49 protein-coding genes and 1 pseudogene (2 of these 50 cut by a window edge) are annotated in these 57,104 nt (G+C 63.6%); 20 read left to right on the top strand and 30 right to left on the bottom strand.

Going from position 1 to position 57,104, the window contains the following annotated elements; all coding sequences use genetic code 11:
* From ABMA59_RS21250 to ABMA59_RS21235, 4 genes are all read right to left on the bottom strand, one after another.
* A protein-coding gene (locus ABMA59_RS21250) for a GNAT family N-acetyltransferase (protein ID WP_425475959.1) crosses the window boundary here: on the bottom strand, positions 1–93 show its 5' end (the start). Its footprint begins 405 nt before the window's first position; the window shows 93 of its 498 coding nt (coding positions 1–93); the start codon lies at positions 91–93; its stop codon lies beyond the left edge, outside the window.
* A 10-nt stretch (positions 94–103) separates the two neighbouring features.
* Positions 104–1,066: a GlxA family transcriptional regulator gene (locus tag ABMA59_RS21245; protein ID WP_349007392.1), complete on the bottom strand. Its 963-nt coding sequence runs from the start codon at positions 1,064–1,066 to the stop codon at positions 104–106.
* 118 nt (positions 1,067–1,184) lie between these two features.
* Entirely contained in the window at positions 1,185–2,084 is a 900-nt protein-coding gene (locus ABMA59_RS21240; protein WP_349007391.1) for a bifunctional methylenetetrahydrofolate dehydrogenase/methenyltetrahydrofolate cyclohydrolase, read from the bottom strand.
* 115 nt (positions 2,085–2,199) lie between these two features.
* Complete coding sequence (locus tag ABMA59_RS21235) at positions 2,200–5,109, bottom strand: GNVR domain-containing protein (protein ID WP_349007390.1); 2,910 nt, start codon at positions 5,107–5,109, stop codon at positions 2,200–2,202.
* A gap of 195 nt (positions 5,110–5,304) precedes the next feature.
* Here ABMA59_RS21235 and ABMA59_RS21230 point away from each other — a divergent pair, with 195 nt between their 5' ends.
* A complete protein-coding gene (locus ABMA59_RS21230) occupies positions 5,305–6,600 on the top strand; it encodes a lipopolysaccharide biosynthesis protein (protein ID WP_349007389.1) in 1,296 nt (431 codons plus the stop codon).
* 228 nt (positions 6,601–6,828) lie between these two features.
* Here the strand turns inward: ABMA59_RS21230 and ABMA59_RS21225 are convergent, their stop codons facing one another.
* Genes ABMA59_RS21225 through ABMA59_RS21215 form a run of 3 tightly spaced genes read right to left on the bottom strand, consistent with a single transcriptional unit; the run spans position 6,829 to position 9,718 of the window.
* The gene (locus ABMA59_RS21225; protein WP_349007388.1) at positions 6,829–7,767 is read right to left on the bottom strand and encodes a DUF6492 family protein; all 939 of its coding nucleotides are present in this window, start codon (positions 7,765–7,767) and stop codon (positions 6,829–6,831) included.
* Positions 7,764–8,546 (bottom strand): WecB/TagA/CpsF family glycosyltransferase, encoded by a 783-nt coding sequence (locus ABMA59_RS21220; protein ID WP_349007387.1) that lies wholly within the window; start codon positions 8,544–8,546, stop codon positions 7,764–7,766. The genes ABMA59_RS21225 and ABMA59_RS21220 overlap by 4 nt, the downstream gene beginning before the upstream one ends.
* On the bottom strand, positions 8,543–9,718 hold the full coding sequence (locus ABMA59_RS21215; RefSeq protein ID WP_349007386.1) for a glycosyltransferase family 4 protein: 1,176 nt from the start codon (positions 9,716–9,718) through the stop codon (positions 8,543–8,545). The genes ABMA59_RS21220 and ABMA59_RS21215 overlap by 4 nt, the downstream gene beginning before the upstream one ends.
* A 173-nt stretch (positions 9,719–9,891) precedes the next feature.
* On the opposite strand from ABMA59_RS21215, the gene ABMA59_RS21210 reads away from it, so the two are divergent.
* Genes ABMA59_RS21210 through proC form a run of 3 tightly spaced genes read left to right on the top strand, consistent with a single transcriptional unit; the run spans position 9,892 to position 13,102 of the window.
* Positions 9,892–10,878, top strand: a complete 987-nt coding sequence (locus ABMA59_RS21210) for a glycosyltransferase family 2 protein (protein WP_349007385.1) — start codon at positions 9,892–9,894, stop codon at positions 10,876–10,878.
* Positions 10,847–12,235 (top strand): O-antigen ligase family protein, encoded by a 1,389-nt coding sequence (locus tag ABMA59_RS21205; RefSeq protein WP_349007384.1) that lies wholly within the window; start codon positions 10,847–10,849, stop codon positions 12,233–12,235. Before ABMA59_RS21210 ends, ABMA59_RS21205 begins: the two co-directional genes overlap by 32 nt.
* 54 nt (positions 12,236–12,289) lie before the next feature.
* The gene (gene proC, locus ABMA59_RS21200; RefSeq protein ID WP_349007383.1) at positions 12,290–13,102 is read left to right on the top strand and encodes a pyrroline-5-carboxylate reductase; all 813 of its coding nucleotides are present in this window, start codon (positions 12,290–12,292) and stop codon (positions 13,100–13,102) included.
* Between the two features lie 13 nt (positions 13,103–13,115).
* Here proC and ABMA59_RS21195 read toward each other — a convergent pair whose 3' ends face one another.
* The 4 genes from ABMA59_RS21195 to ABMA59_RS21180 all read right to left on the bottom strand — a co-directional run bounded on the left by ABMA59_RS21195 (position 13,116) and on the right by ABMA59_RS21180 (position 15,819).
* Positions 13,116–13,418 (bottom strand): type II toxin-antitoxin system RelE/ParE family toxin, encoded by a 303-nt coding sequence (locus ABMA59_RS21195; RefSeq protein WP_349007382.1) that lies wholly within the window; start codon positions 13,416–13,418, stop codon positions 13,116–13,118.
* Positions 13,415–13,684 (bottom strand): type II toxin-antitoxin system ParD family antitoxin, encoded by a 270-nt coding sequence (locus tag ABMA59_RS21190; RefSeq protein ID WP_349007381.1) that lies wholly within the window; start codon positions 13,682–13,684, stop codon positions 13,415–13,417. Before ABMA59_RS21190 ends, ABMA59_RS21195 begins: the two co-directional genes overlap by 4 nt.
* 216 nt (positions 13,685–13,900) lie before the next feature.
* Positions 13,901–14,482: a histidine phosphatase family protein gene (locus ABMA59_RS21185; RefSeq protein ID WP_349007380.1), complete on the bottom strand. Its 582-nt coding sequence runs from the start codon at positions 14,480–14,482 to the stop codon at positions 13,901–13,903.
* 14 nt (positions 14,483–14,496) lie between these two features.
* Positions 14,497–15,819: an NAD(P)H-dependent oxidoreductase gene (locus tag ABMA59_RS21180; protein WP_349007379.1), complete on the bottom strand. Its 1,323-nt coding sequence runs from the start codon at positions 15,817–15,819 to the stop codon at positions 14,497–14,499.
* Between the two features lie 237 nt (positions 15,820–16,056).
* On the opposite strand from ABMA59_RS21180, the gene ABMA59_RS21175 reads away from it, so the two are divergent.
* Positions 16,057–17,214, top strand: a complete 1,158-nt coding sequence (locus ABMA59_RS21175) for a phytanoyl-CoA dioxygenase family protein (RefSeq protein ID WP_349007378.1) — start codon at positions 16,057–16,059, stop codon at positions 17,212–17,214.
* A gap of 149 nt (positions 17,215–17,363) precedes the next feature.
* Here ABMA59_RS21175 and ABMA59_RS21170 read toward each other — a convergent pair whose 3' ends face one another.
* Positions 17,364–17,816: a hypothetical protein gene (locus ABMA59_RS21170; protein ID WP_349007377.1), complete on the bottom strand. Its 453-nt coding sequence runs from the start codon at positions 17,814–17,816 to the stop codon at positions 17,364–17,366.
* A gap of 428 nt (positions 17,817–18,244) precedes the next feature.
* Here ABMA59_RS21170 and ABMA59_RS21165 point away from each other — a divergent pair, with 428 nt between their 5' ends.
* Positions 18,245–19,774, top strand: coding sequence for an ABC-F family ATP-binding cassette domain-containing protein (locus ABMA59_RS21165; protein WP_349007376.1), 1,530 nt, complete (start codon positions 18,245–18,247; stop codon positions 19,772–19,774).
* Between the two features lie 69 nt (positions 19,775–19,843).
* Here the strand turns inward: ABMA59_RS21165 and edd are convergent, their stop codons facing one another.
* From edd to zwf, 3 genes are all read right to left on the bottom strand, one after another.
* Complete coding sequence (edd, locus tag ABMA59_RS21160; RefSeq protein WP_349007375.1) at positions 19,844–21,664, bottom strand: phosphogluconate dehydratase; 1,821 nt, start codon at positions 21,662–21,664, stop codon at positions 19,844–19,846.
* Positions 21,665–21,730: 66 nt separating this feature from the next.
* Positions 21,731–22,423 carry a 6-phosphogluconolactonase gene (gene pgl / locus ABMA59_RS21155; RefSeq protein ID WP_349007374.1) on the bottom strand — a complete coding sequence of 231 codons (693 nt, stop codon included), beginning with the start codon at positions 22,421–22,423 and terminating at the stop codon, positions 21,731–21,733.
* Between the two features lie 4 nt (positions 22,424–22,427).
* Positions 22,428–23,891 carry a glucose-6-phosphate dehydrogenase gene (gene zwf, locus ABMA59_RS21150; RefSeq protein WP_349007373.1) on the bottom strand — a complete coding sequence of 488 codons (1,464 nt, stop codon included), beginning with the start codon at positions 23,889–23,891 and terminating at the stop codon, positions 22,428–22,430.
* 190 nt (positions 23,892–24,081) lie between these two features.
* On the opposite strand from zwf, the gene ABMA59_RS21145 reads away from it, so the two are divergent.
* The 4 genes from ABMA59_RS21145 to ABMA59_RS21130 are packed head-to-tail and all read left to right on the top strand — an operon-like array spanning position 24,082 to position 26,758.
* Entirely contained in the window at positions 24,082–25,557 is a 1,476-nt protein-coding gene (locus ABMA59_RS21145) for an aldehyde dehydrogenase family protein (protein ID WP_349007372.1), read from the top strand.
* Between the two features lie 22 nt (positions 25,558–25,579).
* A complete protein-coding gene (locus tag ABMA59_RS21140) occupies positions 25,580–25,786 on the top strand; it encodes a type II toxin-antitoxin system HicB family antitoxin (protein ID WP_349007371.1) in 207 nt (68 codons plus the stop codon).
* The gene (locus ABMA59_RS21135) at positions 25,783–25,995 is read left to right on the top strand and encodes a type II toxin-antitoxin system HicA family toxin (RefSeq protein WP_349007370.1); all 213 of its coding nucleotides are present in this window, start codon (positions 25,783–25,785) and stop codon (positions 25,993–25,995) included. The genes ABMA59_RS21140 and ABMA59_RS21135 overlap by 4 nt, the downstream gene beginning before the upstream one ends.
* 16 nt (positions 25,996–26,011) lie before the next feature.
* A complete protein-coding gene (locus ABMA59_RS21130; RefSeq protein WP_349007369.1) occupies positions 26,012–26,758 on the top strand; it encodes an SDR family oxidoreductase in 747 nt (248 codons plus the stop codon).
* Positions 26,759–26,761: 3 nt separating this feature from the next.
* On the opposite strand, the gene ABMA59_RS21125 is transcribed toward ABMA59_RS21130, so the two are convergent.
* From ABMA59_RS21125 to ABMA59_RS21095, 7 genes and pseudogenes are all read right to left on the bottom strand, one after another.
* On the bottom strand, positions 26,762–27,307 hold the full coding sequence (locus ABMA59_RS21125; protein ID WP_349007368.1) for a DUF3291 domain-containing protein: 546 nt from the start codon (positions 27,305–27,307) through the stop codon (positions 26,762–26,764).
* A 65-nt stretch (positions 27,308–27,372) separates the two neighbouring features.
* On the bottom strand, positions 27,373–28,029 hold the full coding sequence (locus ABMA59_RS21120) for an SH3 domain-containing protein (protein WP_349007367.1): 657 nt from the start codon (positions 28,027–28,029) through the stop codon (positions 27,373–27,375).
* Positions 28,030–28,556: 527 nt separating this feature from the next.
* The gene (locus ABMA59_RS21115; RefSeq protein ID WP_349007366.1) at positions 28,557–29,843 is read right to left on the bottom strand and encodes an NAD(P)/FAD-dependent oxidoreductase; all 1,287 of its coding nucleotides are present in this window, start codon (positions 29,841–29,843) and stop codon (positions 28,557–28,559) included.
* Between the two features lie 46 nt (positions 29,844–29,889).
* A pseudogene (locus ABMA59_RS21110) lies at positions 29,890–30,180 on the bottom strand (four helix bundle protein); the annotation flags it as partial.
* A 19-nt stretch (positions 30,181–30,199) separates the two neighbouring features.
* Positions 30,200–31,633, bottom strand: coding sequence for a glutamine synthetase family protein (locus ABMA59_RS21105; protein ID WP_349007364.1), 1,434 nt, complete (start codon positions 31,631–31,633; stop codon positions 30,200–30,202).
* 63 nt (positions 31,634–31,696) lie between these two features.
* On the bottom strand, positions 31,697–32,026 hold the full coding sequence (locus ABMA59_RS21100) for a DMT family transporter (RefSeq protein WP_349007363.1): 330 nt from the start codon (positions 32,024–32,026) through the stop codon (positions 31,697–31,699).
* 7 nt (positions 32,027–32,033) lie between these two features.
* A complete protein-coding gene (locus ABMA59_RS21095) occupies positions 32,034–32,759 on the bottom strand; it encodes a glutathione S-transferase family protein (protein WP_349007362.1) in 726 nt (241 codons plus the stop codon).
* An 84-nt stretch (positions 32,760–32,843) separates the two neighbouring features.
* Between ABMA59_RS21095 and ABMA59_RS21090 the strand changes: the two genes are divergently transcribed.
* Positions 32,844–33,305: a MarR family winged helix-turn-helix transcriptional regulator gene (locus ABMA59_RS21090; RefSeq protein ID WP_349007361.1), complete on the top strand. Its 462-nt coding sequence runs from the start codon at positions 32,844–32,846 to the stop codon at positions 33,303–33,305.
* Between the two features lie 114 nt (positions 33,306–33,419).
* On the opposite strand, the gene ABMA59_RS21085 is transcribed toward ABMA59_RS21090, so the two are convergent.
* The 3 genes from ABMA59_RS21085 to aceA form a co-directional block, all read right to left on the bottom strand.
* Complete coding sequence (locus ABMA59_RS21085; protein ID WP_349007360.1) at positions 33,420–33,875, bottom strand: response regulator; 456 nt, start codon at positions 33,873–33,875, stop codon at positions 33,420–33,422.
* 199 nt (positions 33,876–34,074) lie between these two features.
* The gene (locus ABMA59_RS21080; RefSeq protein WP_349007359.1) at positions 34,075–34,341 is read right to left on the bottom strand and encodes an SMc00767 family acetate metabolism repressor; all 267 of its coding nucleotides are present in this window, start codon (positions 34,339–34,341) and stop codon (positions 34,075–34,077) included.
* A 28-nt stretch (positions 34,342–34,369) separates the two neighbouring features.
* Positions 34,370–35,674 carry an isocitrate lyase gene (gene aceA, locus ABMA59_RS21075; protein ID WP_349007358.1) on the bottom strand — a complete coding sequence of 435 codons (1,305 nt, stop codon included), beginning with the start codon at positions 35,672–35,674 and terminating at the stop codon, positions 34,370–34,372.
* 286 nt (positions 35,675–35,960) lie between these two features.
* On the opposite strand from aceA, the gene ABMA59_RS21070 reads away from it, so the two are divergent.
* The 8 genes from ABMA59_RS21070 to ABMA59_RS21035 all read left to right on the top strand — a co-directional run bounded on the left by ABMA59_RS21070 (position 35,961) and on the right by ABMA59_RS21035 (position 45,824).
* The gene (locus ABMA59_RS21070) at positions 35,961–37,418 is read left to right on the top strand and encodes a helix-turn-helix domain-containing protein (protein ID WP_349007357.1); all 1,458 of its coding nucleotides are present in this window, start codon (positions 35,961–35,963) and stop codon (positions 37,416–37,418) included.
* Between the two features lie 192 nt (positions 37,419–37,610).
* On the top strand, positions 37,611–39,740 hold the full coding sequence (locus tag ABMA59_RS21065) for an adenylate/guanylate cyclase domain-containing protein (protein ID WP_349007356.1): 2,130 nt from the start codon (positions 37,611–37,613) through the stop codon (positions 39,738–39,740).
* A 328-nt stretch (positions 39,741–40,068) separates the two neighbouring features.
* Positions 40,069–40,248: a hypothetical protein gene (locus ABMA59_RS21060; RefSeq protein WP_349007355.1), complete on the top strand. Its 180-nt coding sequence runs from the start codon at positions 40,069–40,071 to the stop codon at positions 40,246–40,248.
* 167 nt (positions 40,249–40,415) lie between these two features.
* Entirely contained in the window at positions 40,416–41,369 is a 954-nt protein-coding gene (locus tag ABMA59_RS21055) for a DMT family transporter (RefSeq protein ID WP_349007354.1), read from the top strand.
* A 355-nt stretch (positions 41,370–41,724) separates the two neighbouring features.
* Entirely contained in the window at positions 41,725–42,822 is a 1,098-nt protein-coding gene (locus ABMA59_RS21050) for a polyamine ABC transporter substrate-binding protein (protein WP_349007353.1), read from the top strand.
* A 72-nt stretch (positions 42,823–42,894) separates the two neighbouring features.
* Positions 42,895–44,037, top strand: a complete 1,143-nt coding sequence (locus tag ABMA59_RS21045) for an ABC transporter ATP-binding protein (protein ID WP_349007352.1) — start codon at positions 42,895–42,897, stop codon at positions 44,035–44,037.
* Positions 44,038–44,046: 9 nt separating this feature from the next.
* Positions 44,047–45,009, top strand: a complete 963-nt coding sequence (locus ABMA59_RS21040; RefSeq protein WP_349007351.1) for an ABC transporter permease subunit — start codon at positions 44,047–44,049, stop codon at positions 45,007–45,009.
* Entirely contained in the window at positions 45,006–45,824 is an 819-nt protein-coding gene (locus ABMA59_RS21035; RefSeq protein ID WP_349007350.1) for an ABC transporter permease subunit, read from the top strand. Before ABMA59_RS21040 ends, ABMA59_RS21035 begins: the two co-directional genes overlap by 4 nt.
* A gap of 9 nt (positions 45,825–45,833) precedes the next feature.
* Here the strand turns inward: ABMA59_RS21035 and ABMA59_RS21030 are convergent, their stop codons facing one another.
* Together ABMA59_RS21030 and ABMA59_RS21025 are read right to left on the bottom strand one after the other, a co-directional pair.
* Complete coding sequence (locus ABMA59_RS21030; protein ID WP_349007349.1) at positions 45,834–47,678, bottom strand: AsmA family protein; 1,845 nt, start codon at positions 47,676–47,678, stop codon at positions 45,834–45,836.
* A gap of 164 nt (positions 47,679–47,842) precedes the next feature.
* Positions 47,843–48,823 carry a pyrroline-5-carboxylate reductase gene (locus ABMA59_RS21025; protein WP_349007348.1) on the bottom strand — a complete coding sequence of 327 codons (981 nt, stop codon included), beginning with the start codon at positions 48,821–48,823 and terminating at the stop codon, positions 47,843–47,845.
* Positions 48,824–48,986: 163 nt separating this feature from the next.
* Here ABMA59_RS21025 and ABMA59_RS21020 point away from each other — a divergent pair, with 163 nt between their 5' ends.
* Complete coding sequence (locus ABMA59_RS21020) at positions 48,987–50,945, top strand: acetoacetate--CoA ligase (RefSeq protein WP_349007347.1); 1,959 nt, start codon at positions 48,987–48,989, stop codon at positions 50,943–50,945.
* A 608-nt stretch (positions 50,946–51,553) separates the two neighbouring features.
* On the opposite strand, the gene ABMA59_RS21015 is transcribed toward ABMA59_RS21020, so the two are convergent.
* From ABMA59_RS21015 to ABMA59_RS21005, 3 genes are all read right to left on the bottom strand, one after another.
* Positions 51,554–53,179 carry an ABC transporter permease gene (locus tag ABMA59_RS21015; protein ID WP_425475958.1) on the bottom strand — a complete coding sequence of 542 codons (1,626 nt, stop codon included), beginning with the start codon at positions 53,177–53,179 and terminating at the stop codon, positions 51,554–51,556.
* A gap of 153 nt (positions 53,180–53,332) precedes the next feature.
* Positions 53,333–54,382: a Fe(3+) ABC transporter substrate-binding protein gene (locus ABMA59_RS21010; protein WP_349007345.1), complete on the bottom strand. Its 1,050-nt coding sequence runs from the start codon at positions 54,380–54,382 to the stop codon at positions 53,333–53,335.
* A gap of 260 nt (positions 54,383–54,642) precedes the next feature.
* Positions 54,643–57,104, bottom strand: partial view of an ATP-binding protein gene (locus ABMA59_RS21005; RefSeq protein ID WP_349007344.1) — the 3' portion only. It continues 1,984 nt past the right edge of the window; the window shows 2,462 of its 4,446 coding nt (coding positions 1,985–4,446); the start codon falls outside the window, past its right edge — the gene reads right to left on this strand; its stop codon occupies positions 54,643–54,645.

Genomic DNA, 57,104 nt, shown 5'->3' with positions numbered 1-57,104 from the left:
CGGCAGGGCATAGGTCTCGCCGGCCCGCAGCACCGGCTCCAGCATGTCCCAGATCGCACCGGCGTCCGCATCCCCGGCAGATCGAACCGTCAGCATATCCGCCTCAATACGTCGTCCGCCGTTCCTCGCTGGGCGGCCGGCCGAACTGCAGCCGATAGCTTTGCGCGAAATATGAATGCGAGGTGAAACCGGTGGCGATCGCCACGTCGAGGATCGGCATGTTGGTCTGGCGCAGCAATTCGCGCGCGCGCTCGAGCCTGAGGCGCATGTAATAGCGCCCCGGCGTCACCGTGAGATGCCGCAAAAACAGCCGCTCGACCTGCCGTACCGACAGGCCCGCCGACTTGGCGAGCTCCACGGCCGAAAACGGCTCGTCGAGATTGTCGGCCATCAGCTCGACGATCTTCTTGAGCTTCTCCGACTTGCCGGTGAGGTCCCGCTCCGGCCCGACGCGCTGGCGGTCGCCGGCCGAGCGGATGCGCTCGTGCTGGAACTGGTTGGCTACGCCGTTGGCGATGTTGACGCCATGGTCGCGGCGTACGATTTCCAGCATCAGGTCGATGGAGGTCGTCCCGCCGGCGCAGGTGTAGCGCTTGCGGTCGATCTCGTAAACGTTGCCGGTGCAGTCGATCTCCGGGAATTTTTCCATGAAGCCGGCGCGGTTTTCCCAGTGGATGGTGCAGCGGTGGCCTTCCAACTGCCCCGCCTCGGCAAGGATGTGGGAGCCGACCGACAGCGCGCCCAGCGCGGCGCCCCGCCGCCCGAGGCTGCGCAGCGCGCCCAGCACCTTGCTCTTGCCCGGAAATTCGGTGGTCAGCCCGACGCAGATGAACAGGATGTCGACCGGCGGCAGGTCGGCGACACTGTAGTCGATCTTCAGCGGCAGGCCGTTCGACGCCATGACGGCGTCGCCGTCGGCCGAGACCGTCGTCCAGCCGTAGAAATCGCGGCCGAGCAGGCGGTTGGCCGAGCGAAAGGCGTCGATGGCCGCGGCGAGCGAAAACATCGAGAACTTGTCGACCAGCAGGAAGCCGAACTGCCTGCCGGTTTGCGCTTCTTCGATCATGGCCGGTTTTTCTATCGGAACGCCGTTGCGGCGCAAGGGAGCGAGTAGGGAATAGCGAATAGCGAATAGGGCAGGAACCGAAAAACCCTATTCGCTACTCCCTACTCGCTATTCGCTTCTAGAATGACGGCCTCGCAAGCCCCTCGCGCAGATACGCCGACACCAGCGTGTTGGCCATCAGCAGCGCAATCGTCATCGGGCCGACGCCGCCGGGCACCGGCGTGATCGCCCCGGCATTCTTCGACGCCTCGGCATAAGCGACGTCGCCGACGAGGCGGCTCTTGCCTTCGCCTTTGTCGGGCGCAGGCACACGGTTGATGCCGACATCTATGACCGTCGCGCCGGGCTTCACCCAGTCGCCCTTGATCATCTCCGGCCGGCCGACGGCTGCGACTAATATGTCGGCGGTGCGCGCCAGCGCCGGCAGGTCCTTGGTGCGGCTATGCGCGATGGTGACGGTGCAGTTGGCGGCGAGCAGCAAGTTTGCCATCGGCTTGCCGACGATGTTCGAACGCCCGACCACCACCGCGTTCAGCCCGGACAGGTCCTTGCCGCGCACCCGCTCGATCAGCAGCATCGAGCCGGCCGGCGTGCAAGGCACGAAGGCAGTCTCCAGCTCGCCGGTGCCGAGCTTGCCGACATTGACGAAATTGAATCCGTCTACGTCCTTGTCCGGCGCGATGGTCTGGATGATGCGGCCCGAATCGATGTGTCCCGGCAGCGGCAGTTGCACCAATATGCCGTGGATCGCCGGGTCGGCATTGAGCGTCTCGATGAGCTTGACCAGTTCGGCCTCGCCTGTCTCGGCCGGCAGCGTATGTTGGACGGAATGAAAGCCGCATTCCTTGGCCTTCTTGCCCTTGGAGGCTACATACACCTGGCTGGCCGGGTCCTCGCCGACGATCACCACCGCCAGGCCCGGCACGATGCCCCGCCCCGCCTTCAACTCGGCCGCGAGGTCCTTTACCCGCGCAACCACATCCTCCGCCACGGCCTTGCCGTCGATGATTTCTGCCATGACTGGTCCCCCGGGCATCTGTGTCGGGTCGGCATAGTCATCAAAATTCAGGCGCACAATCCCGCCAGAGCGTCGCAGTCTGACGCAAACCCGTCACGGCGGTGGATTTGGCTTGTCAGAAGTAGCGTCGGCGCGAGCGCGACTCGGCCAGTTCGCGGATGGCGTCGCGGAACTCGCGCAGGCTGGCACGGATCTCCTCGATCGGCGATTCCTCGGCAGGCGCGTTCTGCAGGCTCTCGGCGATCGGCCGCTGCGGGTTCACCGGCTGTTGCTGCTGCGGCGCGTAGGCCTGCGGATGCCCCGGCATCGGCTGCACATAGGGCTGCGGCACCGGAGCAGGCGGAAACGGCTGCGGCTGCCAATAGCCCGGCGCGGGCTGGCCGTAATACTGCTGCTGCGCCGGCAGAGGCTGGGCATAACCGTAAGGCTGCGCATAGCCCGGCTGCGGCATCGGCTGCTGCGGATAGGGTGGATAATAGGTCTGCTGCGGCGAATAGCCGGACGGCTGCGCGGGCTGCGGCTGGCCATAGGCCGACGGCGCCATGGGCTGCTGAGCAGCGTAGCCGGCGGGCGGCATCGGCTGCTGCGGATAGGCGGCCTGCGGCATCGCCGGCTGCGCCTGCCCCGGCGTTGCATAGGGATGCGCGGCGGGCGGCTGGCTCGGATCGAACGGCGGCGTATGCATGGCGAACGGATGTTGCATGGCGGTGTCCTTGGGGTTTTCGGACGGGTGGGTGTGTTGCTGGGAAGCCGAGGCGCTGGGCTCGGGCGCGAATTCGGGATTCTGGATGCTGGTGGCTTCCGCCATGCGGTCGGCGGTGGCTTCGGCAGGCGTTTCATCGGCATTCGCCGCGCCGCCGTCGTCCTGATCGAACATCGTGGCAGCCGGCCGGCGGGGCAGGCGCCAGGCGAGCTTCGGCGGTTTGCCGCGCACCCTGTCGCGCAGGCTGTCCACGGTGCCGCGCACGCCGCCGATGCCGATGCCGGCCATCAAGCCGAGCAGCATGCCGGCAAGCGCAATCGTGCTGCGCGACGGCGGATTCGATTCCAGCGGCGGGTAGGCTTTCGAGATGACGCTGATATTGGCGCTGTTGATGCCCTGCTGTTCGCCGGTCTCGCGGGCGCGCAGCAGATAGGCTTCGTAGACGGCGCGTTTCGCGGTCACGTCGCGTTCCAGCTCGCGCAGGGACACCATCTTGTCGCTCAGGCTGCCCTGCTTGACCTTGAGCTGGGCCAGGCGCGAGGACAGTTCCTGCTCCAGTTGCACCGCCCGCTTGAGATCGGTCTGGATCGAAGCGATGATCCGTCTCAGTTCGGCCTCGATCAGGCCGCGCGAGCCGGCCAGTTGCGCCTGCAGCGCCAGAAGCTGCGGATGGCGTGGCCCCAGCCGCACCGCCAGCCGGTCCGATTCGCCTTTGAGCGCCGAATATTGGGCCCGCAGTTCCTGCATCGAAGGCGACGCCAATTCCTCCGGCAGCGAACCGGCCAGCACCGCATCGGCGCTGACGCCGCGGGTCGACGCGGCCCGTGCGTTCAGTTCCAGCGTGCGCGCCCGCGCGATGGCGAGCTGTTCATTCAGCTTGACGATGTCGTCGTCGGAGATCAGCCGCCCCTGCGCGTCTATCAGATCGTTCTCCGCCCGGTAGGTCTCGACCTTGCGCTCCGCCGCCTCGACGCCCTTGCGCAGTTCGTCGAGTTTCGAAGACAGTTCGGTCGCCGCCCGGCCCGCCGTGTCCGACTGCAACTGGCCGTAGCTTTGCAGGAACACGTCGGCCATGGTGTTGGCGATCAGCGCGGACTTGTCCGGGCTTTGCGTCGTCGCGCTGACGACGATGACAAAGGTCTTGCCGCCGCGCTCGACCGACAGCGCCCGCCCGAGATTCATCGCTGCCAGCGCGTAGCGGCGGTTCGGGTCGTCTTCGCCGTCCTTGGCGCGGAACACCGAAAGGATAGGCGACAGCATGCCCTTGAGGCCGGAGGCCGGCCCCTGGCCGTTGAATTCCGGATCGTCGGCCAGATGGAGTTCGTTCACCACCTTGGAGATGACGGTGCCGGAGGTGAGGATACGGACCTGGTTCTCGACGATGGCCAGCGTCGCCTCGTTGGAAATGCCGGATTGCGTCAGTTCGCGGTCTACGAGATTGAGGTCGCGCGGATCTGCCAGCAGTTCCGTGGACGCCTCGAATTTTTTCGGCGTGTTCAACGCGATCAGCACGCCGAGCATGGCGCCGGCGATCGTTGTCGCCGCGATGATCCATTTCGAGCGGATGACGCCGGCGACCACCGTGCCGGGATCGATCAGCGGATTCCACAAGCCGCCATTGCCGTTGGGCGCGGAGGCCTGAACCGTCGGTTCGCGATAGGTTGGCTCGCGATAGGTTGGCTCGCGAAGGGCTGGGCGGCGCGGCGGTTCCGGCTCGTCCCACATCGATCCGCCTGTCTCTTGCTCACGCGGCGTCGGCGCGGGTTGGGGCGCCTCGCCGCGGGGCTCCGCCGCTTCCATGTCATCGGCCGACGGCGTGAAACGTTCGCGATAGGCTGGACGGCTTCGCGGGGAGGGCTGGTCGAATATCGATTCGCCAACGTCCTCGGCCCGCGACTGCGACGCCGGGGCAGTCGCTTTGCGGCCATGCTCGGCGTCGGCTCTCTCCTCGGCTGCCGGGGGCAACCGATCGTCGACGGTCTCGCGCGCGACCGAGGCCGCGCTTGCTTCCCGCGCGTCCGCCGGCTGGGGCTCGGATTCCGGCAGGGGTCCATGCCGGCTCTCCGCCACCCAGGCATCCGGAGCAGCGCGGAGAGCGTGCAACAGCGGCGTCTCGCGCGCAACCCTGCGCGAGCGCGCGAGACGGTGCCGCGCCGCGGCGTCATTGGCCGCCTGGGCGCCGGCACCCGTCTCCGAGCGCACCTCCGCCAGCGCCCTCGCCAGCCGCGACGGCGCTGGCGCCGGCTCGTCACGCAGCGCGTCTCCGAGCGACAGCAGAGACCGCTCGCGCTCTACCGTATCTTGGTCGTCGGGGTGCAGCATAAAGGCGCGCTTTTCCGCTCGGCCGGCAAGGGGTGGTTATCGATCCGTTAAGCCACCCTAAAGGGACATGGAAAACAAATCGTTAATTCCCGGCAACCGTCAATGGCAAATGGTTGAACTTCATACAACTCTTGGTCATCGCCGCTTCCATATCCCGGAACCGCGGATTAATGATTCCGCATTAGTGTCCGCATCATGGCCGACCCCGCCGATAGCGCGCGAAATCACCCGTTTTCGCGATTGATAGCGCTCATCTCCGAGCGCCGCCACCTGTTGCGCGACTATATGGCGGCAGTGAGCGGCGCCGGCGGTCGTTTGGTCTTCTCACTTGCCTATTTCATCTTCCTCGCCAACACGCTTTCCCTCGCCGATTTCGGCGTGTTCGCCACCGCTTCGGCCGCGGGCGTCATGTTGTCGCGTATCCTGGGTTTCGGTTTCATATCGGCGCTCTACAGGGTCGCGACGATCCGGCCACGGCTGATAGGCACCTTCACCGGCGGCTTCATCCTGCTTTCGGCGCTATCGCTGCCAGTGCTGGCGCTGGCAGCGTGGATCACCTTCGCGCTGTTCTTCGGCGGCCTGCTGGAGGTGCATGTGTTCGCCGCGGTCATCATCGCCGAAGCCCTTCTCTGGCGGCCGGTCGAACTGGCGATCATCGTCAACAACGGCCTCGGCGCATTTGCAAAAGCCTCGCTGCTCACCATACTCGGCACGGCCATGCGGGCGGTGGCGGCCGGCGTCTTCATGCTGCAGGCCGATGTCTCGCTGGCGAACTGGTCGCTCTATTACCTCGCCGCCAACGCCATCGTCTTCGTGATCGCTTTCGGCCGCTTCTATCCGCGCCAGCGCATAAAATTCCGGCCGCGCCTTTATTGGCGAAAGCTCGCCGATTCGATCTACGTCGCCGGCGCGGAGGTGCTGTTCTACCTGCAGATGGAGTTCGACAAATTCGTCGTGCTCGCCGTGGGCGGCGCGCATCTCGCCGGCATCTATGCCGTCATCATGCGCCTCGTCGACCTGACCGCGATCCCGATCCGCACGTTCACGATGATGCTGGTGCAGCGCATGATGCGGACGCCGGCGATGCTGTCCAGCCTGAAACTCCGCGCCGGCATCGAACTCGGCATCTTCGCGGTATCGACCGCAGCCCTCTGCACGCTGGCGCTGGTGCTGTATTTCTTCCCGAACGCGCTCGGCCGCAACATCGCCCAGGCCGCCGGCCTGGTCATCCTGGCGCTGACCATCCCCGGCGCGCGCAACCTAGTCGAATACCAGGCCGAACTTCTGTTTGCCCGAGGCCAGACGGCGGTGCGCGCCATCAACCTCGCCTTGCTGGCGGCGGCCAAGGCGGTCTTGCTCGCGCTTCTCCTGGCCCATACGACCGAGGCGGCCGATCTGATCTGGTCGCTAAATGCCGTCTTCGCGGTCCTCTATCTCGTCTCGGCCGCGCTCACCTATTCGGCCTTGCGCATGCCGGCGAAGAAGATCTGACCGGCTGCGTTCGACCGGCCTGGCATCCACAGCCATGGGATCAGCCCACGGCATAGCAAGACGCCTTGCCGGCAGCCCAAAACCGCGAAAACAGCCGTCGCGTCATGTTAGTGAGGGGTGCGCGTCAGCCCAAAGCCCCGGATTGGCACGCCATTTTCCGACAAGTGTATGATTTCATTTCATATTCGGAACTTGCCGCGCGCGATTCCCCGTCGCGGCTGGCGGAAATTATTCAACCAAAACAAGGCGGCGGATTCGTGACACGTCCGTGCCGATGAAGGATTGCATGCCGATCGCCACCTGCTCCGGCGACATGGCCGCCACGAAGGCGCGGAATTTGTCGTCGGACAGCGCGGTGCCGTACCAAAGCACGTTGCAGAACTCGCGCGCGTCGTGGAAATGTCCTTTGCCTTCAATCACTTCGTCGACATAGCGGCCATAGATCAGACATTCGGAGAATTTGCGTTCCGACCCGATCGCAGCCACCCAATGCCGGTGATTGATCGCCTCGATGTGCCGGCACATGGCCACCACCGTCTCCCGGTCCCAGGCGATCAGCGTGGTGATGTAGTCGTGGCCGACATCGTTTTTTGCCTGCAATCCCAATAGCTTGCCGGCATTGGTCGACCAGATGCGCTGCTGGATGTGACCGTCCAGCCCTTCCTCTCGCAGCGCATGGTCGCGCCTGAACAGCCGCGTCTTCCCATCCTTTCGGAACGCGCCGAAATCGAACGGGCGTAGGAACGCGACATCCGAATCGCAGAAAACCAGAGTGTTTTCAGAGACATGCGAGGCAATCGCGATGCGGCGCAATTGCTGGACATGCCAGCCGCGCAGCGGTTTGGTACGAAAACTCAGCCAGATTCGCCGCTTGAACCCGCTTAGCGGATCGTCGAAACATTTCAGCCACTTAGGCAGCAGATCGCGCTCGTCGACCACGGTGCGTTTCGGCGTCTCCAACTGCTTGAACAGGGCAACGTCCCGGCCTTCGACGAGGATATAATGATGAGCGATTCCAGTGGCATGGCGGTCGGCCGTCTCGCAAAGCAGCCGGCAGCGCTCGAAATCCGGCCCGTAGCTCGCCGTCACCATCGCCGCCCGCGGCGTCTCCCTTGAGGCCATCCCCGCCACCGCCGCTTGCTCGTCGGGAGTGAACCGCTTGTTCATGCCGGAATCTTGGATCGCCTGAATTTCTCGCGCAGCACGCGGGCAATAAAGACTGGATTTCCAAGCACATAACGTCGCCACAGCCGCGCCGGCTCGATCCACAGCCGGAACACCCACTCCATCCGCAGCCGCCTGATGATCAACGGCGCGCGCGGCACAGCACCGCTCATGAAATCGAACAGCGCGCCTACGGCTATGGGCATCGTGCAATGCTGTTCGGTAATGTTGCGGGCGATCCACAATTCCTGGCGTGGCACGCCCATGGCCACCAGCAGGACGTCCGGCCGCAGCGCGCGAATTCGCTCAAGGATTTCAGGCTCTTGGTGCTTGGTGAAATAACCGTCATTGATCAGCACGAACCGATGCTGGGGCGCGATCATGCCAAAATGTTTGACCGAGAGTTCGACATTGTGCGCCTTGGCGCCGATCAGTCCGACGGTCAGCGGCCGCTGGGTTTCCCGCAGGAACCCTGGCACCAGATCGGTGCCGTTGAGATTTGCCGGAAAGGGCTCGCCATAGAGCAGTTTCGCGGCGATATCGACCCCGATGCCATCGGGAAGGACCAGGAAATCTGCCAGCGCATCGGCGAATTCGGGATCGGTCGAGGCCATATTCGCCACATGCGCATTGAGGAACCCGACACGGGTAAAGTGGCCCTCCTCGAGCATCCGCTGAAGCAGCGAGACCGCCTCCGCCCGGCTGATGCTGGCAACGGAAACGCCGAGCACGGATTTCCAATCCGGCACGACGATGTGCGCGAACCTGGCATGCGTGTTCATGCGCAGGCCTCCTGACCGACCGGCAAGAGGGTTTCGAGGCCTGTCGCGATGCGGCTGTCGAGTGCGGCCCGCTGCGCCTCATGGAAGCCGCGCCCGTCGACATATCGCGGCTTGCCCGCCGCCAACGCCACCATGGCGGCGGCGAATTGCCGGGGATCGTCGGCAACGACGCAATTTTCGGGCTGGTAAGCGATGCCGCGCAACGCGCTCGATGTGGCGACCGATGGAAGGCCCAATTCGAAAGTCTCGATCGTCTTCAACTGGACCCCGGTGCCGCCCCGGCTGATCAGCGGCACCATCGCTGCCCTGCGGACGAACTCATGCGCGTCCGGCACACGTCCGACAAAGGTCACGCCCGGGTGGCTTGAAGCCATGCCGGCCGGCACCGATCCGGCGATTTTTATCCTGAAACCCGCCGGCAGATGCGGCACGATCTCGTCGAGGAACCATGTCAGGCCGACCCGGTTCGGCTGCCACGTCCAGGTTCCGATCATTGCCGCTTCGCAATCGATCTCCACCGGCGACTGCGCGGAAGGCGCGATCTCGCGGGTCACAAGCGGCAGCGACGCCGATCGGCTGTCGGAAGCGACGCCGAGCGCTTCGCGATCTTCCTCGGCAAGCGTGAAGACGAAACGCGCCTTGCGGCAAAGCCGGCTTTCAAGTCCTTGCAACAACTGCGCTTCCCTGCGAAACAGCAGCCGCTGAAAGGCATCTTGCGCCGTCCGCGCATTCTCCCGCGCCGATTGCGCTTCAACATTGTGCGCGACGAACAGGAACGGCCTGTCCTCGAAGCATTTCTCATAGGCGCCGGCGAGTTGAACGGAATTCAAGACATAACCGTCCACCGGCCCGGCGCCGCGGATCGCTTCGCGCAGGACACCCGCACCTACTATCCGAAGCTTGGCTGACGAGAAAGTCAGGCCGCCGCGCACAGCGTCGGCAAGCCATCGCACTTTCTGCAGAGACGACGCCGTCTCGTTGCGGACGTCGACCGACCCTAAGACGACGGTTTCGTCGGGATCGGCCGGCTTTCGTCCGGGCCAGGTGTAGCCGAGCACCGTCACCCGCACGCCTGCACGGCGCAACGCGTCGACAATCGCTTCGTTGGCGATCTCGTATCCCGAGGCAAGTGACCCATCGGGTACGATCGAGGTGACGAACAAGAGATGCATTCGAACTTCCAGATCGATACCTTTAGCAGATGCCGCTGAAATGTTGATAAAACACGCATACAGTCGACCGCTTGCGAAAGGTTTCAGCGGGCAACGTGCAAGGTGTTTAACGAATCCTTATAGCGTGCAATGCAATCTCGCGGCGAGAAAACGTGTCGGAAGCGCCGGCCTTGATGGACAATCCCAGTATCACGGTCGAGGCGGTGTCACCCGGGCTCGATAGCGAAGCCGTCGAGATCGCCGTCACGGTGCCGACGTTCCGCCGGCCACAACAGATTCTCGATACGCTGGAATCGATTTCGGCGCAGCGGACCGACCGCCGCTTCGGCGTCATCGTCATGGAAAACGACGCAGAAGGCCGGCAGGGCGTCGAGGCCGCATCGCCGCGCTTCCTGTCGGGTTCCGTCGAAGGTCTGGTCATCATCGCGCATGATCGCGGCAATTGCTGCGCCTACAATGCCGGCTGGCTGACCGCGCTGGAGCGTTTCCCCAACCTCAAGGCCGTCGCGGTGATCGATGACGACGAGATCGCCGATCCCGACTGGCTGCAACGCCTGAGCGAGGCCGCCACAACATTCGGCGCCGATATCGTCGGGGGGCCGCAGGTGCCGGTTTTTGCGCAATCGTCGCATCAGCGATGGGCCGACCATCCGGTTTTCGCGCCGCCCTATCGCACGAGCGGCCTGGTGCCGGCGCTCTACTCTTCCGGCAACCTTTTCGTCTCGCGGCGTGTGCTCGATGCCATGGAGCGCCCGTTCCTCGACCTCAGATTCAACTTCATGGGCGGGGGCGATTCCGACTTTCTCAGCCGCGCGATGCAACGGGGATTCAAGCTTGCCTGGTGCGCCGAAGCGATCCTGCGCGAGACCGTGCCGGCCCGGCGGGTCGAGGCCGACTGGATCCGCGCCCGCAGCCTGCGCAATGGCGTCATCTCGACGCTGGTGGAAAAGAAGAAGCGCGCCGGAACGCCCTTCGCGAATGCAAAGGTATTCCTGAAAAGCCTGGCGCTGCTGGCCGCGTCGCCGCTGCGCGGAATAGTCCGCCTGATCCGCACAGGTTCGCCTTCGGTCGGCCTTTATCCGGTGTATGTTGCTGCCGGACGCGTCATGGCCGAGTTCGGATACGCCAATGAGCAATACCGTCAGCCCGAGAAGAACTGAGCCGTTTTCCTTTTCCTCGCCGCTGTCCTCGGTTCACCTGCCGACGGTCATCGCAACCGGCCTGTTCGCCATACTGATGATCTCGTTCCAGCCGTTCCAGCCGGGCGGCGGAGGAGAACCGGAGACCGGCGGCAACATCGTCAACCAGCTTGGATTTGGTTCGCTGGGCGCGATCTCGATCCTGTCGCTGGGCCTGCTCGCCACGCCGCGGGTGGTGTCGGCGCTGTTCAGCTTCTCGTTCCTGCTGATGCTCGGCTTTGCCGTGCTGTCGGTGGCCGACGCCACCAGCCCGTCCGCGGCGATGCGCGCGTTCTCCTTCACGCTTATCGGCATCCTGGTGGTGGGAACCGTGCTCGCCATACCACGCGATGCCGACGCCTTTTCGACGGTGCTGGCGGTGGGCGGCCTCACCGTCGTGGCGATCTGCTACGTCGGGCTCGTGCTGTTCCCGAACGAGGCCAAGCACACGGCGGCCTCTATGGAGCCGCAGCACGCCGGGCTGTGGCGAGGCGTGTTCTCGCACAAGAACGTCGCCGGCCCGGTCATGGCCTGCCTCTCCTTCTGCGGGCTCTATCTTTTCCGGCGCGGCCGCAAATGGGCGGGCGCTATCCTGTTCCTCTCGGCCTTCATCTTCATGGCGAATACCGGCTCCAAGACGACTGCCGGGCTTGTGCCCGTCGCGATGATCGTGGTCGCCGTGCCGGGGCTGTTCGGAATGCGTCCGGTCGCCGCCGCGCTGTTCTGGATCGCCGTCGCCGGCACGGCGCTCGCCACGCTCGGCATCGTCTTCATCGATCCGCTGAAGCAGTTCGTGACCTGGAATTTTCCGGAGATGACCTATACCGGTCGCACCACGCTGTGGGACTTCGCCGGCGAGATGATCATGAAGCAGCCATGGGTCGGGTATGGCTACGACAGTTTCTGGGGCACGCCGTTCCTGGAATCGATGAGCCAGCCCTTCGACCGCGACTGGGACATCCGCAGCATCGTGCACGGTCACAACGGTTATCTCGACATCGCCCTCCAGATGGGCCTGCCAGGGCTCGGCGTGGCGGTCTGGGCGTTCCTGGTCACCCCCGTCGTCGACTATCTGCGCATCCCGCGCTACCGCGAGAACGTGCTGCTCGGCGACCTTTTCATGATGATCCTGCTGTTCACCACGCTGAACGCCTATCTCGAGAGTTTCTTCTTCCGGCGCGCCGACCCGGTATGGATGTTCGTGGTGTTCGCGGTGATCGGGCTCAGGCTGGCCGCCCGTTTCCCCGCCGTGGGCGCGCGGCCCAAGCCCGCAGACGGTGTCCCCAAGCTGCCGGTAGCGCGTCAGCCGGTGCTTGGCGCGGGAACGAATCCCCGCTAGACGGAAGCCGCCGCGCAAGGGCTGCGCGTTGCGGGCGGACGGGGGAGGAAATCGATGGCCATTCAGGCGATTCTGGTCGGCTGCGGCAATATGGGTTACGCGATGCTTGCCGGCTGGCTGAAATCGGGCCGGCTTTCTCCCGCCGAAGTCTTTGTCGTCGAGCCGAATGCCGAACTTCAGGCCCGCGCAGCAGCCCTCGGCGTCGCGGTGGGCACCGGGTCGGAAGACGTGCCTTCCGATGCTGCGCCGCGCCTCATCATTCTTGCGGTCAAGCCGCAGGTCATCCGCGACGTGACAGCCGGCTACCAGCGCTTTGCGGGCGGCGGAACGATTTTCCTGTCGGTCGCGGCCGGCACGCCGATCAGCACCTTCGAAGATATTCTCGGACCGGTTCCGTTCGTGCGCTGCATGCCGAACACGCCGGCGGCGATCGGCAAGGGCATGATGGTTGTGTTCGCCAATCCGCGTGTGCCGGCTGATGAACTGGGTTTCATCAAGGACCTGCTCACCACCAGCGGTGCGGTGGCGACCATCGATGACGAGGGGCTGATGGACGCCGTCACCGCGGTCTCCGGCTCCGGCCCGGCCTACATCTTCCATTTCATCGAATGCCTGACTGATGCCGCGCAAACCGCCGGCCTGCCGGCCGAGACGGCAAAAGTGCTCGCCATGCAGACGGTCTTCGGTGCGGCGAGCCTTGCAGCGGAAAGCGGCGAGGACCCGGCGGTGCTGCGCAGGCAGGTGACCAGTCCGAACGGCACGACGGCGGCCGCACTCGCGGTGCTGATGGGCGAGGACCGGCTGAAGACGCTGGTTACCGAGGCGGTCGAGGCGGCGCGGGCGAGGTCGGTCGAACTGGGGAAATAGCAACTGCGTATCGTCAGTCGTCAGTCCATTCCTTCGGATAGTCGCGTCCGCCGTAAAGCACGCGCAAGATGCGGACAGTGTCGTCGTCGATGCGATAGATGATCACCGTACTCCGCTCGAATGGCAGGATGCGGACGCCAGCGGCGAGATCATCCCGGCGCGGTCCGCGCTCTGGCATGTAAGCGAGTTTGGCGCAATGATCGCGGATACGTCGCACGAAGGCGATCGCCGCAGGCGGACCGTCACGAGCGATAAAATCATAGATATCTTCAAGGTCGGCGTTCGCACGCGGGCGAAAGACGACCTTGAAGCTCACGACCGCAAGGACTTCATGCGTTCGGCGTGCCTAAGTTCAAGCCGTTCGAAAACCTCGACGGCAGGAACATCTGGTCCAGGTTCGTCCAGCGCCTCGCGTATCTTCTCGCGCAAAATAGCGTTGAGCGCCTCCTCCTCACGGTCAAGCGCCCGAAGTCCCGCCCGGATCACCTCGCTCGCCGAATTGTAGGCTCCCGATTCGAGACGTTCGTCAACGCTGCGCTGCTGTTTTCCGAGCGTCACCGTGATGGGTTTGCTTGCTCGCATGGCAAAACTCCTATCGTGTGCAGCCTACCACAACAAATGACAGTGTCATATCATCTCGCGCATTTGCCGATCGTATCGTGCAGGATGCGCATCGCCTATCGTCTGGGAACGGCAGCAGGTCCCACCGATCGCGTCGAAATTTCGCCGGGCGTCGGATCATGCTTGGCGAAGGCGCGCGTGGTTCAGCCACCGGATGTGGCGGCGGCTGACCGGTGCCTACCTCTCATTCCACCGCCGAACCACCGGCTCGCTGAGATCATGCTCATAACCGAGCACGCTGATGCTCGCGGTGTCGAGGACGAAGCAGGCGCCGTCCTCAGGCGGCAGGCCGAGCCAGCGCGCGGTGAGCACGCGCAGGAAGTGCGCGCTTGAAAACACGAGCACATTGTCCTCGATTTCTCGAAGCTGACTGACGATGCGGTCCGCCCTGGCGCCGGCATCGGATGCCTGCTCGCCGCCCGGGCACCCGTCTCGGAAAAGACGCCAGCCGTGTTGCTGTGCCAGTATCTCCTTGGTCGTCAGCCCCTCGTAGGCGCCGTAGTCCCATTCGGCCAGATCATCCTTTTTAAGGGCGCCCTCGCCAAAGCCGGCCAGCAGGCAGGTGTTGAAGGCGCGCTGCGATGGGCTCGACCATACGGCGACGAATGAGTGGCCTTGCAGCCGGTCCGCGAGTTTCCGGGCAGCCTCTTCGCCGGCTGGCGTCAGAGGAATGTCGGTCCGCCCGGTGTGTTTTCCCGACGCGCTCCATTCCGTCTCGCCATGTCGAACGAGGTAAATCTCAGGAAAAGCGCTGGCCATGCCTGACCCCAATCCTACCCGACAGCCGCGTCATGCGGCATCGCGTCCTGCAGCTTGCGCAGCGCATAGAGCCGTGTGGTCTCGTCCGGCGCGGCGTTGTCGGTGGTCAGCAGTTCGCCCTTCCTGACCGGCTTCAACACCTTGCCGCCTTCCAGCAGGCCGACCGGAACGGCGTGGCCCGCCCGCGCCTCGGCGGCCGTCATCGTCCAGGATCGGTAGCAGGTCTCGCCGATCGCATCGAATGTCTCGCCGACCTTAAGGTCGCGCTTGGCGACCGCGCAGACCTCGGCCACGGGATAGGGCAGCGGCACCATGTCCGGCTTGCCATGCAGCACGATGCGCGCCGCCGTCAGCGGCACTTCCAGCGAGGTCAGATGATATGGGCGGAAGAAGCTGTAATACGGCCCCTTGCCGACATGCAGATCGTCCATGCGCTCGATGATGCGCGGATGCGTCGCCTCGACGATGACGAACACGCCCGGCGCCACGCCCTTGCCGATCGTGTAGTCGACCACGCCCTTCCGAGACAGAATGCCGCCATCCTCTCGCGGGATCAGCACCTTCACCATGTTGTCGCGATCGGCATTCGGGCCGTGCATACCGGGAACGTCCGGCACCAAGCCGGTGGCGTTTGCAATGGCCGCCATCTCCACCATGGTTTTCGAGCCGTCGACGAACTCGACCAGCATGCGCGGGTTCATGTTGCGGCGCTCGGCTTCCTCGCGATAGTCGTCGGGCACGGCGTCGTGGTTCAGCGGGTTGTTCTTGCCCTTGCCGGCGGACACGATGGTGTAGCCCAGCGCGCTGGCGAACTCGATCAGTTCCATGCACGAGGACGGCTCGTCGCCGGCGCCGACCGAATAGACGACCTCCAGCCGGTCGGCGGCGCTCTTCAGATAGCGGCCGATCGTGACGTCCGCCTCGACATTCATCATCACGACGTGCTTGCCGTGCTCCATTGCCATCAGGTCGAAATCGGCGGCGACGCCGGGTTTGCCCGTGGCGTCGATCACCACGTCGATCATCGGGTTTTTCACCAGCATCTCGTTCGAGGTGATGGCGATCTTTTTGGCCTCGATCGCGGCGGTCACCTGGGAGGCGGTTGCCGCCTCCTGCGCCATCGCCTCGTCGCCATAGGCGATGCTGATCGCTTCACGCGCGGTATGCGGACGGCGGGTTGAGATGGCGCAGACCTCGACGCCTTTCATCAGCATGCCCTGCGTCACCAGGTCGGTGCCCATCTCGCCGGACCCGATGACGCCGATGCGCACCGGCCGGCCGGCGTCGGCGCGCGCGGCCAGTTCGCGGGCCAGCCCGGTGAGCGCGACATTGGTCATGAAAAGCGTCCGAGAGAGATTGTCATGTCGTGCCGCCCTGCCTTCAACTTGCGCCGGCATCGCCGCTGATAGCAGAAAACATCGGGAGGATGTCAACCGATCGGCGTTCCGCCCCGGATAGGTGAATAAAGACGCCGGGTCGCTCGCCCGAAATTGCGGCTGCCCAAAGATTGCTTTAGCTGCTACTCGCATCAGCACGCGCCCAACCGCAATCTTTATCGCCGGATGAATGCCTTCATGGACAAACTGCTGATAGACGCCAGGATCGACTCGGTTCGCCTTGAACAAAGTGCGGCCCTCGACCTCGAATACAACATCGACAGCTACCTGCCGCCATCTTGGACGACCAGGCAGATGGTGAACGGCTACAAGCGCTACATCCTGGCCGGCAACACCGAAAACGAGGACTATCTCACCCTGCGCGCCGGCTTCAGCGAAACCGAAGGACGCTGCAACAAGATTTTCTCCGACGTCATCGCCTCCTACATCCGCAAGGAGACGTACGACTATTCCGCTACGATGTTCCCCCGCCACGACCTCAAGACGCCCGCCGCCAAACGCCCGCCGGACGCCGAATACTGGGACAGCATCCGCCGCACCGCCCTTCATCATCTGAAGAACAACGGCTACTGGGTCGCAAAATTCGACGCTCCCCAGCGCCTCGTCGAAAGCCTGAAAAGCAAGGTGATGGGAAAATTCGAGGCCGACCACGGCGCCGCGAAACTGCAAGCCTCCATCGAAGGAACAGCCGGCGCGGTACGCCAGTTCAAGTCGAAGTCCTCCTGGCTGCTGACGTTCGAGGAAATGTACGAGCTCGCCGCCGATCCCGTGCTGCTGTCGATCATGCAGAGCTACATGGGCGTGCCGCCGATCTTCAACACGCCTGTCTCGTTCCTCAACTCCGCCGCGAAAGCCAAGACCGAGAAGGATCTGTCCGACACGGCGCAGCTCTACCATCACGACATGCATCGGCTGAGCTTCGTGAAACTGTTCGTCTATCTGACGGATGTCGGACCCGGCTCCGGTCCGCACACGCTGATCCCCGGCACCCATCAGGACCGGCCGTCGTCGCTTTGGAAGGATCGGCGCCACAAGGACGAGGATGTCGCCAAGGCCGGGCTTCTGGAGAAGGAGGTGCGGATCACCGGCAAGGCCGGAACTCTGTTCCTGGTCGACACGCGGGCCCTGCACAAGGGCGCCGAGCCGGAGAGCGAATGGCGGCTGATGGCGCAGGTGCAATACACCAACTCGTTGTTCGGCTATCCGCTGCACGACAGCGACCACAAGCTGGCGCTCGCCGCCGCCTCCGACAACCCGGATATCCAGCAGGCCGCCGCGCTGGTCCGCAAATATGTCGAGAAGACCGGTGTGCGGTTCATGCAGAACTACATCTGAGGAAAGGCCTCGCCTCCATGCAGAACCGTTCTTAGGGCACAAGGCGGCCAAGCGAAGCGCGGCCGGATGAGCGACGTTGGACCGGGTGCTGCGTCATCCAATTGCGAACGGTTTCGTCTCGGGGAAAATGGGAATAGCGCTCCCGATACTCAAATCTTGATCACCGGAAACAAGGTGATCAGGTGCAGGCCGTAGGGCCGCTGCGCCATTTTCCGTGCGTAGATGTGAACCTGCCCGGCTGGAAACCGGCCCCGCTGGTCGCGGCACCAGAAGGCAGGAACCTCGGGGTCCTCGACCAAAAACTCGCCGTCCGCCCTGTCCGAAAAATTCGCCACGAAGGCGACGTTCGCCATTGCCGTCATCGCGTCGCTCAGCACTTTGGCCGCGCTGTCGACGCTGAGGAAGGCGGAGCGCCAGAACACGTCCTTGCGGTCGTGACGGCCCGGCCCGGCTTCCATGCGGGTGATCAGGCCGAGCCTGCTGATGTTGATGTGCTGGCGGATGGTGTGGCCAACATTGCGGCCATCCTGGTCGGTCTTGTTCTCCGAATGCTGGATGACCGTCTTAGCCTCGGATTCGCTCAGCGTCAGTGTCGTCGCCATGGAAAGCTCCGATGCAATTGGTCACGCCTGGCTGCGCCGGCGTTTTCGGACACCTGCCTGACCATACGCTATCCCGTCGCTTTCGCGTCTTGATGTCTTCCGATCGGCGGTTTGTATCAGGCCGTCGGGTCAATTGCATTTTTCCTTGCGACGCTTTATGAGCGCGCGCATCAATCAGTCGAGAAAGGAGGGCTGCGCGATGGTTTTCTTCCGGCATATTCGCCAGTGTGGCCCGATCCAGGCCCTGCAAATGCGTTTGCAGGGCTGACCAGAGACGATCGTTTTCTCGCATCTTCCGGTCTGCCCTTTGAGGTAACGCCGCGCCTTCCAAGCGTAGGCGTATTGGCAATCCACCGAACCCGTTTGCCCAAAACCGCATCCCCGTGTCAGCGGATGCAGGCGGCGGTTCGGCAGACCAGAGAACGACGATGGCACTGATCAACCTGCGATCCCTTGGCGCAACACTTGGCGCGCCGCTTTTTTCCAACCTCAACCTCTCCGTCGAATCCGGCGACCGGCTCGGCATCGTCGCCGCCAACGGCCGCGGAAAGTCGACGCTGCTGCGCGCCATTTCCGGCGGCTTCGAGCCGACCTCCGGCGACATCACCCGCTCACGCGGCCTGCGCGTCGGCCATGTCGAGCAGAACGTGCCGGCGGGCCTGTTCGGCACAAGCTTTTATGACGCCGTGCTCGGCGCGTTGCCGGCGGAGCAGGCAGACAGTGAAAGCTGGCGCGTCGATATCGTGCTCGATTCGCTCGACGTGCCGGAAGACATGCGCGGCCGGCCGCTGTCGCAATTGAGCGGCGGCTGGCAGCGGCTGGCGCTGCTGGCGCGCGTCTGGGTGACCGAGCCCGACATGCTGCTGCTCGACGAGCCGACCAACCACCTCGATCTTGCCCGCATCAGCCAGCTTGAAAACTGGCTGAACGCGCTGCCGCGCGATGTGCCGGTGGTGATCTGCAGCCACGACCGCGCGTTCCTGGACGCGGTGACCAACCGCACTCTGTTCCTGCGACCGGAAAATTCGCAAGCCTTCTCGCTGCCCTATTCGCGGGCGCGGGCCGCGCTTGATGAGATCGACGCTTCCGACGAACGCCGTTTCCAGAAGGACATGAAGACGGCGCAGCAGCTTCGCCGGCAGGCGGCAAAACTTAACAATATCGGCATCAATTCGGGCAGCGACCTTCTGGTGGTGAAGACCAAGCAGTTGAAGCAGCGCGCCGACAAGCTTGAGGAGGCGGCGAGGCCGGCGCATCAGGAGCGCTCGGCGGGTGCGGTCAAACTCGCCAATCGCGGCACGCATGCGAAAGTGCTGGTCACGCTGGAGGACGCGCCGGTTGCCACGCCCGACGGCACGCTGCTGTTCCGCACCGGGAAACAGTGGATCCGCCAGGGCGACCGGGTCGTTCTGCTCGGCCGCAATGGCAGCGGCAAGACGCGGCTGGTCAACATGATCCGGCAGGCGGTCCAGGCGCCCGAGAAGGCGCCGGCCGGCGTCAAGGCGACGCCTTCGCTGGTGCTGGGTTATGGCGACCAGGCGCTGTCCGACCTCGCCGACGGCGACACGCCGCTGGGCGTCATCGGCAAGCGCTTCGAGCTTGGCGAGCAGCGCGCCCGCAGCCTGCTGGCTGGCGCCGGCGTCGCCATCGACATGCAGGAGAGCGCAGTCAGCCGGCTTTCGGGCGGCCAGAAGGCGCGGCTGGGCATGCTGGTGCTGCGGCTCACCAACCCGAATTTTTATCTGCTCGACGAGCCGACCAACCATCTCGACATAGACGGGCAGGAGGCGCTGGAGGGCGAGTTGCTGAAGCACGAAGCCAGTTGCCTCGTCGTCTCGCACGACCGCAGTTTTGTGCGCTCCGTCGGAGACCGCTTCTGGCTGATCGAGAGGAAGCGTATGATCGAGATCGAGGGACCGGAGGGGTTTTTCGCGTCCGTCGCCGGTGACGGGGACTGAGGCTGACGACGGCGGGCGAGAAACATCTCGCCCGCCATGGTCCGCTGGCGGTTGAGCGGCCCGGAGCGATCACGCTGCGAAAGCGCTCGCCCCCTGGTCCGCCCGCCCGACCACCTGCCGGAAACCGGCGAACAGTTCGCGGCCGAATCCATACTCGCCGCCTGACAGGTCGGCCTCGGGAACGTCACGGCCGTCGAGTTCATGCGGCGAGACCAGCACCTGCAAAAGCCCGGCCTCGGCGTCGAGCCGGACCAGGTCGCCATCGCGGATCTTTCCGATCGTGCCGCCGTCGAGCGCCTCGGGCGTCACATGGATCGCCGCCGGCACCTTTCCGGATGCACCCGACATGCGCCCGTCGGTGACCAAAGCGACGTGCCGGCCCCGGTCCTGCAAGATGCCGAGCACGGTGGTCAGCTTGTGCAGTTCCGGCATGCCGTTGGCCTTCGGCCCCTGGAAACGCACGACGGCGATGAAGTCGCGGTCGAGGCTGCCGGCCTTGAAGGCGTCGTTGAGCGCCTGCTGTGTGTCGAAGACCAGGGCGGGGGCCTCGACGATGCGGCGCTCGGGCTTGACAGCGGATGTCTTGATGATGGCGTGGCCGAGATTGCCTTCCAGCACCTGCAGACCGCCGGTAGGCTGGAACGCCTTTGCGCAGGGCGCCAGCACCTTTTCGTCGCCGCTGACCGCGGGCGCTGCCTCGCGCATCACGCTGCCATCCGGGCCTAGTCTTGCCTCGACCGTGTAGCCGCGCAGGCCGTCGCCCCAGATCGTCTGCACATCGTCATGCAGGTAGCCGGCATCGAGCAGTTCGCGGATCAAAAAGCCCATGCCGCCGGCGGCGTTGAAATGGTTCACGTCGGCAAGCCCGTTCGGATAGACGCGGGCGAGCAGCGGCACGGCATCCGACAGGTCGGAAATATCCTGCCAGGTGAGTTTTATGCCTGCCGCCGCGGCCATCGCGATCAGGTGGATGGTGTGGTTGGTGGAGCCGCCGGTGGCATGCAGACCGACGACGCCGTTGACGATCGAGCGCTCGTCGATCATCCGGCCGACCGGCGTGTAGGCATTGCCCAGCGCGGTGATCGCAAGCGCGCGTTTGGCGGCCTCTTTGGTCAGCGCGTCGCGCAACGGCGTGCCGGGATTGATGAAGGAACCGCCCGGCGTGTGCAGGCCCATGATCTCCATCAGCATCTGGTTGGAGTTGGCTGTGCCGTAGAAGGTGCAGGTGCCCGGCCCGTGGTAGGATTTCGATTCCGCCTCCAGCAGCTCCGTGCGCCCGACCTTGCCCTCGGCATAGAGCTGGCGGACTTTTGCCTTCTGGTCGTTGGGGATGCCGGACGGCATCGGCCCGGCCGGGATGAACACTGCCGGCAAATGGCCGAAGCTAAGCGCGGCGATGACGAGGCCGGGCACGATCTTGTCGCAGACGCCGAGATAGACGGCGGCGTCGAACATGTTGTGGCTCAAGCCCACGGCGGCCGCCATGGCGATCACGTCGCGCGAGAACAACGACAGTTCCATGCCCGGCTGACCCTGGGTAACGCCGTCGCACATGGCCGGCACGCCGCCGGCGACCTGGGCGATGCCGCCGGCTTCCCTGGCCGCTTCCTTGATCAGCGCCGGATAGGTCTCGAACGGCTGATGCGCCGACAGCATGTCGTTGTAGGAGGTGATGATGCCGAGGTTCGGCACCTTGTCTCCGCCGAGCGCCACCTTTTCGCGCGGGCTGCACACGGCGAAACCATGGGCTAGGTTGCCGCAGGAGAGCACGGCACGGTTGGCGGCCTGGCCGGCGGCGCGGCCGATGCGGTCGAGATAGAGTTCACGGGTCGGCTGCGAGCGGTGGCGTATGCGCTCGGTGATGGCTAGGATGTCTTTCCTGGCGGTCATGCGGTCGTTCCTTCTTCGCTTCCGGCCAGATCGTGGGAGGCGAGCCGACCGGTCATATGTGGCCTTCTACGGCGCCCAGAACACCTCGACGGGTTCGTGCGCGGCGTCCAGCACCGCGCCGATGGGCAGTTTTTCGCCGGCGAGCACGCTGGCCAGCACATTGCGTTTGCCGTCGCCCTCGATGTGCAGCGCGATGAAGCGGGCACCGGCTATGACCGGCATGGTCAGCGTCAGCCGTGGCTCGATCCCGCTCACCGCATGAACGGGCAACACCAGCGCCTGGTTCTCCGTCGCCAGCAATTTCGGAAGCGTCGGCGCGTCGGGGAAGAACGAGGCGGTGTGGCCGTCACCACCCATGCCGAGCACGGCGACATCGAGCGGCAAACCAAGACCATCGATGGCATCGCCAGCCGCTCGCGCGGCTTCCTCGACGGTCGGCGCATCGTGATAGAGACCGACGAAACGCGCCGCTGCGGCCTTGCCCTGCAACAGGTTCGCCTTGGCGAGCCCGGCATTGGAACGCGGCGAATCCTCCGGCACGAACCGCTCGTCGACGAGAGTGACGGTCACCTTCGGCCAGTCGAGGTCGATCTGCGACAGCGTGCGGAAAAACAGCGCCGGCGTGGTGCCTCCAGAGACGGCGAGCAGCGCGCGTCCCCGCGCCTCGATCGCCTCACTGAGCACCGACGCGACCTTTGCCGCCAGCGTTCCCGCCAGAACTTCGCGGGACGGAAATTCGTGCAGTGTCGCCGCCGTCATGCCGTCAGCTCTCGTGCCAGGTGCGGCCGTCGCGCTCGATCAGCGCGATCGACGCGGACGGGCCCCAGGTGCCGGCGGTGTAGCCCTGCACTTCCTGGCGGCTGTCGGCCCAGGCGTTGAAGATCGGATCGATCCACTTCCACGCCGCCTCGACCTCGTCGCGGCGCATGAACAGCGTCTGGTTGCCGCGGATCACGTCCATGATCAGCCTTTCATAGGCGTCCGGATTGCGCTCCTGGAAGGTGGCGGCAAAACTCATGTCGAGAGCTATCTGGCGCAGCCGCATGCCGCCCGGGCCTGGGTCTTTGCTCATGATCCACTGCTTGACGCCCTCGTCGGGCTGCAACCGGATGACGAGCTGATTAGGCTGGATGCGGCCGGCATTGTCGCCGAAGATCGAATGCGGGATCGCCTTGAACTCGATGACGATCTCCGAGACCCGCGACGCCAGCCGCTTGCCGGTGCGCAGGTAGAAGGGCACCCCGGCCCAGCGCCAGTTCGCGATATCGGCCTTGATCGCAACAAAGGTCTCGGTGGTGCTGTCGGGATTGCCCAGTTCATCGAGATAGCCCTTCACCGCGCCACCGGCGGAGGCTCCGGCGCGGTATTGCCCGCGCACGGTCGACTTCGGCGCTTCGGCGCCATTGATGCGCTTCAGCGCTTGCAGCACCTTCAATTTCTCGTCGCGCACGGCATTTGCGTCCATCGACGACGGCGCTTCCATCGCAACAAGGCAGAGCAGTTGCAGCATATGGTTCTGCACCATGTCGCGCAGCGCGCCGGCCTTGTCGTAATAGGTGACGCGATCCTCCAGCCCGACCGTCTCGGCGACGGTGATCTGCACGTGATCGATATGCGCCGAGTTCCACAGCGGCTCGTAGAGCATGTTGCCGAAGCGTAGCGCCATCAGGTTCTGCACCGTCTCCTTGCCGAGATAGTGGTCGATGCGGAAGATCTGATGCTCGCCGAAATCAGCGGCGATCTGGTCGTTCAGCGCCCGCGCCGAGGCGAGGTCACGGCCGATCGGCTTTTCCACGACGATGCGCGATTTGGCCGTCACCAGCCCGTTTTCCTTAAGCTTGTGCGAGATCTCGCCGAACAAGGACGGCGCGACGGCAAGGTAGAAGGCGCGGATGGTGTCGCCGTTGCCCATGGCCTTCTTCAGCTTCGAAAAGCCGTCGCCGCTGATCGCGTCGACCGAGACGTAGGACAGCCGCTCGAGGAATCTTTTCAGATCCTCTTCCCGAATGTCGGATTCCTTGACGTGCTCGACGATCGCCTTCCTGGCGAAATCCTGGAACTCGGCGTCCGACAGTTTTGCGCGCGACGCGCCGATGATGCGCGTCGGCTCGGAAAACTGGCTCTGGCGGTAATAGAGCGCCGGCAGCAGTTTGCGTTCGGAAAGGTCGCCCGTGCCGCCGAAAATGACGAAGTCGAACGGCTCGACGGGAATGATCTGGCTGGTCATGATGGTTCCGTTGGTGGCGGCAGCCGTGAGCTGCCCATTACTTAGTCTAATCGATTTAAAGTCGCCAGCGTCATGGTGTCACATGCACTGCGGCGGCTGGCTTTTCAGGACTGATGCTGAGTCTTCTTCCTGTTCGTGTGCAGTTGCAGCATAGTGGGTCGGGGTACAGGAAGGCAAAGGAGTTTTCGTGATGGGCGAACATCTTTCGCGAACGATCGCCGAAGGCCGGGCCTTCATGCAACTCGTCGGGGGACAGAAGGTGGATTCGCTGACGGGCCAGCGCATCGATGTCGTCTGCCCCTCGGACGGCAAGGTTTTTGCTTCTATACCGGCTTCGGGCGAGGGTGATGTCGATCTCGCCGTCCGTGCCGCGAGGCGGGCGTTCGACGAGGGTCCCTGGGCGCGCATGCCGGCTGTCGAGCGCGGTAGGCTTCTCACGAAACTCGGCCTCCTCGTGGAGAAGAATGCGACCGAACTGGCGGCACTGGAATCGCGCGATACCGGCAAGCCGGTGCGGCAGGGCAGGGCGGATGTCAACGCCACCAAGCGCTATTACGAATTCTACGGTGGCGCTGCCGACAAGATCCATGGCGACACGATCCCCTTCCTCGACGGGTACACGGCGTTGACGCTGCGGGAGCCGCATGGCGTGGTGGCGGGCATCATCCCGTGGAACTATCCGTTGCAGATTCTTGCCCGCGTGGCAGGTGCCGCGCTCGCCATGGGCAATACGCTGGTCGTCAAGCCGGCCGAGGACGCCTCGCTGTCGACGATCCGCATCGCCGAACTGGCGCTGGAGGCCGGTTTTCCGCAGGGCGTGTTCAATGTCGTCACCGGATACGGTCGCGACGCGGGCGCCGCACTTTCGGCGCATCCGCTGGTCGACTACGTCACCTTCACCGGTTCGCCGGCGACGGGCGCCGCGATCCAGAAGGCGGCGGCGGGGAACAACCGCGGCGTCACGATGGAACTCGGGGGAAAATCGCCGCAGATCGTTTTTGCCGATGCCGATATCGACCTGGCGCTGCCGGTGCTGGTCAACGCCATCATCCAGAATGGCGGCCAGACCTGCTCGGCCGGCAGCCGCGTGCTGGTCGAACGCGCCGTCTATGAGGATGTCGCGAACGGTCTCGCCGAGCGGTTCTCGGAACTGGTCGCCGGCGCGCACGACGCCGATCTCGACCTCGGCGCGCTGATCAACCCGCGTCAGCGGCAGAGGGTTGCGGCGATGGTGTCGGACGCCGAGGACGCCGGTTGCGAAATCCTGGCGCGCGGCTCGATCCACGCCGATGCGCCGGAGGGCGGCTTCTACTACGAGCCGGCGCTCATTGCCGCGAAAGACCCGAAACTGGCCATTGCCCAGGAGGAAGTGTTCGGACCAGTACTCATCCTTCTGGCCTTCGACGACGAGGCGGATGCGCTGCAAATCGCCAACGGTACGGAATACGGGCTCGTCGCCGGCATCTGGACCCGCGACGGCGCACGTCAGCATCGCGTCGCCAAGCGTGTGCGCGCCGGTCAAATCTTCGTCAACGCTTACGGTGCCGGCGGCGGCATCGAGCTTCCCTTCGGCGGTTTTCGAAAGTCAGGCCACGGCCGCGAAAAAGGTTTTGAGGCGCTCTATGACATGAGCGCTACCAAGACTATTGTGTTCAATCACGGCTAGGATGTCGTCGACGGAAGGCAATATGATGCTTCGTATCGACTTCGAGAAGGAACAGGACGGCCGCTGGATCGCCGAGATCGAGGCGCTGCCCGGCGTGATAGCCTATGGATCGACACGCGCCGAGGCCCGAGGGCGCGTGGAAGCGCTGGCCCTGCGTACACTCGCCGACCGCATCGAGCATGGCGAGGCAATTCCGGAGGTCGGCGATCTGTTCGTCGTCGCTGCGTGAACCAGTGGCGTGCCAGCCCGGCTCGCAAAGTTCTATCCGCGCTTGAGAGTATTGGCTGGACGGTTAAGCGTCAAAGCGGCTCGCACCGCGTCTTGGCAAGGGAAGGTTGGCCGAACTACGTCTTCGCATTCCATGATCGCGAGGAAATCGGCCCGAAGATGCTGACGCGTATTGCCAAAGGTACTGGTCTCACGCCGGATGATATTTAGGTCATCAGGAGGAAGAATGAGACTGAAAGACAAAGTCGCCATCATCACCGGCTCCGCGTCGGGCTTTGGCGAGGGCATGGCCAAGCGCTTTGCCGAGGAAGGCGCGAAAATCGTCGTCGCCGATTTGAACGCCAAGGGCGCCGAACGGGTCGCCGAGGAGATCGGCAAGAACGCGATCGCCATCACCACCGACGTGTCGTTGCGCTCCGAGGTCGAGGAGATGGTCTACGCCGCCAAGAGCGTCTTCGGCCGCGTCGACATCATGGTCAACAATGCTGGCTATACGCATAGCAACGGCGACATGCTGAAGGTCGAGGAAAATACCTTCGACCTGATCACCGCGATCAACATGAAGGCGATCTATTTCTCGACGCTTGCCGTCGTGCCAATCATGGAACGCCAGGGCGGCGGCGCGATCATCACCACCGCCTCGACCGCCGGCCTGCGGCCGCGCCCTGGATTGACCTGGTACAACGCATCGAAGGGCTGGGCGATCACCGCGACAAAGTCGATGGCGGTGGAACTCGCGCCCAAGAAGATCCGCGTCAACTGCCTTTGCCCCGTGGCCGGCGAGACCGGCATGCTGGCACAGTTCATGGGCGAGGACACGCCGGAGCGCCGCGCCCAATTCAAGTCGGTGATCCCGCTCGGCCGTTTTTCGACCCCGCTCGACATCGCCAATGCCGCGCTGTGGCTGGCTTCGGACGAGGCGGAGTTCATCACCGGCGTGGCGCTGGAGGTCGATGGCGGCCGCTGCGTGTAAGAATCAGCCCGAAGGAGCGCGCTCTACGGTCTTGCGCTGTTTCAGTGCGGAGCGGTCGATCGTCGTGGGCTGTCCGTCATCGCCGTAAGGGTGCTTGAAGTCGAAGGCGTCCGTGCTTGGCCCGTAATCGTGCAGATGCTCGAGCCGCGCCACGCCTTCGGCCCAGAGCGGTGTGCGGTCAGGCGTCACCCACCACAAAACGTAAGGCGGCCATCGCTGCTCGACCAGCCAATCGCGTGCCTGCCGCATGGTCTCGGCGTGAAAGCCTGTGTACGAAAAGGCAAGCAGCGCGCCGAGGTCTCGCCACAGCGACAGCGTCGAGGGCGCCCAGCCATCGCCATGGTCGATGTAGAAGCGCGGATAGATTTGCTCGCCCCAACTCGGCGGACCGGGCTCGCCGGCGTAGCCTGAGCGGGCGACAAACCCATCGCTTTGTTCGGCGGTGGCGAAGTTCCGGTCGTTGCGGGTGTGAAAACCCTGGATGGAGGGATGATCGGCGCGCTGCCGAAACATGCCGAAATTGTATATGGCGAGACGATGGCTGCTCACAGCTTCACTCTGGCTAGGCATTCATGGATTGTAGCGGCCGGGTTTCGGCGATCGGGCGCCGGAGTCTAACGGCCGTTGTTGCGCAGGAAGCTCTTGTAGACGAAGCCGCGCTTGCCCTTGTAGATGATCTCGCACCATTGGTCGCAGGAAACCACCTGAACGTTGGTGCTGCCCGGAACCGTGCCGAGCACTCCGCCGCGGCTGCTTGGCCTCGCCCGCATGGTCACTGCGCGCGACGTTCGTCCCGCGCGGCCCGCATTTGCGACTTTCTCTTCCTCGGCGGCGTTTTCTTCCGCGGCCTGTTCGGGCTGGGTGGCGTCCTGAATCGGCTTTACCGCCGGGATGGCGGCGGTTGCCGACTTGTCCTCCGTGCCGTCGTCGTCTGAATAGGCATTGGCGCCCGCCGCGGGTTGGGAAACGTCCTTCGAGGCTTCAGCATTCACCGCTGCCGCGGGATTGGTCGCGGCGTGGCCTGCCAGCGCGCTGATCCATCGGGGATCCGTCGGATCCAAGGGCTCGATCTGCATCGGTTCGGGAATCGAGACCTCTTCCGTGGCCGAGGCAACCTGGACGGTGGGGACAGCGGATACAGTGGCCACAGTTGGTTTCGCACCGTCCGGGTGGCTGACTGCGGTGACCGGCTCGCTGGGCTGCGGCGATTCAGCTTTTTGCGTCCGTGCTGCCGTGGCGTCGGCAGTGGCGACACGCGGCGCGGCTTCCACGCGGCTGACGATCTGTTCTGAGCCATCGGAAGGCAAGGCAAGCCAGATCGCGGTCCCAGCCATGCCAAGCATCGCAATGGAGCCGATACCGGCAACGATCAGATGCGAGCGTTCCGCTATCCTATGCCAGAGGGAAGGCCGCAAATCATAATGAAAATCCAGCGATGTACGCCGGACCCTTGACTTGCCGGAGCCGAACCAGCCCTTCAACGCAAACCTCTCCGCGCGTGCCGTTCTTGGTACGGCTTTGCGCCTTCGAAAATTCACCTATGCCGAACGCCGTCCGGCACATCAGAGAAACCAGCCGGTGGCCCGCCCGTAGCCTGCTGGTCCTACCAGCCTGAGCGAAGATTGTGGCATCTCTGCGCCCAAACCGTCATATTCCTGCGGGAAAGCAGAAAATACAGCCTTAAATAGACCGAAAGACGATAAAAACGCAACTCCGGCACGCGTTCGCGCCGGCTTATGCTTATGGATGATCCTGAAACAGGCCCGACCCGTGACGGAATCGGTGCAAAAAAGTTGGCTCAGATACGGTCTCTCAACGCATACCAGTTGAGCGCCAGGAACAAAAGCGGCGAGCGGAAACGCGTTCCGCCGGGAAAAGCCGGTATCTTCAGGTCCTCGAACAGTTTCAGCCGGTTGCGGTTTCCCGCGACCGTTTCGGCATAGAGTTTGCCGACGAAATTGGACAGCATGACGCCGTGGCCGGAATAGCCGCCGGCGGAGATCACGTTCGGCATCACCTCGCGCACGAAGGGCTTTCGCGGCACCGTTATGCCGACATAGCCGCCCCAGCCATGGGTGATCGGGATATCCTTCAACTCGGGATAAAGCTCCGTGATCTGCCTTCGGATGTGGATGTGAATGTCCTGGGGGTCCTTCACCGCATAGATTTCGCGGCCGCCGAATAGCAATTCGCCGGTTTTTACGCGACGGAAATAGCGCACGACGAAGCGCGAGTCCGAGACGGACTCACCGCCCGGAAGCACCGGACTGTCGTCGCCGAGCGGAATGGTCGCGCCGATGAACGAGCCGATCGGCATGATGTGCGATGCAGTGGATTTTTCGAGGTCGCCGGAATAGGCATCGATGGCGAGCAGGCATTTCTGCGCCGTCACCGTCCCACTCGCCGTCGACACGACCACCTTGCCGCCATTGGTGGTCACGCCGGTCACCCGGCTGTTTTCGTGGAGTTGGGCGCCGGCTTCCGCGGCAACCCGCGCCGTGCCGATGACCAGCTTGAGCGGATGGATATGGCCTGTGCCGGTGTCGCGCACGCCGCCGAAATAGTGGGTCGAGCCGAGCCGCTCGGCGGTCTCCGCCGCATCCATGTATTTCAAATGCGGGTAGTTGAAGCGCGTCGTCATCGCCTCCGCATGTTCGAGGTACTCCGGCAACTCGCGCTTCTTGTGCGCGACGTTCAGGTGGCCCGGGCGGAAGTCGATGTCGATCTTGTTGACCAAAGCGAATTCAAGCAGATGCGCCTTGGCTTCCTCGGCAAGATCGAACAGCGCCTTGGCGCGCTCGAACCCGTATTCGGCTTCCAACTCCTCCGCGCCGGCGCGCTGGCCGGTGCCCAACTGTCCGCCGTTGCGTCCGGAGGCGCCGTCGCCAAAGCGATGCGCTTCCAGCAGCACGACATTCGTGCCCGTCTTTGCAAGATGCACCGCCGCCGAAAGCCCGGTGAAACCACCGCCGACGATGACGACGTCGCATTTGCGGTCACCGTGGAGCGCCGGATAGCCCGGATGCGGACCGGCGGTGTCTTCGTACCAGGAATAGCCAGGGGAGATGGGGGATTGGTAGGTCATGATGCGAAGGCCGTTAGGGGAGTAGGGGAGTAGGGGAGTAGGGATGCTAACTCGGTGAAAGTTTGCGAATTAGAAGTCGAAGGAGCTTTCCAACACTTTCAGCACTTGCGAGCAGTGTTTCCGTTGATCCGTTTGGCGCAACGCCTGTGCGCTCGGCAATCAGTAGATGCGTCTCCAGTTCCTTCAACGATCCCTGCGCGATGCGAAGAAATTGCTGACAGGAACCACGAATTTCGCGACCATAACCTTCCGCAATATTGGCGGGAACCGAACTCGCCGCTCGCCGCGTCTGGCTGGTAACGCCATACAATTCTTCCTTCGGCCAGGATTTCGTCGCCCCCTACTCCCCTACCTCCTCACACATTCAGCAGCAGATACTCCCGCTCCCACGGGGAAATCACTTCCATGAACGTCTCGAACTCGGCGCGCTTGATGGCCGCGTAAGTCGAAGCGAACGAAGCGCCCAGCATGTCGCGCAGTTCCTCGTCGGCCTCGAACAGGTCGACAGCTTCGAGCAGGCCGCGCGGCAGGTCGATCTCGTCCTCGTTGACCGTCGTGCCGACCGGTGCGTCGGGCTCGATGTTTTTCATCATGCCGATCAGCCCGCAGGCCAGCGACGCCGCCAGCGCTAGGTAGGGATTTGCGTCGGACGAAGGAATGCGGTTCTCGACGCGCCGTGCGGCCGGGTCGGAACGCGGCACGCGGAAAGCCGTGGTGCGGTTGTCGTAGCCCCATTTGGTGTTCACCGGAGCGGAGGCTGCCTGCGTCAGCCGGCGGTAGGAATTAACATAAGGGGCAAACATCACCAGCGCACTCGGCACATGCTTCTGCATGCCGCCGATGAAATGTCGGAAGGCGTCGGTCTCGGCGCCGTCCTCGCCGGTAAAGATGTTCTTGCCGGTCTTCTTGTCGATGATCGACTGATGGATATGCATGGCCGATCCGGGTTGGCCCTGGATCGGCTTGGCCATGAAGGTAGCATATGTCTCGTGTTTCAGCGCCGCCTCGCGGATGGTGCGCTTGAACATGAACACCTGGTCGGCGAGTTCCACCGGATTGCCGTGGCGCAGATTGATCTCCAACTGCCCGGCGCCTTCCTCGTGGATAAGCGTGTCGATCTCCAGTCCTTGGCTTTCGGAGAAATGGTAGATGTCGTCGATCAGTTCGTCGAACTCGTTGACGCCGGCGATCGAATAGCCGGCGCCGCCGCCGATCGGCCGTCCGGAACGGCCGACCGGGGGCGTCAGCGGATAGTCGGGGTCGGGGTTCTTGCGGACCAGGTAGAATTCGATTTCCGGCGCGACCACGGGTTTCAGTCCGCGCTTGCCATAGGCCGCGACCACGCGCTTCAGTACGTTGCGTGGCGTGAACTCGACGCTGCGGCCGTCCTGGTGGACCAGATCGCAGATCACCTGCGCTGTCGGATCGTCTTCCCAGGGCACAGCGGAAAGCGTCGACAGGTCCGGCACCAGCTTGAGGTCGCCGTCATCTTCCGGATAGGCAAAGCCGTTGCCGTCTTCCGGATAGTCGCCCGAGATCGTCATCATGAAGGGCGCCGAAGGCAGCGCCAGCGACGTGTTGGACGTGAATTTCTTCGACGGCATCATCTTGCCGCGGGCGACGCCGGCCTGGTCGGGCGTGATGCATTCGATGTCTTCGATGCCCCGCCATTCAAGCCATTCGCTGACCTGTTTCCAGTTGGTTACGCCGCGAAGGTTTTTCACATAAGCGGGCACGCGGCTACGTCCCGCGCGGCCTGCGGGGCGGGCTTCCTTTTTTTCAGGCGGCATCAATCACCAAAATGTTGCTATGCCCGAAGTATAGCCGCGCAGATTAAGCAAAGGAAAGGGGGGTCACCCTGGAAGGCGCTTGAGAGCGACGATCCCCGCGACGACCAACGCTATCCCGGCGACGCGGCCCAGGGTAAATGCTTCGCCGAACAGCAGAATGCCGAGGATCACCGTGCCAGCGGCGCCTATGCCGGACCAGACGGCATAGGCGGTTCCGACCGGCAGGACTGTCAGCGTCTTGCCGAGCAGATAGACAAAGGCCGCCAGGAGCATAAGCGAGACCGCTGTCCAGCCGAGCCTTGTATAGCCCTCGGCATATTTCATGGACACGGCCCAGGCGGCATCGAGCAGCCCGGCCGTGATCAGCAAAATCCATGCGGTGGCTTGGCTCACGATAGCCTCATGCGGCCAATTTCAAGATATGCGCGTCGTAGCCTATGAGAAATTGCCGGAGCCGGTCGGGATAGTCGGGCTCCACCGCATGGATGACGCTCGGCCTTTCCGCCAGCGCCGCCCGCCAGCGCGTGACCTTCGGCATGTCGCGGAAAAGCGTCGGCATTCCGATCTCCTCGAACACGTCGAAATAGCGGAAGATCGGCGCGAAGACGGCGTCGACCAGCGAAAAATCATCGCCGCTAAAGAACGGGCCGTCGCCCAGTTCGGCCTCGACGCGGGCGAATTTCTCGACCAGTGCCGCGCGCTTGGCCTCGTAGCCGGCCGACTCCTTGGAGGTTTCCAGGCCCCAGAGGTCGCCAAGGATCGACGATCCGAATTCGATCCAGCCGCGATGGCGTGCCCGCGCCAGCGGATCGGTCGGATGGAGGCGGGCGCCGGCCTGCGTTTCCTCCAGATATTCGCAGATGACCGCGCTCTCGAACAGCACGTCTTCGCTGCCGTCGCCGTTCCGCACAAGGAGCAGGGGCACCTTGCCGAGGGGGGAAAGAGCCATGAACCAGTCGGGTTTTGCGGCGAGGTCGATGTAGACCCGCTCGAAGGCTACGCCCTTTTCCGCGAGCGCTATGGCGGCACGCTGCACATAGGGGCAGAGATGGTGGCTGACGAGTGTCAGCGCTGGCTTACGGTCGCTGACGGTGCCGACGCCGGCAAGTGGATAGCTTTGGGTCATGATCCATCGTCCTATTTAGATGCATACACATGCATCTAAATAGGACGACTTGCGGGGCGCGTCAAGATAGATGTAATTGCATCCATGGTGCATCGCTCGTTCTCGCCCCGCCGGCCGCCGTTGCTCTCCGAGGCGGTCGAACTGAGTTGGGTGAGGCTGATGCGCAGCCAGCGCCGGATCTTCGAATCCATCGAGCGCGACCTCTCGGTCGCCGGCTGCCCGCCGCTCGCCTGGTACGACGTCATGCTTGAACTCGACCGCGCCGAGAACGGGCGCCTGCGTCCGATGGAGATCGAGAAACGGACGCTGTTCGCCCAGCCCAATCTGTCTCGCATGATTGGCCGGCTGGAACGCGAGGGGCTGGTGCGCCGCGAGGCGTTCAGCGAAGACGCTCGCGGCCACTGGGTGGTGATCACCGAAAAGGGCCGGCTGGAGCGGGCTGCGATGTGGGAAGTCTATGGCGCCGCGATCCAGAAGCATCTTGGCGCAAAGCTGACAGAGGATCAGGCCGAACAGCTTGCAGTACTGCTCGGAATGCTTGCCTGAAGCAGATGTTACGATGCATGCCTTGGGTGGAGTTCAAGCGCCACCCATGCGGTCGCGCCGTGTCAATGGGCCCGATTGCAGCGCTCTAAGCTTACCGGCTCTTTGCTGAGCAGGTCAGGCTGGGTCCCGACCGACGAGCCTGTCGACGATCGGCTGCAGCAACTCGGGCAGGATGGGTTTCGACACCACCGCGTCGACGATATCGGCGTAGGCGGGCGTGATTTCGGCGAAATTGCCGGTGGAAAGCAGGATAACGGCCGGCCGACCGACGGTTCGCCGCATCGCGCGGATCGACGGCATCAGGTCCTCGCAATCGGCATTCTTGCTGCCGCCGTCGAGGATGACCAGCGCCGGTTGCATGCTCGCCAACACGTCCGCTGCGCGTTCCGGGGGTTCGGAAATCGAATGCAGGCCGGAACGCTGGACGATCCTGGAGACCACGACCGCATTGATCCGCGACCGACCGACCAGCAGCACCATCAAGGGACCGGCGGATGCACCCTCCGCCATGGGTTCGTCGGACCAGCAGTTTTCCGGCTCGATTTCATGGCCGGAGGTCGTCATCGTCATGCGGGAAACCGGCGACTGGTGATTTTTCGTCTCGCTTCCCTCGGCGGCGACGTCAAATCGCGGATGTTGACTGGTGTGACTTTAGAACGTCCGTCGCCGGTCCGCCAGTCGAAACATCAGTGCCTCCAATGCGGCCAGATACCCGAGCGGGACCGCGCGCCGTTTCCCGGCGCACGGTCCCGATTGCATGCTGAGCCGCTCAGCGGCCCGCTTGAGTGACCACCACCGGAATCAGCAGATCGCCCCAGTTGCCGTCGCCGCCGTGATGACGGGCGGAGCGCACCAGTTCCACCGACACGCCGGCCTCCACCGCCTTCATGACCGACTGGTTGAGCCGGTGCAGATCGTTGGCAAGCATGCGGATCGCTGTCTGCTGCGACGACGACATTGCGCTCGACTGCTCCTCGGCGCGTTCCTTGACGCGGGTCTTTGGGGTCTTGGTGGGATTTTCGACTGTGTCCAGCATGGTCTTTCTCCTCACTGTCTGGAGTTGTTTACTCAGCCGCAGGCCTGAACTCGTCGGGCCTGAACTGGGCGTGCTCGGTCGATTCGTGCATGGCGGTGGTCGACGACTTCCCGCCGGTGATCGCCATCGACACGGCGTCGAAATAGCCGGTGCCGACTTCGCGCTGGTGTTTCGTGGCGGTGTAGCCGTTCACTTCCGAGGCGAATTCGGCCTCCTGCAGTTCCGAATAGGCCGCCATCTGCCGGTCCTTGTAGCCGCGCGCCAGTTCGAACATGCCGTAGTTGAGTTGGTGGAAGCCGGCCAGCGTGATGAATTGGAACTTGTACCCAATCGCGCCGAGTTCCCGCTGGAATTTTGCGATCGTCGCGTCGTCCAGATTCTTCTTCCAATTGAAGGACGGCGAGCAATTGTACGCGAGCAGCTTGTCGGGATAATGCCGGCGCACGCCCTCCGCGAATTTCCGCGCTTGCGCCAGGTCCGGCTTCGAGGTCTCGCACCAGATCAGGTCACAGGACGGCGCGTAGGCGACGGCGCGTGCGATGCACGGCTCGATGCCGTTTTTCACCTGGTAAAAGCCTTCGACGGTGCGGCCGGCCGAATAGTCAACGAAAGGCTGGTCGCGCTCGTCGATGTCGGAGGTCAGCAGCTTCGCCGCCTCGGCGTCGGTGCGGGCGATGACCAGCGTCGGCGTGCCCATCACGTCGGCGGCGAGCCGCGCGGCATTCAGATTGCGGATATGCGCCGCCGTGGGGATCAGCACTTTCCCGCCGAGATGGCCGCACTTCTTCTCCGACGCGAGCTGGTCCTCGTAGTGGACGCCGGCCGCGCCCGCCTCGATGAAGGCTTTCATGATCTCGAAGGCGTTCAGCGGTCCGCCGAAGCCGGCCTCCGCGTCGGCGACGATCGGCGCGAACCAGGTGTCGACCGACAGCCCGTTGCCTTCCGACGTCTCGATCTGGTCGGCGCGCTGCAGCGTGCGGTTGATGCGGCGGCAAAGTTCGGGCGCGGCATTGGCCGGATAGAGCGACTGGTCCGGATACATGGACGACGCCGTGTTGGAATCGGCCGCGACCTGCCAGCCGGACAGATAGATCGCCTTCAGCCCAGCGCGCACCTGCTGCATGGCCTGGTTGCCGGTCATGGCGCCCAGCGCGTTGACGAAATCCTCCTCGTGGATGAGCTTCCATAGTCGGTTCGCGCCGTTCTCCGCCAGTGAATGGCGGATCGTCACGGAGCCGCGCAGCCGCTTCACATCCTCGGCCGAATAGGGCCGCTCGACGCCGTCGTAGCGGCCTTCCGGCGCGGAAGGGACGAGGTTGTAAAAATCAGTCATTGTCTGCTCCGTCCTGCAATGCGTTTTTGGAATGACCGGTCGGTAGTGTCGCCGTTCTCCTGTCACTTGATTTACAATGCAGTGCAAAAATCGCGAGGAGAATCATATTTCCTGCAACGGAAAAAGGGAAAATCGGTGTTGAGCTTGACAGGGCGACGATGTAAAATTGTCAAAATTGTAAAGGCGGATGACGTTTTCCGAATGCTGTTTGGTTTGTCAAAGGATGTAAAAGGCACGGGTGCTGTCCCGCGAGCCTGTCCGCATTCCAATCGGCCAAGTGTCGCCCATGGCTGAGCAGAAAATCTTCGCAGGCCCGCGCATCCGCCGCATCCGCAACGCCAAGGGCCTGACCCAGACCGCGATGGCCGAGGGGCTCGGCATCTCGCCCTCCTATCTCAACCTGATCGAGCGCAACCAGCGGCCGCTGACGGTGCAACTCATCCTGAAACTCGCGACCGTCTACAAGGTCGACCCGGAGGAGTTGCAGGGCGAGGCGCGGGGTTCCATCGGCGGATTGCGCGAGGTCTTTGCCGACCCGCTGCTTGCCGCCGAACTGCCCGGCGAGCAGGAGCTGATCGAGATGGCCGAGGCGGCGCCGAACATGTCGGCGGGCGTGATAAAGCTCTACCGCGCCTATCGCGAACAGGCATCGCGGCTCTCCGACCTCAACGACCTCATGGCGCATGAGGGCAGGGCATCGGCGATTTCCGGCACGCGCCTGCCGCTCGACGAGGTACGCGACGCGCTGGAACGGCGACCGAACCATTTTGCCGGGCTGGAAGGCGAGGCCGAGGCGTTTTCGGCGCTGCTCGATCCCGGCGAGGATCCGGCGGGGGCGCTGAAGGCCTGGCTCAGACGCGAGCATGGCATCGTCGTGCGCGTCCTGCCGGCGGCGGTCATGCCCAACTGGCGCCGCCGATACGACCGCCACTCGCAACGCCTGTTCATTTCCGAACGCCTGTCGCCTTACGACCAGTTGCGCGAGATCGCCATCGAGGCCTGTCTGCTGCGCATGTCGGTCGCGGTCGCCGCTGAAATCCAGGGGCTGAAACTGTCGTCCGACGAGGCGCGGCGGCTGGCGCGTTTCGAGTTCGGCCGCTACGCCGCGCATGCGCTGATGATGCCCTACGCGGCCTTCCAGACGGCCGCCATCCGTGCCCGCTACGACATCGATGTGCTGCGTTCGCGCTTTGCGGTATCGTTCGAGCAGGCGGCCAACCGGCTGACCACGTTGCAGCGCCAGAACGCCTCCGGCGTGCCGTTCTTCTTCATCGAGATCGACCATGCAGGCAACCGTTTTCGCAGGGCCGGCGCGCAGGGTTTTCCGCATGGCCGCTTCGGCGGTGGCTGCCCGAAACTGCCGGTCCATGCGGCCTTCGCTCAGCCCGGGCAGATACTGGTCGAGGCGGTGGAAATGCCGGACGGCGCGGAGTTCCTGACCGTCGCCCGGACGCTGGAAGGGCCGCAGGGCGGCTTCGGCGAGCGTCCGCGCCGCACCGCGATATTGCTCGGCTGCGACATCGGTTTTCGCGACGAGGTCGTCTATGCCGGGGCACTGCCTACGAGCCCACCGACTTCCGGCAGTTCGCCGGGCAAGGCTGGTCCCCCTGCCGCCACGCCGGTCGGCCCCGCCTGCCGGCTATGCGAGCGCTCGGGCTGCCTGTCGCGTGCCGAACCGCCGATCACAAGGCCGCTGGGGCTCGATGAGATGGTGACGGGGCTCAGCGCCTTCGATTACAGGTGAAGTGGCCCGGTGTCACTCTCTTCCGCTCCCCATGCGCCCCACGACCATCCTGCCTTCAGAATGCACTGCCCATTGCCCGGCGAATGCGCTAGAATCCGCTGCCTGTCCGGATCGGACAGTGTTAAGCCGGGGGTCGTCATCATCATCACCGACTACATTCGCCCGGCGCATCTGATCGGTCAGGCCTGAGAAATGTCTTCCACTGAGGCAGGCGGTTCGCCGCCCATACGCTGGGGACTGGCTGCAAAATTATTCGCCACTCTTCTGTTCCTCGGCGCGAGCGCCGTGCTGGTAACCGGCGTGCTCGGTTATTTTCGCGCCAAGGATGCGTTGGAGAAATCGGTATTCGATCAGCTCACCGCTGCCCGCCAGGCGAAGACGCGCCAGGTCGAAACCTATTTCCACACTATCCAGGCGGAACTGCGCCTGCTCGCCACCTCCAAGATGGTGGTCGAGGCGACACGCGAGTTCAAGCTCGCGGTCGACCAACTCGATCGAAATGGCGCGCCGCCGGCATTGCGCCAGAAGGTCGGCGATTGGTACGCGCAAAACTTTATCCCACGGATGACAGAGGTGTTGGGAAAAGAACCACCCCTTTCGGACTATCTTCCGGTCGGCGGCGCGCCTTATTATCTGCAATACCACTATATCGTGAAAAATCCGAACCCTGCCGAGCGGCGAAAACTGCTCGACGATGCCGGAGATGGAAGCGACTACACGAGGTTGCACGCCATCTACCATCCCCTGATGCGCGCGGCCGCCACAACGGTCGGCTTCTTCGATTTCATGATCGCCGATCCCAAGACCGGCCGCCTGGTCTACACGGTCCAGAAGGAAGTCGATTTTTCCACATCCCTCCAGTTCGGTCCTTACCGCCGTTCGAACGTCGCCGCCGCCGTGGCCCGCTGCGCTGAGACGGCCGACCGGTCCGCCATATGCCTTGAGGATTTTGCCCCCTACGCGCCGTCGGGCGGTGAGCCGATCGCATTCATGGGAGCACCGATCATCGACAATGGCGCCGTCATCGGCGTATTGATCGCACAATTGTCGAACGAGGAGATCGACAATGTGGTCACCGGCGGCCGCCGTTGGCGGCAGGACGGTTTCGGCAACACGGGTGAGGCCTATCTTGTCGGGCCTGACCATATGGTGCGCTCGGCGCCCCGCGCATTCTACGAGAACCCCGAAGGTTACTTCGCCGAACTCAAGTCTGTCGGCACCTCGGAGCAGGAAATCGAGTCCATCCAGCGCTACGGGACGCCGGTGCTGCATCAGCGCATCGACACGCAGGCGACGCGAGCAGCACTTGCAGGTGTCGAGGGAACGGGCCAAATCATCGGATACCGCGGCTTGCCGACGCTCGCATCATGGGGGCCGCTGGCAATTGACGGGGTCAGATGGGCGCTTGTCGCCAAGGTCGACAGCGCCGAGGCTTTTGCGCCGATTGCCCAGCTCAGGCGGGACCTGCTGATTGTCGGCGGATTGGCGCTGCTGGTCGTGGTCGCCACCGCTGCATGGCTTTCGCGTGCGCTGCTCGGACCCCTGCGCGAACTGACGGCCGGCGTGAAACGCTTCGCCGCCGGCGACTATACGGCCAGCGTGCCGGTCCGCACGAAGGACGAGATCGGCGAGCTTTGCATGGCCTTCAACGGCATGGTCGGCGAGTTGAGCCGGCAGAACGTCGTCATCCAAAACAAGAATCGCGAGAACGAGCAACTGCTGCTCAACGTCCTGCCGGCGCCGATCGCGAACCGCCTGCGCGGCGGCGAGCACGGCATCGCGGACGGTTTTGCCGAGGTCACCGTCGCGTTCGCCGACATTGTCGGCTTCACCCAACTGTCGTCGGAAATGCCGCCCCAGGATGTCGTGAACCTGCTCAACGGCCTGTTCACGCGTTTCGACGTCGCTGCCCAGGATCTCGGCATCGAGAAGATCAAGACGGTGGGGGACGCCTATATGGCGGTGTGCGGCTTGCCCGAACAGGTGCCCGACCACGCCGAGCGCATGGTGCGCATGGCGATCCGCATGGTCCACATCACCAGGGAGCACGCCATGGAAAACAACGTATCGATGAAGCTCAGGGTCGGCGTCAACAGCGGGCCGGTGGTGGCCGGCGTGATCGGCAAGAGCAAATACATCTACGATCTGTGGGGCGATACGGTGAACCTCGCCAGCCGCATGGAATCCGGAGGAATCCCCGATACCGTCCAGGTGACGCGCTCGGTCTACGAAAAGCTCAAGGACCATTTCGTCTTCGAGCATCGAGGCGAGATCGAGGTCAAGGGCAAGGGCAAGGTCGAGGCCTGGCTGCTGCGGTTGTAGACTCCGTGAGAACCGCGACGGGACGCGATCATAAGACCGCGTCGAAGCTCGTGACAACGGTCGACGTCCGCGCTTCGCAGGACAGGGTCGAAAACCAACGCCGCCGTCGATGAGATCGCTGTCGAAGGCGTCGATCCCGCCGCCCTGTATCGTGTCTCCGGCTGGCGAGGATCACCCGGGGCGTCGGATCGACGAGCCTTCATGGCGACTTCCCAGGCTAGGTCGCGTGTCGGGTGGCCTAGCCAAAAGTCTGGGCCACAGACCTTTGGTAGGGCTTGCCGGAAGGGCGATCCTTCCGTCTTATTCCTGTTATGGTGAGGAGGAAGCCATGACTAAAAAAGCAAGCAGATCGGATATAGGGCCCGTCACTCCTGCCGAGTATGACTTCTGGTATTTCGATGCGGACGCGACGAAGGAGGTTTCCTTGCAGGCGGAACTGCCTCGGCTGAAATTGCCGGGCAGCCGTGTCGGCATCAGGCGCGGCGAGGGAGACCGGCGCCGGCCCTAGCCGCTGCCGCAGTGCGAAGGTTCTTCGTTCCAACGCTGCTTTTCGGTCTTGTATCGAATTGCCCCAACCGGATGGCGTCCCTGGATCACGCCAGCGTCATCGTGATCCGTTAGGCGCGGAAATGCCGGAACGGACCGGCAAAACTCTTGCGACGGGCTCTCCCGCCGATGACGGACATCAGCAACTTGCCCCAAGCTTCGAGGGCAACGGTATCCGACCGCGATGAACGGCTCGGCATGCTGCTGGTTTTCCTGTCGGCCTTCGTCTGGAGCACCGGCGGCACCATCGCGCGGTACCTCGAAGCGGACGACAGTTGGACCGTGGTGTTCTGGCGCTCGTTCTTCGCGGCGCTTTTCCTGATCGCCTTCCTGGTGTTCCGCGACGGCCTGCGAGGCGCGGCAGTACAGTTCCGGGCCATGGGCGTACCGGGCGTCCTTGTCGGACTGTGCTTTGCTTCCGCATCGACCTGTTTCGTGCTGGCCATAGCACACACGACCATCGCCAATGTCATGTTGATTAACGCCGGCGTGCCGTTGTTCGCGGCTCTGCTCGGTTGGCTGCTGTTCCGCGACACCGTGTCGCGAACCACTTGGGCGGCGATCGCCGCCGTGCTCGCCGGCGTCGCGATAATGGTCTCCGGTTCCCTGGACGGCACCATCTCGCCGGTCGGCGACATGCTGGCGCTGAATATCGCCATATCCTTTGCGCTGGCGACGGTGATCACCCGGCATTTCTCCGGAGTCAGGATGACCTCGGCCGTCTGCTTCGGCACGCTTGTGGCTTGCGCCATCGCCTTCGCGATGTCAGGTCCGCTCGCCGTTTCGTGGACCGATTTCGGCCTGCTCTTCGCGTTCGGCGCACTCAATCTCGGGCTCGGCATGGCGTTGTTCGCCAGCGGCGCGCGGCTGGTGCCGGCCTCCATGGCGGCGCTGCTCGGCACGTTCGAGACCATCGCCGGGCCGGTCTGGGTCTGGCTGGTGCATGGCGAGGTGCCCTCGATGCGCACCATTCTCGGCGGCGCGGTGGTCTTTGCCGCCTTGCTGGCGCACATCGGCATGCAGTTCCGCAGGCAGCCGCGTCCCGTGCGACCCGGTATCACCGGAATACCCGCACCCCATTGACAGGTTTGCGGGCGAGGGCGCACCTTGCCTTTTATCGGCATCCAACAAGCAGGCGTATCTTGGCAGTTACCGCAGCGGGCCACGCAGAGGGCCGTGCAGGTTTCACGACAAAGAGCCGGTCGCACCAGATGCGACGGCAGGACGGATATCAACACCGCCAATACGTGCCGCGGCGGCGTTCGCATGCCGAAAGCGGCTCCTGTGTCGTCCGGCCGTCGCGCGGCCATGGTCTGTTGGTTTCTCTCTGTGAAATCGGTGCTTGTCGCACTGCGGCGATGCCAATAATCTTTCAAGAAAAGCCGGGCGGCCCGATCCGATCCGCCGTCCGTCGGGAACACTGGAAAAGGAGAATATGATGATCCGTAGGGCACTCTTGCTGTCCGCCGCCACCGCCTTTCTGGCGACCTTCGCCGGCGCCGCGGTAGCGCAGAAAAGGGTGGTGAACGTCTACAACTGGTCGGACTATATCGACAGTTCGATCATCGATGACTTCACCAAGGAAACCGGCATCAAGGTCGTCTACGACGTCTTCGATTCCAACGAGATATTGGAGACCAAACTGCTCGCCGGCGGGACCGGTTATGACGTCGTCGTTCCGACCGCCAACTTCTTGGCGCGGCAGATACAAGCCGGCGTTTTCCAGAAGCTCGACAAGTCGAAGCTGCCGAACATCGCGAACATGTGGGATGTCGTCAACGAGCGCACAGCAAAGTACGATCCGGGGAACGAATACTCGATCAACTATATGTGGGGCACCGTCGGCATCGGCTATAACGTCAACAAGATCAAGGAAGCCTTGGGCATCGAAAAGATCGATAGCTGGGATGTCTTCTACAAGCCCGAAAATCTAGCCAAGCTGAAGAACTGCGGCGTCTATGTGCTGGATTCGCCGCAGGACATCATTCCGACGACCTTCAGATATCTCGGCATGGACCCCGAATCCAAGACGGCTGAGGACTTCGCCAAGGCCGAGGAGGCCATGCGGGCGATCCGTCCCTTCATCCGCAAATTCCACTCCTCCGAGTACATCAACGCGCTGGCCAATGGTGACATCTGCCTGGCGATAGGCTGGTCGGGTGACGTGTTCCAGGCGCGGGACCGCGCTTCCGAAGCCGATCAGGGCGTGGTGATCGACTTCGTCGTGCCGAAGGAAGGCGCGGAAATGTGGTTCGACCAGATGGCAATTCCGGCCGACGCACCGCATGTCGCCGAGGCGCATGAGTTCCTGAACTACATCATGAAGCCGGAAGTTGCCGCCAAGGCCTCGAACTACATCTTCTATGCCAACGGCAACAAGGCGTCCCAACAGTTCATCGACAAGGAGATTCTGGACGATCCGGCGATCTATCCGGACGAGGCGACGCTGCAGAAACTGTTCACAGTGGCGCCCTATGATCCCAAGTCCCAGCGCCTGCTGACGCGCTCGTGGACGAAGATCACCACGGGGCAGTGAAAATAAAAGAGTCCCGGCGGTCATTCCGCCGGGACTTTTCACGTCGGGACAGGCGGCAAGGGGACAGGGACAATGAAATCGTTCGGCAGCATCCGCAGGGCCTTCGCACCATGGAACGATGCGAACGCGAAGCCGTACATCGCCTTCGAGAACGTCACCAAGAAATTCGGCGACTTCACCGCGGTTGACAACCTGTCCTTGTCAATCTTCGAGCGCGAGTTCTTTGCCCTGCTCGGCGCATCCGGCTGCGGAAAGTCGACGCTGCTCAGGATGCTCGCCGGCTTCGACGAGCCGACCTCCGGCCGCATCCTGCTCGACGGTCAGGATTTGCGCGGCATCCCGCCCTACCGCCGCCCCGTCAACATGATGTTCCAGTCCTACGCGCTGTTCCCGCACATGACGGTCGAGCAGAACATCGCCTTCGGCCTGAAGCAGGAAGGCATGCCCAAAGCCGATATCGAACAGCGTGTCGCGGAGATGCTGAAGCTGGTCAAGCTGACGCAATTCGCCAAGCGCAAGCCGCATCAGCTCTCCGGCGGCCAGCGCCAGCGCGTGGCGCTTGCCCGTTCTGTGGCCAAGCGGCCGAAGGTGCTGCTGCTCGACGAGCCGCTCGGCGCGCTCGACAAGAAGCTGCGTGAGGAGACGCAGTTCGAACTGATGGACCTGCAGCAGACGCTCGGCCTCACCTTCGTCATCGTCACGCACGATCAGGAAGAGGCCATGACCATGGCCGACCGCATCGCTATCCTGGACAAGGGCGAGGTCATGCAGGTGGCGACGCCCGCGGAGGTCTACGAGGCGCCGGGTTCCCGCTACGTCGCGAGCTTCGTCGGCAATATCAACATGCTCGAAGGCCTGGTTGCCGAGCGGACGGCGAACCGCGCGAGGATCACCGGCGCTAGCGGCGCCCAGATACTGGTCGAGAATGCAGGCGACGCGGCCGCCGGCAATACGGTGGCTTTCGCGATCCGTCCGGAGAAGATCAAGGTGTCGTCGCGGCCCCCTGCGGAAGGCACGGCCAATGTTATGGAGGGTGAAATCTACGATCTCGCCTATCTCGGCGACATGACCGTCTACCACGTCAGGCTTGCCGACGGGCAGGTTCTCAAGGCCAGCGCGCTCAACAGCTCGCGCGTGACGGAAGATCAGCTGACCTGGAACGACCGGGCCTGGGTATCCTTCGCGCCGGACGCCGGCGTCGTGCTGACGCGCTAGGAGGCGGAGATGGCGAATACGGCGGTCTCTACCTCTCCCGCGATAACTGCGTCCCAGACGGCGCCGGCGGCGTCCAACTCATTCCTGAACGCCATCACCAGCCGCCTCGTCATCATCGTCCCCTATCTCTGGCTGCTGTTCTTCTTCCTTGTTCCCTTCGCCATCGTCTTCAAGATATCGCTGTCTCAGACGGCCATCGCCATGCCGCCCTACACGCCGGTGTTCGGCGTCGACAGTTTCATGGACGCCATCAGGCAGTTGAACTTCGACAATTATGTCTGGCTGACCGAGGACGCGCTCTATTTCAAAGCCTATGTGTCGAGCGTCGTCATCGCCGCGATCTCGACGTTTCTCGCGTTGCTCATTGCCTATCCCATCGCCTACGGCATGGCGCGCGCGCCCTCGACCATCCGCCCGACCTTGCTGATGCTGGTGATCCTGCCGTTCTGGACGAGCTTTCTGATCCGCGTCTATGCCTGGATCGGCATTCTCAAGCCCGAGGGCCTGCTCAACCAGGTGCTGCTGGCGACGGGCATCATCGACACGCCGCTGGTCATATTGAACACCCACACCGCGATCTACATCGGCATCGTCTATTCCTACCTGCCCTTCATGGTTCTGCCGCTCTATTCGTCGCTGGAGAAGATGGACTATTCGCTGATCGAGGCCGCGCAGGACCTCGGCTGCCCGCCGATCAGCGCCTTCTGGAAGATCACCTTTCCGCTGTCGCTTCCCGGCGTGGTCGCCGGCTGCATGCTGGTGTTCATCCCCGCAGTCGGCGAGTTCGTCATCCCCGACCTGCTCGGCGGCTCGGAAACGCTGATGATCGGCAAGACCTTGTGGAACGAGTTCAACGCCAACCGCGACTGGCCAGTCTCGTCCGCCGTGGCGGTGATCCTGCTCTTGATCCTCATCGTCCCGATCATGATCTTCCAGAGCGCCCAGGCCCGCGCGCAGGAGCAGGGGCGATGAGCGGGAACTGGAGCCGTTTCAACATCGTCTCGATCGTGCTGGGGTTTGCCTTCCTCTATCTGCCGATCGTGCTGCTGGTCATTTTCTCCTTCAACGAGTCGAAGCTGGTCACCGTCTGGGGCGGCTTCTCGACCAAGTGGTATGTCTCCCTGTTCCACAATCAGGGTCTGATGGACGCCGCCTGGGTGACGCTGCGGGTCGGCGTCATCTCGGCGACGGTGGCGACCGTGCTCGGGACCTTAGCGGCGCTGGCGCTGACCCGCTACACGCGCTTCCGCGGGCGAATCCTGTTTTCCGGCATGGTGTTCGCGCCGCTGGTCATGCCGGAAGTCATCACCGGCCTGTCGTTGCTGCTTCTGTTCGTGGCGATCGGCCTCGACCGCGGCTTCTTCACCGTCACGCTCGCCCACATCACCTTCACCATGTGTTTCGTGGCTGTCGTGGTGCAATCGCGACTGATGACCTTCGACCGCTCGCTGGAGGAAGCGGCGATGGATCTCGGCGCGCCGCCGGTAAAAACCTTCTTCCAGATCACCCTGCCGGTCATCCTGCCGGCCATCATCTCCGGCTGGATGCTCGCCTTCACCCTGTCGCTCGACGACCTCGTCATCGCCAGTTTCACGTCCGGCCCGGGCGCCACCACGCTGCCGATGAAAATCTACAGCCAGGTTCGCCTCGGCGTCACGCCAGAGATCAACGCCGCCTGCACGCTGATGATTGCGGTGGTCGCGGTTGGCGTAATCGCGGCTTCGGTCGCCAACAAGCGCCGCGAAGTGCAGCGGGCGCGCGACGAGCAGGCCGCGCAGCGCGGATAGGCTCCGCCGTCAGTTCCCGCTTTCGCCCGCCTTCACCGGCGAGATGAACGGCGCGCCCCAGGAACCGCCGACGAAAAAATTTGTGTCGTCGGGTTGCTGCGCGCCCTCGTCACGCACGGCGCCGACGCCACCGGTCAGCGCCAGGCTGCGGTCGGAGTAGGACGCCAGGCCCGTCACCCACAGGCGGCGTTCGCCGAAGCGCGCTTCCGCTTTGTCGAGCGTGGTTACCCCGTCCGCTATCGTTCCCCGAACGTCTACGCCGTCGACGGCCAGACTGCCGCCTGCGGTCTCGTCAAGCGCGAAGAAGCCGCCCTTTGCGTTGCGCTCCAGGAAGGCTGCGAGATCGAAGGCCGAAAGCCGGCCTGCCCCGAAGCGTGCCGAGAACTTTCCCTGTCCGTTTTGGAACGCCGATGGGAGGGTTTCGCCACGTCCGGTCATCTCGATTGCGACCGAGCCGATAGCCTCGGGAATGAGCCGCGTCATGCCCATCGCGGCGCCGAAGGCTTCGCCGTTGACGCGCGAGGCCGAAGCCCGGAGCGTCGCCAGCGTGCCGTCGGCCTTGCGGTCGAAGCGCAGCCCAGCCTGGATCTCGCCGCCGAGGGCGCTGGCGTCCAATATGTCGAAGGAATCGAACTGGTCCTGCAATTGGACGGAGGCCGCCACGTCCGACATCTCGATTTTTCCCGCCGTCCCGCTGGCGGCCGAAAGCCTGAGGTCCAGCACAAGTCCGCGAAGCCAATGGAATGCGGGGGCCGGGCTTGCGCTCCAGTCCTGCGTGGCGAGCGGCAGAAGCGTATCGAACAGTGTGTCGAGATGCAGCGTGTCGAAGGCAAGCGATCCGGACACCGCTGCCTGCCCGTTCCGTGCCGTCAATTCGGCGGCGCCGGTTCCGCTGCTGCCGTCCACCTGCAACTGGGCGCTCTCGATCTTCAGCCGTGACGTGTCGCCGGATACCGTGCCCGACAGCTTGATTGACCGCAGGTTCTCCCATTCGGGCAGGGTCGCGCCGGCCCAGCCGGCAAGACGATCGAAGGAGGCTGTCGTGGCCATGACCTGGCCATCGATGAACGGCGCGCCGACGAGTTTGGCCATGCCGCTGAAGGATGTGCCGCCAAGCGCGGAATCGAGGCGGATTTCCACAGGCGCGGTGCCGCCGGCGAACAGCAGCATCGGCGCAGCGCTTTCCGCGTCGAGCTTGATCGTCTCGCCACGCCAGATGCCTTCGGCGACGGCGCTACCGGCACCGTCGAGCGTTGGCCAGTCGACTTTGCCGGCGATGCCCGTGACCAACGGCGCACCGGCTGCGGCGCCATCGTCGAGCAGGAGAGTGCCCTGCTCGATCCGGACGCTGCCGAACGGGCCGGATGGCATCAGGGCCATCAGCGAGGCCGGGTCGGCCTGATCGGCGACTGCGGCGTGCGCCTCGTCGATTGCCGCGCGGATGCGGCCCTTGCCGGCCAATGTCGCCCAAATTCCTCGTTCGGTATCCGCGCCGATCCGCAGCACCGGCTTGAAAAGGCGCGCCGAGGTGAAGACCGTTTCGCCGCGCATCGCGGCGAGCGCCGAGAGTTCGATGTCGATGCGCTCCACCGTCCCGATCGGACGCTCGCCGCCGGGACCGGCGTCGGAGAACGACACATCCCTCAGCACAGCCCGCAGACGGGGCCAGATGTCGATGCGGGGAGCCCCCTCGATCCTCACCCTATAGCCGCTCCACGCGCCGATCTCCTGGGCGATCCGGTCGCGGACGATGCGGGTGGAGGCGATATAGGGCACGGCGACGGCAATGATGACGATCAGCACGGCCAAAACGGCCAGCGCCCAGATACTCCTCCTCATGGTCTTCGCTGGCATATTTCGTCCGGCCGTATCGCTGCAAAGCGCGTCAGGCGCCCTGACGCATCTCCGGGTTTATCCGACCGTCACGGCATTTCAAGCCATTGTGGCCCGGCGATGGCGTTTGCGCAGGAGATGTGTGCCGGAACTGGCAGCCGCCTTCGGGGTTCCGTGTCGTTGATTCACGACGCCAGGATACGCCGATGCACGCCATCCAGGCTTTCAGCGAAGACTTCAAATACTTTCCGCTCCGTCAGTTCACGCAAGATCTGTTCATTGATGCCGCCGCGCGTCGCGTAGTCCTGTGCCAGATGCGTGAAATCCGCATCCGGCAGCGTCTCGGGAGCGTTTCCCAGCGCCTTGAACAGAGAGGCGATGTAGTCGCGCGCCTTCGCCTCGGCAACGCCATGGTCTTTCAGCCATGTGTGGATCGTATCGAGATACTTGAAATAACTGGCATAGGTGGCCGTGGCCACGCTGAGCGCATCGAACTCGCCCGGTTTCTCGACCTCGATCACCTTGCCCAACTTGCCGAAAAAAGCCGCCGTGTCAGGATTGGGCGGGTAGACGATCGTGGCTCCCAACCCATGAGCGATCATCGGCATGGGAAGGGCTTTCGTTACCTGCTCCGCGGGGGCGGTCAAGGCGGCGATATCCTCGCGCGACACGATGGCGATCAGGCTGACGACGTGGTGGTCTCGTCGAAACCGCAGGTCCCGAAGCACCTCCCGTGCGATCTGCGGCCGGACGGCGAGCATGACCGTATCGCAATCATCGAGAACCTCCTGATTGTCGGCCGCGACGCGCACGTTCGGATAGCGGGAGGCCAGGCCTGCGGCGATGTCTTTGCTGCGCGGCGACAGCAGAACCGAGATGTCGCTGGCGGCGACGGAGTTGAGCCCGGTGACAATCGCCGCCGTTAACGCGCCCGTTCCGATGAAGCCGAGTTTCATTGAGGTTCCCGCAATGCTGGTTTTACACGCCAATAGAACTACATGCACCGAAACCGTACCGGCATCTTGGCTGCGGCCAGATCTTGACCCCCACGCCCTGGTCGAGGGCAGTGAGGGAATGCATCGATCTTTCCACCGGATGACGGTCGTGACTATCGCCAGGCGTCCTGGTCTGGCATTCGCCTGCATCAGGACGCCCGAGATCGGCAAGGACATTGCCGGTAGCATTTGTGCTGTCGTTCATCCTCGTCTCGGGTCCCTATTGGCCCTTATCATCACGCCGGATTTCAGAGATACAAGCGGCCCCCGCTATCATTCTTGCACTTGTGCAGCGCAATATGCATAAGCGCCATATCATTGGGAGAGGATGAGCATGGCCACGATGCGACCGCTTTGGAAACCTGATGCAGAGCGTATTGCCCGGGCGCCGCTCACCGCCTTTACATGGCGGGCCGAACAGGTTTCCGGACGAAGCTTCAGTGGCTATGCCGATCTCCACCGTTGGTCGACCGAGGATCGAGAGGCGTTCTGGAACCTCGTCTGGGACTATTGCGGCGTCGTCGGCGACAAGGGCAGCCGCACATTGATCGACGGCGATCGGATGCCAGGTGCCGCCTTTTTCCCCGACGCGAGACTGAATTTTGCGGAAAACCTGCTCGGCAAGCGCGGGGAGGGCGACGCGCTGGTGTTCCGTGGCGAGGACAAGGCCGAGCAGCGCATGTCCTGGGACGAGTTGCATGCTCTCGTCTCCAAGCTGCAGCGGGTTTTCCGCTCGGTCGGCATCGAACCCGGCGACCGCGTTGCGGCGATGATGCCGAACATGCCGGACACCGTTGCTTGCATGCTCGCCGCCGCTTCGATCGGCGCGGTATGGTCGTCCTGTTCGCCGGATTTTGGCGAGAAGGGCGTCCTCGACCGCTTTGGCCAGATCGAGCCGACGGTCTTCATCGCGCCGGACGGCTATTGGTACAATGGCAAGGCTATCGACGTCTCCGCCAAGGCCGCGGCGATTGCCTCGCAACTCCCCACGCTGCGCAAGGTGCTGATTGCCGACTACCTGGGCAATGCCGCGGCCGCCGCGGCCGGCATCCGGGGCGCGTCCACGATTGCCGAGGCGGTCGCCGGTATGGACACGGCCCCGGTGACGTTCGAGCCGCTGCCGTTTTCGCATCCTCTTTATATCCTCTATTCGTCGGGAACGACGGGCATCCCGAAATGCATCGTCCATTCGACAGGCGGCACGCTGTTGCAGCACGTCAAGGAGCATCGCCTTCACGCCGGTATCGCGGATGGCGACCGGGTGTTTTATTTCACCACCTGCGGCTGGATGATGTGGAACTGGCTGGTCTCCGGCCTGGCTTCTGGCGCGACGTTGCTCCTCTATGACGGATCGCCCTTCCATCCCAATGGCAACGTGCTGTTCGACTTCGCGGACCAGGAGGCGATGACCTATTTCGGCACGTCCGCGAAATTCATCGATTCCGTTCGCAAGGCCGGCTTGCGGCCGGTCGAGACCCACGACCTTTCCACGATCCGCACGATTTCTTCCACCGGATCGCCGCTGTCACCGGAGGATTTTCAGTTCGTCTATGACGGCATCAAGACAGACGCCCACCTGGCCTCGATTTCGGGGGGCACCGATATCGTGTCCTGCTTCGTGCTCGGCGTGCCGACGGAGCCGGTCTGGATCGGGGAAATCCAGGGGGCCGGTCTCGGCATGGCCGTCAACGTCTGGGACGACGACGGAAAGTCCGTCAGGCGGGAAAAGGGCGAACTCGTCTGCACGAAGGCGTTTCCGTCCATGCCCGTCGGCTTCTGGAACGATCCGGATGGAAAGAAATACCACGCCGCCTATTTCGAGCGCTTCGACAACATCTGGTGCCATGGCGATTTCGCCGAATGGACGGAACATGGCGGTTTGATCATCCACGGCCGTTCCGACGCGACCCTCAATCCAGGCGGCGTTCGCATCGGCACCGCCGAAATCTACAATCAGGTCGAGCAGTTACCGGAGATTGCGGAGGCGCTCTGCATCGGCCAGGATTTCGACAACGATGTGCGGGTCGTGCTCTTTGTCAGGCCGGCCGCGGGCGTTGTGCTGGACGAAGACCTGGAGAAACGCATCCGCGCCAAGATACGCACCGGCGCCAGCCCAAGGCATGTGCCGGCCAGGATCGTCGCTGTCGCCGACATTCCGCGCACCAAATCCGGCAAGATCACCGAACTGGCGGTGCGCGAGGTCGTCCACGGCCGGCCGGTGAAGAACAAGGAAGCGCTGGCCAATCCGGAGGCGCTCGAACTGTTCCGCGACCTGCCTCAACTGCGCAGTTGAGGCCACGCTGCATGGTTAACCAATCCTGAAGTCTGAATTTACCTCGTTTTCAGAGGTGGAACCTTTCCGTAAAGTTTTTCGGGGTCCGGTAAGGTTCTGTTAACGAACGGGGGCGATAGTCGATGCAACTTGAGGGAGAGATCCCTGTCCTCCATGCCCTCGGTGGACGTCCTGCTTGCTCAAGCCCCGTTGTAACAGCATCCTAAATCTCAGGCGTCCAAACGGGCGCCTTTTTCTTTGCTGCCGATCGGCGTGGAACGGAACTCGGTCGAACCGTATAGCAATTCTGGAGCTGCATGCGGTGGCTGAGCCGACCGCTATGCGATCAGTTCCTGATCGACGCTCCTGTGTCGGTGCACCGGCTGCCAGCGTCAGTCTCAGGCGCCCGAAAAATGCCTTCGCGGCAAGCTCGCGGAGGGTCCGCGTCAGCTCTATGTCGAAGTTTGCGAGTTCATTTCCGGATAAGCGGATGAAATCGTTGAAGATTCCGAACTTGCCGCAGGCTCGGAGCGGTGACCCCGCAGACCGTTCGGGTGACGGCTCTCTTTAGAGATGCCGTGCAAACACACCTAGTGTGCACTTAAAGATAACATATAAAAATCAAAAGCTTAAAGTGATGCTTCCTGGTCTCCGGCCAGCGCCCGCGACAGAAGGATGACCGGAACGGTCGCTGTGGCGATGATCAGCAGCGCGGCGATCGCGCCGTCTTCGACGACCGCCCGGGACGCGTTCTCGTAGACCAGGGTCGCCAGCGTGTTGAAGCCGAAAGGTCTGAGCAGGATGGTCGCCGAAAGCTCCTTCACCGTGTCGACGAAAACCAGTACCAAAGCCGTCAGAATGGCCGGTTTGAGCAGCGGCATGAGGATCAGCGCCGCGCTTGCCAGCGGCGGCTTGCCGAGGCTGCGCGCCGCGTCGTCGAGGCTCGCCGGCAGCTTTTCCAGTCCGGAGCGCACCGCGCCTTCCGCCAGTGCCAGGAAGCGGATCGTGCAGGCGAGGATGACCGCCGCCGCCGAGCCGGTAAGCAGCAATCCCGTCGAAAAGCCAAAATATTCCCGTGAGATAGCATCGACCCGGTTGTCGAAGTGCGCCAGCGCATAAAGCAGGCCGAGGCCGAGGATCGTGCCCGGAAGCGCGTACCCGACCGAGGCCACACGCACCACCAGCGGCATCGGACCGGAGCGAGAGACCCGCACCGCATAGATCAGGAACAGCGCCAGCGAGACTGTCAGCAGCGCGGTCACGCCGGCGGTAAGAACGGTGTTGACGAAGGCCTTTCCGAGGTCGGCATTGATCAGATAATCCAGCCGTCGCGACGCATAGCGCCCAAACACCCAGAGCGGCACGCCAAACCCGACAACGACCGGCGCTGCGACGGCCAGCATGACCAAAGCTGCTCGTAAGCCTTTGATTTTCATGCGTGGCGGCCGTGCCTTCAACTGCGTGGCGCGGGTGTTGTGAAAGCGCTGCAGGCGCCGTGCGAACTGCTCGCAGGCGAGCAATGCCAGCACCAGCACCAGCATCAGCATCGCCAGTTGCGCCGCGCCCTCCAGGCTGCTGCGGTTGATCCAGGTCGTGTAGATCGCCGAGGTCAGCGTCCGCACGCCCAGATATTCGGCGACGCCGATGTCGTTGATCGTCTCCATCAACACCAGCACGACACCCGCCGCGATCGCCGGCCGCGCCACGGGAAGCAGCACCTTGAAGAAGACGCGCGCCGGCGACGCGCCCAGCGTGCGCGCAACGTCGCCGATGTTGCGGCCCTGCATCAGGAAGACCACGCGGCTGGTGAGATAGACATAGGGATAAAGCACCGAGGTCAGCACGAAAGCCGCGCCCGGCGTCGAGCGCAGATCGGGGAACCAATAGTCCTGCGGCGTTTGGAACCCGAAGACGGCGCGCAGAGCCGATTGCACAGGCCCGGTGAACAGGAAGAATTCGCCGAAGGCGTAGGCGGCCAAATACGGCGGCACGGCCAGCGGCAGCACCAGCATCCAGGAGAATTGTCTTCGCAGCGGAAAATCGAAGCCGACCACCAGCCACGCGGCCGTCACGCCGATGACCGCGGTGCCGGCTGAAACCATGGCGATCAGCGCCGCCGTCGTCATGGCAGCGGTCGGCAGCACGTTCGTGGCGAGATGCGGCCAGTCCTCGCCGGTGCCGGAAAGCGCGATGACCGTAAGCGTGACGATCGGCGTCAACACGACCAGCGAAACCGCGAGGGCGGCCGCGAGCATAAGCGGATGGCGCTGGCGCCGCACCGGAAGCCGGTTCGCTGCGCCGTTAGGGGTGGTTGTCGCCGCTATGCCCATGAAGCCGATCGTCGGGTGATCAAACACCAAAGGCCGGCCCGCTCGCGCGGCCCGGCCTTTGGCTGATTGTGTCGGTTATCAGCTGCTCGGACCGTCGTCGAGGCCAACGCGGTCGACCATCTCGGAGGCGGCCTTGCGGTTCTTGGCGATGTCGGCCAGTGGCAGCGTGTCGGCGGTCAGCGTGCCGAACGACTTCACAATCTCGGAGGGCTCAAGACCCGGTTCGACCGGATATTCGAAGGTCTGCTCGGCATAGACCTGCTGCGCCTTGTGGCTGGACAGGAACTGGATCAGCTTGACGCCATTGTCACGGTTGGGCGCGTTCTTGGCCAGCGCCGCGCCCGAAATGTTCACATGCGTGCCGCCATTCTCGAAGGTCGGGAAAATGACGTCAATGGCGTTGCCCCAGTCCTTCTCTTCCGGATCCTTCTCATTGGTACGCATCAACCCGACATAGTAGGTGTTGCCCAAGGCGATGTCGCATTCGCCGGCGAAGATCGCCTTAGCCTGCGGACGGTCGCCGCCATCCGGCTTGTGCGCCAGGTTCGCCTTCAGGCCCTTCATCCATTCCTCGGTCTTCTCCGGACCCCAATGGGCGATCGCCGCCGAGAACAGGGCGAGGTTATAGTCGTGTTGCCCGGAGCGGATGCAGATCTTGCCCTTCCACTTGGGGTCGGCGAGGTCGGCATAGGTGATTGCCGTGTCCTTCACCCGATCCTTGGAAGCGTAAACCACACGGGCGCGCTTGGTGACGCCGAACCAGTGGCCTTCGGGATCGCGGTATTCGGCCGGCAGGTTTGCGTTGACGGTTGCATCGTCCAGCGCCTGCGTCACGCCCTTTTCCTTGGCGTTGGTGAGGCGGGCGATATCGACGGTCAGGATGACGTCGGCCGGCGAATTCTGGCCTTCGGCGAGGATGCGGTCCTCGAGCCCCTTGTCGAGGAACAGGACCTCGGTCTTGATCCCGGTCTCGGCCGTGAAGGCATCGAGCACAGGCTTGATGATGTCGGGCTGGCGATAGGAGTAGATGTTGACGGTGCCGTCAGCGAGAGCCGAGCCGGCAAACAGCGTGGCAATTGCAAGCGCGGCGTAGCCGGCGATCTTCGACCGGGCACTTCCCTTGGTCATCGTTCTCTCCTGATCAGCGAGGGGTTCAAGGCCCCGAGGGTCGGATCTTATGCGGTTCCGTTTGGGAACGATGACCTATTGGCGACATTGCGCCGCGCCGTCAATACAAACACCAACAAATTCAATACTTTAGAAGAATTCTAAACTGGATGGATTTTCACAGCTTTTCAATAAGTTGAGCAAAATTATCCGGCTTTCCAGCCGCTGCCGCGACAGATTGTCCGCCAGAACATCACGAAATTTTGGGCCGTGGCGGCGGATCAGTTCGCCAGCACCCGCGTCGACGGGAATGTCACCTCGACCAGCGTCCCTTCGCCGGACGTGGAATTGATGGTGAAGCGGGCGCGGTTGGCCTCCACCATCGCCTTGGTCAGCGGCAGGCCGAGGCCAGTGCCGTCGCCGCGCGAGCGTTTCAGCGCGTTGATCTGCTTGAACGGTTTCAGCGCCTGCTCGATTTCGGCTTGGGTCATGCCGATGCCGGTGTCGCGCACCCGCATGACGACGTCGCCGGAAGGTTCGTAGGAGGTCGAGACGATTACCTGCCCGCCGGCCTGCGTGTATCGAACCGCGTTGGACAACAGGTTGAGCGCGATCTGCCGTACGCTGCGAGCATCGGCCACGATATCGGGCAGGCGCGAGGCGAAGCTGGAGCGGATGATCACCCGTTCGCGATTGGCCTGCGGCTGCATCATGGCGACCGTTTGGCCAATCGTCTCGTTGAGAGACACCGCTTCATAGGACATCTCCTGCTCGCCGGCCTCGATCTTCGAGATGTCGAGCAGGTCGTTGACCAGTTCGAGCACATGGTTTCCCGACCGGTTTATGTCGAGAAGATAGTCCCGATAGCGGTCGTTGCCGATGGCGCCAAAACGTTCGTCGATCATCAGCTCGGAAAAGCCGATGATCGCGTTGAGCGGCGTGCGGATTTCGTGGCTGATTCGGGCCAAAAAGTCCGACTTCTGCGAGGAGGCGCGCTCCGCCACCGAGCGCGCCTGGGTGAGTTCTTCTTCCGCGCGCTTCCACGGGGTGATGTCGCGCACGACCGCGCAATAACCGCTGTCGTTGGGCAGCCTGCCGATGGTCATGAACAGTGGGATGAAGCGGCCTTGCGATTCGCGGCCGATCACCTCGCGTCCATCGTTAAGGACGCTGGCGACGCCGTGGTCGGAGAGGCCGTTGAGGTAGTCGCGCGCCGCGCGCTGGCTTTCCATGGCGAAGAGCGAGACGAAGGGCTTTCCGCTGATCTCGTCGCTCTCGAAGCCGAACAAGGCCTCCGCCGGGCGGCTGATCGACCGGATCATGCCGTCATGGGTGATCAGGATGACGCCGTCGGTGGCCGTATCGATGATCGCCCGCATCTCCGAAACGCGGTTCTTAAGCGCCTCGACATCAGGCTGCTGAAGCAGGGACGCTTCAGCTTCCGAAACCTCGACCGCGTCGCCGGTGCGGCGGATGACCAGCATCAGGGCGTGGCCGCCGCTCCAAGGCACGGATCGCAGCAACGCATCGATTGGAAATTCCAGCCCATCGGCGGTTCGCAGCCTCAGCGACCGGCCCGATCCATCCTGCTCCTCATCTTGGTAGGGATCGGAGAACAGCGCGCCGAGGCCGCCCACCTCGCGAAGCGCGTCAAGCGAGGCGTAGCCTGTGAGGTTCAGAAATTCGTCATTGGCGTAGTGCAGCACGTCGCCGGAATGGATCAGCAGCGGCACCGGCAGGCGCGACAGGATTGCCGTATCCTGGAAACGCTTGCCGCTGTCCGGAGACGACGAGAAGGCCGACGGCATGAAGCCGCTGGTCTTGAGTTCGGCGATGGCCGCCCGCGCGGCGGCGACGGGTGAGACAGGCGGCTGGGTCGCACCGGAAATGCCGATTGTCGGCTCGGGCGTTTCCGGGCCGGCGACCATTTCGGCCGCCGATACCGGCAGGACCGGCGATTTGGCCTCGGTGTCGTCGATGGAAAACGTGTCAGTCCCCCCCCCCGCCTTATCCGAAGCCTGGGATGATAATTCTGGCGGCTGCTCACGGCCGGCTCCGGATTCGACCGGCGTTTGCGGGCCTTCGGACTGCTCGTTCAGATCGCTCTCGATCGAAACCGTGTCAGCGTCGGCCTCACGTGCGGACGCCTCCTGCCACGTCGGCTCGGCTCTGTGCGATGTCTCATGGCTGGCAACGATCGCGGCCGCCGAATCGGGCACGCCGGACAGTTCTGTCTGGCTGCCGTCAATGGAAACCGTATCGGTATCGGCATGCGGGTCACGCGCAGGCGCTTCCTGCCATGCCGGTTCGGTCATGGGCTGGACTCTGGCTGCATCGGGCGGCGATGCCGACGGTTCGCTGCTATCCACGAAGACCGTGTCGGCTGCCCTCGTTTCGGGCGCCTGGTCCGACTGTGTGGTCAGGTCGACCATTTGTCCGGCGGGGGCTGGATGCTCCGAAACCGCACCCGCCTCGGTGGCAATTGCGTCCGGCGTGACGAGGTCGCTGGCCGGCTCGTGCGCCGGTTCTGCGATCGTTTCGACGGAAGCGGTTTGATAGGGCGGCAGTTCGGGATGAGCGCTGGTCTCTTCATCCGTCAGATCGAGCGGAGCCTCGATTTTTGCTGCCGGTTCCGCCGATGCGGGCACGGCCAAGGGCGCGTCGCTGTCGTTCGCGGGCTCTGCATCAAGGCTGTTCTCGGCCTCGAGCGGCGCCTGCTCCGTAATCGCCGCCTTGCTGTCGT

It is taken from the genome of Mesorhizobium yinganensis (assembly GCF_040081985.1).
GTDB lineage: Bacteria > Pseudomonadota > Alphaproteobacteria > Rhizobiales > Rhizobiaceae > Kumtagia > Kumtagia yinganensis.
This window is presented reverse-complemented; position numbering and strand designations above follow the sequence as displayed.

Excerpts from the sequence above, each read along its gene's own strand:
- ABMA59_RS21245 (WP_349007392.1), bottom strand. The coding sequence starts at position 1,066 with ATGATCGAAGAAGCGCAAACCGGCAGGCAGTTCGGCTTCCTGCTGGTC.
- ABMA59_RS21240 (WP_349007391.1), bottom strand. The coding sequence starts at position 2,084 with ATGGCAGAAATCATCGACGGCAAGGCCGTGGCGGAGGATGTGGTTGCG.
- ABMA59_RS21235 (WP_349007390.1), bottom strand. The coding sequence starts at position 5,109 with ATGCTGCACCCCGACGACCAAGATACGGTAGAGCGCGAGCGGTCTCTG.
- ABMA59_RS21230 (WP_349007389.1), top strand. The coding sequence starts at position 5,305 with ATGGCCGACCCCGCCGATAGCGCGCGAAATCACCCGTTTTCGCGATTG.
- ABMA59_RS21225 (WP_349007388.1), bottom strand. The coding sequence starts at position 7,767 with ATGAACAAGCGGTTCACTCCCGACGAGCAAGCGGCGGTGGCGGGGATG.
- ABMA59_RS21220 (WP_349007387.1), bottom strand. The coding sequence starts at position 8,546 with ATGAACACGCATGCCAGGTTCGCGCACATCGTCGTGCCGGATTGGAAA.
- ABMA59_RS21215 (WP_349007386.1), bottom strand. The coding sequence starts at position 9,718 with ATGCATCTCTTGTTCGTCACCTCGATCGTACCCGATGGGTCACTTGCC.
- ABMA59_RS21210 (WP_349007385.1), top strand. The coding sequence starts at position 9,892 with ATGGACAATCCCAGTATCACGGTCGAGGCGGTGTCACCCGGGCTCGAT.
- ABMA59_RS21205 (WP_349007384.1), top strand. The coding sequence starts at position 10,847 with ATGAGCAATACCGTCAGCCCGAGAAGAACTGAGCCGTTTTCCTTTTCC.
- proC (WP_349007383.1), top strand. The coding sequence starts at position 12,290 with ATGGCCATTCAGGCGATTCTGGTCGGCTGCGGCAATATGGGTTACGCG.
- ABMA59_RS21190 (WP_349007381.1), bottom strand. The coding sequence starts at position 13,684 with ATGCGAGCAAGCAAACCCATCACGGTGACGCTCGGAAAACAGCAGCGC.
- ABMA59_RS21185 (WP_349007380.1), bottom strand. The coding sequence starts at position 14,482 with ATGGCCAGCGCTTTTCCTGAGATTTACCTCGTTCGACATGGCGAGACG.
- ABMA59_RS21180 (WP_349007379.1), bottom strand. The coding sequence starts at position 15,819 with ATGACCAATGTCGCGCTCACCGGGCTGGCCCGCGAACTGGCCGCGCGC.
- ABMA59_RS21175 (WP_349007378.1), top strand. The coding sequence starts at position 16,057 with ATGGACAAACTGCTGATAGACGCCAGGATCGACTCGGTTCGCCTTGAA.
- ABMA59_RS21170 (WP_349007377.1), bottom strand. The coding sequence starts at position 17,816 with ATGGCGACGACACTGACGCTGAGCGAATCCGAGGCTAAGACGGTCATC.
- ABMA59_RS21165 (WP_349007376.1), top strand. The coding sequence starts at position 18,245 with ATGGCACTGATCAACCTGCGATCCCTTGGCGCAACACTTGGCGCGCCG.
- edd (WP_349007375.1), bottom strand. The coding sequence starts at position 21,664 with ATGACCGCCAGGAAAGACATCCTAGCCATCACCGAGCGCATACGCCAC.
- pgl (WP_349007374.1), bottom strand. The coding sequence starts at position 22,423 with ATGACGGCGGCGACACTGCACGAATTTCCGTCCCGCGAAGTTCTGGCG.
- zwf (WP_349007373.1), bottom strand. The coding sequence starts at position 23,891 with ATGACCAGCCAGATCATTCCCGTCGAGCCGTTCGACTTCGTCATTTTC.
- ABMA59_RS21145 (WP_349007372.1), top strand. The coding sequence starts at position 24,082 with ATGGGCGAACATCTTTCGCGAACGATCGCCGAAGGCCGGGCCTTCATG.
- ABMA59_RS21140 (WP_349007371.1), top strand. The coding sequence starts at position 25,580 with ATGATGCTTCGTATCGACTTCGAGAAGGAACAGGACGGCCGCTGGATC.
- ABMA59_RS21130 (WP_349007369.1), top strand. The coding sequence starts at position 26,012 with ATGAGACTGAAAGACAAAGTCGCCATCATCACCGGCTCCGCGTCGGGC.
- ABMA59_RS21115 (WP_349007366.1), bottom strand. The coding sequence starts at position 29,843 with ATGACCTACCAATCCCCCATCTCCCCTGGCTATTCCTGGTACGAAGAC.
- ABMA59_RS21105 (WP_349007364.1), bottom strand. The coding sequence starts at position 31,633 with ATGCCGCCTGAAAAAAAGGAAGCCCGCCCCGCAGGCCGCGCGGGACGT.
- ABMA59_RS21095 (WP_349007362.1), bottom strand. The coding sequence starts at position 32,759 with ATGACCCAAAGCTATCCACTTGCCGGCGTCGGCACCGTCAGCGACCGT.
- ABMA59_RS21090 (WP_349007361.1), top strand. The coding sequence starts at position 32,844 with ATGGTGCATCGCTCGTTCTCGCCCCGCCGGCCGCCGTTGCTCTCCGAG.
- ABMA59_RS21085 (WP_349007360.1), bottom strand. The coding sequence starts at position 33,875 with ATGACGATGACGACCTCCGGCCATGAAATCGAGCCGGAAAACTGCTGG.
- ABMA59_RS21080 (WP_349007359.1), bottom strand. The coding sequence starts at position 34,341 with ATGCTGGACACAGTCGAAAATCCCACCAAGACCCCAAAGACCCGCGTC.
- aceA (WP_349007358.1), bottom strand. The coding sequence starts at position 35,674 with ATGACTGATTTTTACAACCTCGTCCCTTCCGCGCCGGAAGGCCGCTAC.
- ABMA59_RS21070 (WP_349007357.1), top strand. The coding sequence starts at position 35,961 with ATGGCTGAGCAGAAAATCTTCGCAGGCCCGCGCATCCGCCGCATCCGC.
- ABMA59_RS21065 (WP_349007356.1), top strand. The coding sequence starts at position 37,611 with ATGTCTTCCACTGAGGCAGGCGGTTCGCCGCCCATACGCTGGGGACTG.
- ABMA59_RS21060 (WP_349007355.1), top strand. The coding sequence starts at position 40,069 with ATGACTAAAAAAGCAAGCAGATCGGATATAGGGCCCGTCACTCCTGCC.
- ABMA59_RS21055 (WP_349007354.1), top strand. The coding sequence starts at position 40,416 with ATGACGGACATCAGCAACTTGCCCCAAGCTTCGAGGGCAACGGTATCC.
- ABMA59_RS21050 (WP_349007353.1), top strand. The coding sequence starts at position 41,725 with ATGATCCGTAGGGCACTCTTGCTGTCCGCCGCCACCGCCTTTCTGGCG.
- ABMA59_RS21045 (WP_349007352.1), top strand. The coding sequence starts at position 42,895 with ATGAAATCGTTCGGCAGCATCCGCAGGGCCTTCGCACCATGGAACGAT.
- ABMA59_RS21040 (WP_349007351.1), top strand. The coding sequence starts at position 44,047 with ATGGCGAATACGGCGGTCTCTACCTCTCCCGCGATAACTGCGTCCCAG.
- ABMA59_RS21035 (WP_349007350.1), top strand. The coding sequence starts at position 45,006 with ATGAGCGGGAACTGGAGCCGTTTCAACATCGTCTCGATCGTGCTGGGG.
- ABMA59_RS21030 (WP_349007349.1), bottom strand. The coding sequence starts at position 47,678 with ATGCCAGCGAAGACCATGAGGAGGAGTATCTGGGCGCTGGCCGTTTTG.
- ABMA59_RS21020 (WP_349007347.1), top strand. The coding sequence starts at position 48,987 with ATGGCCACGATGCGACCGCTTTGGAAACCTGATGCAGAGCGTATTGCC.
- ABMA59_RS21015 (WP_425475958.1), bottom strand. The coding sequence starts at position 53,179 with ATGCTCGCGGCCGCCCTCGCGGTTTCGCTGGTCGTGTTGACGCCGATC.
- ABMA59_RS21010 (WP_349007345.1), bottom strand. The coding sequence starts at position 54,382 with ATGACCAAGGGAAGTGCCCGGTCGAAGATCGCCGGCTACGCCGCGCTT.